Annotated in this window: 58 protein-coding genes, 2 pseudogenes and 1 other annotated feature (1 of these 61 running past the window's edge); of the genes and pseudogenes, 16 read left to right on the forward strand and 44 right to left on the reverse strand. The window is 42.8% G+C overall.

Features of this window, described 5'->3' with window-relative positions; translation table 11 throughout:
* The coding region (locus F0342_RS20375; protein WP_188048619.1) for a transposase at positions 1-199 on the forward strand (199 nt) is incomplete at its 5' end.
* Between the two features lie 102 nt (positions 200-301).
* Here the strand turns inward: F0342_RS20375 and spoIIM are convergent.
* Entirely contained in the window at positions 302-955 is a 654-nt protein-coding gene (gene spoIIM, locus F0342_RS20380; protein ID WP_149157681.1) for a stage II sporulation protein M, read from the reverse strand.
* A 142-nt stretch (positions 956-1,097) separates the two neighbouring features.
* Between spoIIM and F0342_RS20385 the strand changes: the two genes are divergently transcribed.
* Complete coding sequence (locus tag F0342_RS20385) at positions 1,098-1,673, forward strand: GNAT family N-acetyltransferase (RefSeq protein WP_149157682.1); 576 nt, start codon at positions 1,098-1,100, stop codon at positions 1,671-1,673.
* A 54-nt stretch (positions 1,674-1,727) separates the two neighbouring features.
* Here F0342_RS20385 and F0342_RS20390 read toward each other — a convergent pair whose 3' ends face one another.
* Positions 1,728-2,276 (reverse strand): NUDIX hydrolase, encoded by a 549-nt coding sequence (locus F0342_RS20390; protein WP_148969521.1) that lies wholly within the window; start codon positions 2,274-2,276, stop codon positions 1,728-1,730.
* An 82-nt stretch (positions 2,277-2,358) separates the two neighbouring features.
* Here F0342_RS20390 and mciZ point away from each other — a divergent pair, with 82 nt between their 5' ends.
* A complete protein-coding gene (mciZ, locus tag F0342_RS20395; RefSeq protein WP_149157683.1) occupies positions 2,359-2,484 on the forward strand; it encodes a Z-ring formation inhibitor MciZ in 126 nt (41 codons plus the stop codon).
* 79 nt (positions 2,485-2,563) lie between these two features.
* Positions 2,564-3,487 (forward strand): aldo/keto reductase, encoded by a 924-nt coding sequence (locus F0342_RS20400; RefSeq protein ID WP_149157684.1) that lies wholly within the window; start codon positions 2,564-2,566, stop codon positions 3,485-3,487.
* Positions 3,488-3,517: 30 nt separating this feature from the next.
* Here F0342_RS20400 and F0342_RS20405 read toward each other — a convergent pair whose 3' ends face one another.
* The 5 genes from F0342_RS20405 to F0342_RS20425 form a co-directional block, all read right to left on the reverse strand.
* Positions 3,518-4,066, reverse strand: a complete 549-nt coding sequence (locus F0342_RS20405) for a GrpB family protein (RefSeq protein ID WP_262481836.1) — start codon at positions 4,064-4,066, stop codon at positions 3,518-3,520.
* Positions 4,045-4,275: a YqkE family protein gene (locus F0342_RS20410; RefSeq protein ID WP_149157685.1), complete on the reverse strand. Its 231-nt coding sequence runs from the start codon at positions 4,273-4,275 to the stop codon at positions 4,045-4,047. Before F0342_RS20410 ends, F0342_RS20405 begins: the two co-directional genes overlap by 22 nt.
* Positions 4,276-4,390: 115 nt before the next feature.
* The gene (locus F0342_RS20415; protein WP_395940709.1) at positions 4,391-5,038 is read right to left on the reverse strand and encodes a CoA transferase subunit B; all 648 of its coding nucleotides are present in this window, start codon (positions 5,036-5,038) and stop codon (positions 4,391-4,393) included.
* A gap of 33 nt (positions 5,039-5,071) precedes the next feature.
* On the reverse strand, positions 5,072-5,764 hold the full coding sequence (locus tag F0342_RS20420) for a CoA transferase subunit A (RefSeq protein WP_149157687.1): 693 nt from the start codon (positions 5,762-5,764) through the stop codon (positions 5,072-5,074).
* 36 nt (positions 5,765-5,800) lie between these two features.
* Positions 5,801-6,988: an acetyl-CoA C-acetyltransferase gene (locus tag F0342_RS20425; RefSeq protein WP_149157688.1), complete on the reverse strand. Its 1,188-nt coding sequence runs from the start codon at positions 6,986-6,988 to the stop codon at positions 5,801-5,803.
* A gap of 174 nt (positions 6,989-7,162) precedes the next feature.
* Here F0342_RS20425 and F0342_RS20430 point away from each other — a divergent pair, with 174 nt between their 5' ends.
* The 4 genes from F0342_RS20430 (at position 7,163) to F0342_RS20440 (ending at position 10,213) form a co-directional block, all read left to right on the forward strand.
* Complete coding sequence (locus F0342_RS20430; RefSeq protein ID WP_149157689.1) at positions 7,163-8,065, forward strand: hydroxymethylglutaryl-CoA lyase; 903 nt, start codon at positions 7,163-7,165, stop codon at positions 8,063-8,065.
* Positions 8,066-8,124: 59 nt separating this feature from the next.
* Positions 8,125-8,256, forward strand: a complete 132-nt coding sequence (locus F0342_RS25550; protein WP_258549516.1) for a hypothetical protein — start codon at positions 8,125-8,127, stop codon at positions 8,254-8,256.
* 128 nt (positions 8,257-8,384) lie between these two features.
* Positions 8,385-9,311 (forward strand): alpha/beta hydrolase, encoded by a 927-nt coding sequence (locus tag F0342_RS20435; RefSeq protein ID WP_149157690.1) that lies wholly within the window; start codon positions 8,385-8,387, stop codon positions 9,309-9,311.
* An 80-nt stretch (positions 9,312-9,391) separates the two neighbouring features.
* Positions 9,392-10,213 carry an aminoglycoside phosphotransferase family protein gene (locus F0342_RS20440; protein WP_395940710.1) on the forward strand — a complete coding sequence of 274 codons (822 nt, stop codon included), beginning with the start codon at positions 9,392-9,394 and terminating at the stop codon, positions 10,211-10,213.
* A 108-nt stretch (positions 10,214-10,321) separates the two neighbouring features.
* Here F0342_RS20440 and F0342_RS20445 read toward each other — a convergent pair whose 3' ends face one another.
* The gene (locus F0342_RS20445; RefSeq protein WP_149157692.1) at positions 10,322-10,654 is read right to left on the reverse strand and encodes an iron-sulfur cluster biosynthesis family protein; all 333 of its coding nucleotides are present in this window, start codon (positions 10,652-10,654) and stop codon (positions 10,322-10,324) included.
* A 132-nt stretch (positions 10,655-10,786) separates the two neighbouring features.
* Between F0342_RS20445 and F0342_RS20450 the strand changes: the two genes are divergently transcribed.
* Positions 10,787-11,002, forward strand: a complete 216-nt coding sequence (locus F0342_RS20450; RefSeq protein WP_113967576.1) for a CDGSH iron-sulfur domain-containing protein — start codon at positions 10,787-10,789, stop codon at positions 11,000-11,002.
* A gap of 54 nt (positions 11,003-11,056) precedes the next feature.
* On the opposite strand, the gene F0342_RS20455 is transcribed toward F0342_RS20450, so the two are convergent.
* From F0342_RS20455 to F0342_RS20470, 4 genes are all read right to left on the reverse strand, one after another.
* A complete protein-coding gene (locus F0342_RS20455; RefSeq protein ID WP_149157693.1) occupies positions 11,057-11,389 on the reverse strand; it encodes a YolD-like family protein in 333 nt (110 codons plus the stop codon).
* 21 nt (positions 11,390-11,410) lie between these two features.
* Positions 11,411-12,673 (reverse strand): Y-family DNA polymerase, encoded by a 1,263-nt coding sequence (locus F0342_RS20460; protein WP_149157761.1) that lies wholly within the window; start codon positions 12,671-12,673, stop codon positions 11,411-11,413.
* Between the two features lie 363 nt (positions 12,674-13,036).
* Entirely contained in the window at positions 13,037-13,822 is a 786-nt protein-coding gene (locus tag F0342_RS20465) for a glucose-1-dehydrogenase (protein WP_149157694.1), read from the reverse strand.
* 12 nt (positions 13,823-13,834) lie between these two features.
* Entirely contained in the window at positions 13,835-14,686 is an 852-nt protein-coding gene (locus tag F0342_RS20470) for a GRP family sugar transporter (protein ID WP_149157762.1), read from the reverse strand.
* A 233-nt stretch (positions 14,687-14,919) separates the two neighbouring features.
* On the opposite strand from F0342_RS20470, the pseudogene F0342_RS25750 reads away from it, so the two are divergent.
* Positions 14,920-15,036, forward strand: a pseudogene (locus tag F0342_RS25750) (hypothetical protein); the annotation flags it as partial.
* Between the two features lie 187 nt (positions 15,037-15,223).
* Here F0342_RS25750 and F0342_RS20480 read toward each other — a convergent pair.
* The 3 genes from F0342_RS20480 to F0342_RS20490 are packed head-to-tail and all read right to left on the reverse strand — an operon-like array spanning position 15,224 to position 17,610.
* Positions 15,224-15,748, reverse strand: a complete 525-nt coding sequence (locus F0342_RS20480; RefSeq protein ID WP_149157695.1) for a DUF3221 domain-containing protein — start codon at positions 15,746-15,748, stop codon at positions 15,224-15,226.
* 49 nt (positions 15,749-15,797) lie between these two features.
* A complete protein-coding gene (locus F0342_RS20485; RefSeq protein WP_149157696.1) occupies positions 15,798-16,592 on the reverse strand; it encodes an SDR family NAD(P)-dependent oxidoreductase in 795 nt (264 codons plus the stop codon).
* A gap of 16 nt (positions 16,593-16,608) precedes the next feature.
* Positions 16,609-17,610 carry an MBL fold metallo-hydrolase gene (locus F0342_RS20490; protein ID WP_262481837.1) on the reverse strand — a complete coding sequence of 334 codons (1,002 nt, stop codon included), beginning with the start codon at positions 17,608-17,610 and terminating at the stop codon, positions 16,609-16,611.
* Positions 17,611-17,825: 215 nt separating this feature from the next.
* Positions 17,826-18,048: a binding site (T-box leader), on the forward strand.
* Positions 18,049-18,098: 50 nt separating this feature from the next.
* Here F0342_RS20490 and proC point away from each other — a divergent pair.
* The 3 genes from proC (at position 18,099) to namA (ending at position 21,258) form a co-directional block, all read left to right on the forward strand.
* The gene (gene proC, locus F0342_RS20500; RefSeq protein WP_188048641.1) at positions 18,099-18,917 is read left to right on the forward strand and encodes a pyrroline-5-carboxylate reductase; all 819 of its coding nucleotides are present in this window, start codon (positions 18,099-18,101) and stop codon (positions 18,915-18,917) included.
* Between the two features lie 73 nt (positions 18,918-18,990).
* Positions 18,991-20,142, forward strand: a complete 1,152-nt coding sequence (locus F0342_RS20505; protein ID WP_149157699.1) for a glycosyltransferase — start codon at positions 18,991-18,993, stop codon at positions 20,140-20,142.
* Positions 20,143-20,241: 99 nt separating this feature from the next.
* Positions 20,242-21,258: an NADPH dehydrogenase NamA gene (namA, locus tag F0342_RS20510; protein WP_149157700.1), complete on the forward strand. Its 1,017-nt coding sequence runs from the start codon at positions 20,242-20,244 to the stop codon at positions 21,256-21,258.
* A gap of 49 nt (positions 21,259-21,307) precedes the next feature.
* Here namA and F0342_RS25555 read toward each other — a convergent pair.
* The 4 genes and pseudogenes from F0342_RS25555 to rnz form a co-directional block, all read right to left on the reverse strand.
* Positions 21,308-21,625 (reverse strand): annotated as a pseudogene (locus F0342_RS25555) (GNAT family N-acetyltransferase); the annotation flags it as partial.
* A 36-nt stretch (positions 21,626-21,661) separates the two neighbouring features.
* Positions 21,662-22,063 (reverse strand): DUF5613 domain-containing protein, encoded by a 402-nt coding sequence (locus F0342_RS25560; protein ID WP_262481839.1) that lies wholly within the window; start codon positions 22,061-22,063, stop codon positions 21,662-21,664.
* Positions 22,064-22,092: 29 nt separating this feature from the next.
* Complete coding sequence (locus F0342_RS20520; protein WP_149157701.1) at positions 22,093-22,632, reverse strand: histidine phosphatase family protein; 540 nt, start codon at positions 22,630-22,632, stop codon at positions 22,093-22,095.
* 10 nt (positions 22,633-22,642) lie between these two features.
* Positions 22,643-23,569: a ribonuclease Z gene (rnz, locus tag F0342_RS20525; RefSeq protein WP_149157702.1), complete on the reverse strand. Its 927-nt coding sequence runs from the start codon at positions 23,567-23,569 to the stop codon at positions 22,643-22,645.
* A gap of 837 nt (positions 23,570-24,406) precedes the next feature.
* On the opposite strand from rnz, the gene zwf reads away from it, so the two are divergent.
* Both zwf and F0342_RS20535 read left to right on the forward strand, forming a co-directional pair.
* Positions 24,407-25,915, forward strand: coding sequence for a glucose-6-phosphate dehydrogenase (gene zwf / locus F0342_RS20530; protein ID WP_149157703.1), 1,509 nt, complete (start codon positions 24,407-24,409; stop codon positions 25,913-25,915).
* A gap of 16 nt (positions 25,916-25,931) precedes the next feature.
* Positions 25,932-26,552 carry a cyclase family protein gene (locus tag F0342_RS20535; protein WP_149157704.1) on the forward strand — a complete coding sequence of 207 codons (621 nt, stop codon included), beginning with the start codon at positions 25,932-25,934 and terminating at the stop codon, positions 26,550-26,552.
* A 191-nt stretch (positions 26,553-26,743) separates the two neighbouring features.
* Here the strand turns inward: F0342_RS20535 and F0342_RS20540 are convergent, their stop codons facing one another.
* The 11 genes from F0342_RS20540 to mce form a co-directional block, all read right to left on the reverse strand.
* On the reverse strand, positions 26,744-27,580 hold the full coding sequence (locus F0342_RS20540; RefSeq protein WP_149157705.1) for a DUF2935 domain-containing protein: 837 nt from the start codon (positions 27,578-27,580) through the stop codon (positions 26,744-26,746).
* A 115-nt stretch (positions 27,581-27,695) separates the two neighbouring features.
* Positions 27,696-28,277: an ATP-binding protein gene (locus F0342_RS20545; RefSeq protein ID WP_149157706.1), complete on the reverse strand. Its 582-nt coding sequence runs from the start codon at positions 28,275-28,277 to the stop codon at positions 27,696-27,698.
* An 82-nt stretch (positions 28,278-28,359) separates the two neighbouring features.
* Positions 28,360-28,839 (reverse strand): GNAT family N-acetyltransferase, encoded by a 480-nt coding sequence (locus tag F0342_RS20550; protein ID WP_188048642.1) that lies wholly within the window; start codon positions 28,837-28,839, stop codon positions 28,360-28,362.
* A 23-nt stretch (positions 28,840-28,862) separates the two neighbouring features.
* A complete protein-coding gene (locus F0342_RS20555) occupies positions 28,863-29,882 on the reverse strand; it encodes a serine hydrolase domain-containing protein (protein ID WP_149157764.1) in 1,020 nt (339 codons plus the stop codon).
* Positions 29,883-29,928: 46 nt separating this feature from the next.
* Positions 29,929-30,492: a GNAT family N-acetyltransferase gene (locus tag F0342_RS20560; RefSeq protein WP_149157708.1), complete on the reverse strand. Its 564-nt coding sequence runs from the start codon at positions 30,490-30,492 to the stop codon at positions 29,929-29,931.
* A 211-nt stretch (positions 30,493-30,703) separates the two neighbouring features.
* A complete protein-coding gene (gndA, locus tag F0342_RS20565) occupies positions 30,704-32,110 on the reverse strand; it encodes an NADP-dependent phosphogluconate dehydrogenase (protein ID WP_149157709.1) in 1,407 nt (468 codons plus the stop codon).
* Positions 32,111-32,309: 199 nt separating this feature from the next.
* Positions 32,310-33,563: a DNA polymerase IV gene (locus F0342_RS20570; RefSeq protein ID WP_149157710.1), complete on the reverse strand. Its 1,254-nt coding sequence runs from the start codon at positions 33,561-33,563 to the stop codon at positions 32,310-32,312.
* Between the two features lie 21 nt (positions 33,564-33,584).
* Positions 33,585-34,055: a chemotaxis protein CheW gene (locus F0342_RS20575; protein ID WP_149157711.1), complete on the reverse strand. Its 471-nt coding sequence runs from the start codon at positions 34,053-34,055 to the stop codon at positions 33,585-33,587.
* A 382-nt stretch (positions 34,056-34,437) separates the two neighbouring features.
* Positions 34,438-35,562, reverse strand: a complete 1,125-nt coding sequence (locus tag F0342_RS20580; protein ID WP_149157712.1) for a tripeptidase T — start codon at positions 35,560-35,562, stop codon at positions 34,438-34,440.
* 76 nt (positions 35,563-35,638) lie between these two features.
* Positions 35,639-37,186: an acyl-CoA carboxylase subunit beta gene (locus F0342_RS20585; protein WP_149157713.1), complete on the reverse strand. Its 1,548-nt coding sequence runs from the start codon at positions 37,184-37,186 to the stop codon at positions 35,639-35,641.
* A 4-nt stretch (positions 37,187-37,190) separates the two neighbouring features.
* A complete protein-coding gene (mce, locus tag F0342_RS20590) occupies positions 37,191-37,604 on the reverse strand; it encodes a methylmalonyl-CoA epimerase (protein ID WP_149157714.1) in 414 nt (137 codons plus the stop codon).
* Between the two features lie 190 nt (positions 37,605-37,794).
* Here mce and prli42 point away from each other — a divergent pair, with 190 nt between their 5' ends.
* Positions 37,795-37,890, forward strand: a complete 96-nt coding sequence (prli42, locus tag F0342_RS20595; protein ID WP_148969555.1) for a stressosome-associated protein Prli42 — start codon at positions 37,795-37,797, stop codon at positions 37,888-37,890.
* A 49-nt stretch (positions 37,891-37,939) separates the two neighbouring features.
* Here prli42 and F0342_RS20600 read toward each other — a convergent pair whose 3' ends face one another.
* From F0342_RS20600 to lpdA, 14 genes are all read right to left on the reverse strand, one after another.
* Positions 37,940-38,443: a L,D-transpeptidase gene (locus tag F0342_RS20600; RefSeq protein WP_149157715.1), complete on the reverse strand. Its 504-nt coding sequence runs from the start codon at positions 38,441-38,443 to the stop codon at positions 37,940-37,942.
* 20 nt (positions 38,444-38,463) lie between these two features.
* Positions 38,464-39,450: an aromatic acid exporter family protein gene (locus tag F0342_RS20605; protein WP_149157716.1), complete on the reverse strand. Its 987-nt coding sequence runs from the start codon at positions 39,448-39,450 to the stop codon at positions 38,464-38,466.
* A gap of 107 nt (positions 39,451-39,557) precedes the next feature.
* Positions 39,558-40,274 carry an amino acid ABC transporter ATP-binding protein gene (locus tag F0342_RS20610; RefSeq protein WP_149157717.1) on the reverse strand — a complete coding sequence of 239 codons (717 nt, stop codon included), beginning with the start codon at positions 40,272-40,274 and terminating at the stop codon, positions 39,558-39,560.
* Positions 40,267-40,926: an amino acid ABC transporter permease gene (locus tag F0342_RS20615; RefSeq protein WP_149157718.1), complete on the reverse strand. Its 660-nt coding sequence runs from the start codon at positions 40,924-40,926 to the stop codon at positions 40,267-40,269. Before F0342_RS20615 ends, F0342_RS20610 begins: the two co-directional genes overlap by 8 nt.
* A 76-nt stretch (positions 40,927-41,002) precedes the next feature.
* Positions 41,003-41,785: a transporter substrate-binding domain-containing protein gene (locus tag F0342_RS20620; protein WP_149157719.1), complete on the reverse strand. Its 783-nt coding sequence runs from the start codon at positions 41,783-41,785 to the stop codon at positions 41,003-41,005.
* Between the two features lie 386 nt (positions 41,786-42,171).
* Positions 42,172-42,609, reverse strand: coding sequence for a BrxA/BrxB family bacilliredoxin (locus F0342_RS20625; protein WP_148969561.1), 438 nt, complete (start codon positions 42,607-42,609; stop codon positions 42,172-42,174).
* 104 nt (positions 42,610-42,713) lie between these two features.
* Entirely contained in the window at positions 42,714-43,763 is a 1,050-nt protein-coding gene (meaB, locus tag F0342_RS20630; RefSeq protein WP_149157720.1) for a methylmalonyl Co-A mutase-associated GTPase MeaB, read from the reverse strand.
* Positions 43,763-45,919, reverse strand: coding sequence for a methylmalonyl-CoA mutase (scpA, locus tag F0342_RS20635; RefSeq protein ID WP_149157721.1), 2,157 nt, complete (start codon positions 45,917-45,919; stop codon positions 43,763-43,765). The genes meaB and scpA overlap by 1 nt, the downstream gene beginning before the upstream one ends.
* Positions 45,912-47,687 (reverse strand): methylmalonyl-CoA mutase family protein, encoded by a 1,776-nt coding sequence (locus tag F0342_RS20640; RefSeq protein ID WP_149157722.1) that lies wholly within the window; start codon positions 47,685-47,687, stop codon positions 45,912-45,914. Before F0342_RS20640 ends, scpA begins: the two co-directional genes overlap by 8 nt.
* Before the next feature lie 211 nt (positions 47,688-47,898).
* On the reverse strand, positions 47,899-52,248 hold the full coding sequence (locus F0342_RS20645; protein WP_149157723.1) for a S8 family serine peptidase: 4,350 nt from the start codon (positions 52,246-52,248) through the stop codon (positions 47,899-47,901).
* Between the two features lie 513 nt (positions 52,249-52,761).
* Positions 52,762-54,081, reverse strand: a complete 1,320-nt coding sequence (locus F0342_RS20650) for a dihydrolipoamide acetyltransferase family protein (RefSeq protein WP_149157724.1) — start codon at positions 54,079-54,081, stop codon at positions 52,762-52,764.
* A 45-nt stretch (positions 54,082-54,126) separates the two neighbouring features.
* The gene (locus F0342_RS20655) at positions 54,127-55,110 is read right to left on the reverse strand and encodes an alpha-ketoacid dehydrogenase subunit beta (RefSeq protein ID WP_149157725.1); all 984 of its coding nucleotides are present in this window, start codon (positions 55,108-55,110) and stop codon (positions 54,127-54,129) included.
* Positions 55,111-55,124: 14 nt separating this feature from the next.
* Complete coding sequence (locus tag F0342_RS20660; RefSeq protein ID WP_149157726.1) at positions 55,125-56,123, reverse strand: thiamine pyrophosphate-dependent dehydrogenase E1 component subunit alpha; 999 nt, start codon at positions 56,121-56,123, stop codon at positions 55,125-55,127.
* 225 nt (positions 56,124-56,348) lie between these two features.
* Positions 56,349-57,671, reverse strand: the 3' portion of a protein-coding gene (lpdA, locus tag F0342_RS20665) for a dihydrolipoyl dehydrogenase (protein WP_149157727.1). Its footprint extends 102 nt past the window's final position; 1,323 of the gene's 1,425 nt are visible here — the last part of the coding sequence; its start codon lies beyond the right edge, outside the window; the stop codon is at positions 56,349-56,351.

A 57,671-nucleotide genomic window follows, 5' to 3' on the forward strand; every position in this document is an offset into this window, starting at 1 on the left:
AGAACTTAATAAAACTCTATATGCGAAACGCAAAGAAACGATCGAACGAGTCTTTGCGGACGCAAAAGAAAAGCATGGCATGCGTTGGACGACCTTAAGGGGTCTTAAAAAAGTTTCAATGCAGGCGATGCTTACGTTTGCTGCCATGAATCTTAAGAAATTGGCAAACTGGACATGGCGAGGACCATGTCCAGCCTAAAAAAAAGAAAAATCTTTTAAAATAACAGAAAACCCCATCTTCGCTTAAATGCAAAGGTGGGGTTTGTCTACGGTCTGAAACGATTCTTATATAATAATCGTTTTATTTTATTTTTGAAATAACCGCTTCCATTAAGTTAGGAGAGAGATACGCTTCAATGCTGGCGGCGATTGTGACAATCCCGATTGCTACCACTAAGAAAATCACGTACCTGGATAAGAACGGAATCATTTGAAACTGCATGGATGAATTCTGCCTCATGAAAATCTTTCGAATCAGCGTAAGGGAAAAACTGGCGCTGATCGCTCCGATGAAAATAAACGCCGGAATAATGATGATATTTTGCGGTAAGACGCTGACAAAGGATAATAAAAATCCGCTCCATCCCATTTGATTTACTAGGAATCCAACCGAAAATCCCACAACGACGCCCTTCATAAATAATAGAACGAAGATGAGGGGGAGTCCGATAATCGAGATTCCCAGTAACCACATCAACCCGAGATACTTTACATTATGAAGGAAGCTCTGACGAAACAGCTCTTCTGCTGACGTCATACTCCCATCTTCCATTTCACTGAAGAATTTACTTAAATAGAAATACAGGTCTTCCTTTTGGGCAAAGGACAATGAATTAACCACGATTGCTCCAAAAATGATCCCCATTAAAAATAGCGTAATGATAAATAAATAGATTGAGGAATGTGCTTGTACATGTTGAACGAGTGGATTTGAATTTGATATTTTTTTGCGCATCACAGTGCTCCTCCTAGATATCGATTACTAATCTATATGTAGGCCGGGACAGGTTTATTCTTCTCTCTTCTATTCTATTGAACTTCCATGGGGATAACCGTATAATCATAGAAACCTTATGGTGGAAGTGGAGGAACATATTATGAGCAATCCAAGTCTAATCGATTTTCCCGATAAGATTGAAACACCCCGCCTTTATATTAGACCGTGCCTGCCCGGAGACGGATCTGAAGTCTTTATTGCCATCTCCGAATCAAGAAATGAATTAAAACCCTGGCTTCCCTTCGCCCGTAAAGAACAATCCCTGGAAGAAGTGGAGGCGGGAGTACGGGATTCCTATGCAGAATTTATTAAAAAGACCGACATTCGACTCCATATTTATCTGAAAGAAACAGATGAATTTATTGGATCTACAGGTCTGCATCGCATCGATTGGAACGTGCCAAAAGTGGAAATAGGATATTGGCTTCACACGAAGCACACGAAAAAAGGTTATATCGTTGAAGCCGTGAATGCGTTAACACATTTCGCCTTAAATGACCTTTGCTGCCAGCGGGTGGAAATTCGTTGCGATGAGAGAAATGCAGGTTCCAAAAGAGTACCTGAAAAACTGGGATTTACGCTTGAAGGCATCATTCGTCATGATCATCTTGATGAAAATGGGAAAGATGCACGTAATACGTGTGTTTATTCTCTGATTCCAGGGGACCTCAATTAAGATTTGATTAACTCATGAAAACAGGACAGCCTTTTTTGGCTGTCCTGTTCTCTCTTAATTAGTAAGCTTCTGCAGTTGCAGATATTGAACGGCATAAGCCGTTTTTGCATCGTAAATCCGCTGTTCCTTTATAAGCTGCACCGCTTCCTCGACTGTTACTTCAATCAACTCTACAAATTCATCTTCATCCGTTTCTTTCGATTCCTGAATGGGATAAAGATCGTGAGCGATATACAAGTGAACAAGCTCATCTGCAAATCCGGGAGACGTGTAAAACGAAATCAAATGCTCCAGGTTCCCACATCCGTAGCCCGTTTCTTCTTCCAATTCGCGAAGGGCTGTTTTACCGGGCTCTTCCCCGGGCTCTAGCTTCCCTGCAGGAATTTCGATGATGGATTTCTCCAGCGCTTTGCGATATTGCTCTACCATGACAAGTTTCCCCTCTGGTGTTAACGCAATAACAGCAACAGCCCCCGGATGCTTAATCAGTTCTCTTTTGGAAGTCTTTCCATTGGGAAGCTCTACTTCATCCACCTGAAGATCAATGATTTTCCCTTGATAGATGGTTTCCGTTTTTATCGTCTTTTCTTCAAATTTTTTCATCCGCTCAACTCTCCTTGTTCTGTCATTGACCTTGTCCTCATACATTTTACCATATCTGATTCGAGGATCGAGGTGAAACCCCTTGAAGGTGATTGCTGAAAATGACCGGATCATCCTGGTAGGTAAAGCATGGGAAATCAAGGAGAAGCTGAAGCAATATAATCAAACCTACGCCACGGTGAAGGAATGGATCGAAGCCAATCGTTGAAACCAGCCATATCTTTTGTTTATTCGTCCCGACTTTCGTTAATATAATAAAGAGTGCTAATGTCGAAAGGACGGATACAATGGAAAAAAGACAAATAGGAAGTTCCGATTTATTTGTATCAAAGATGGGACTCGGTTGTATGTCACTTGGAACCGAAGAGAAAGCTGCCAAGGAAATTGTACAACACGCTTTAGAGAATGGGATCAATTATCTTGATACCGCTGATTTATATGACTTTGGTCAGAATGAAGAAATTGTGGGTAACGTCATCCGTGAGGTCCGAGATGACATTATTCTTGCCACAAAGGTAGGAAATCGCTGGGATGACGTGGAAGATGGCTGGCGCTGGGATCCTTCCAAATCCTATATCAAGTCTGCCGTCAAAGATAGCTTATCCCGCCTGAAAGTGGACTATATCGATCTTTATCAGCTTCATGGCGGGACGATTGAAGATCATTTTGAAGAAACGATCGAGGCATTTGAAGAATTAAAGAGTGAAGGTTTGATCCGCCATTATGGAATCTCCTCCATCCGTCCGAATGTCATTAAGCGATTCCTAAAGAGTTCTTCCATTGAAAGCGTGATGATGCAGTACAGCTTACTGGATCGTCGCCCGGAAGAATGGATGGACCTAATGGATGAGAATAAGGTGAGTATCGTGGCCCGTGGGCCTTTGGCAAAAGGACTTCTTTCTGAGAAAATGCTTTCCAAAGCTTCTGCGAAAATGAAAGAGAGTGGGTATCTGGAATATTCTTATCAAGAGCTTCAAGAAACGATCGAGTCCATTCATAGCAAAATGGGAGACAAGCGCAAAATGAATGAGCTTGCCCTCCAATATATTCTTTCCCGCCAATCGGTTGCAGCCGTGGTTCCGGGAGCCAGTTCTGTTCAGCAGCTTCAGGAGAATATTGATGCGGTCAATGCGAGCCCTTTATCTACTGAGGCGCTGGATATGCTTAAACACTTAACTAAATTATCACGGTATGAGCAACATAGGGATTGAGTGAACAAAAAAATAAGCGGGACAGGGTTCTTAATTCCCTTCCCGCTTATTTTTTTCATACCAATTTATCGCCTTTTTCTCCAAGTCCTTCACAAATTGGTCTTTCCCTTGAATGTAGCCTTCCATATCATGTGGGAATTTCTTTGCAAGCCTTGATTTCAGTTCACCATATCGCTGGGCTTCCGCGCTATATTCCTTTAAATAATCACGAAATGCTAAGTGCCTGATCACATGATCGATTCCATAAGGGAAAACATGAAGATGTACGGCTCTCTCATTTCCTTCTCCCTTATAGAAGTAGCGACGGTTCGGGATACCATTCTCCCCTTTCTCCACAAAATCCAGTTTGCTGAATTCTTTTGTCCGGTCATCAATGCTCTCAAGGTCAGGGACTTCTATTAGAATATCGATAATCGGTTTAGCGGCCAACCCAGGCACCGACGTCGAGCCGATATGATGGATGGTTGCATCCTTGAGAATCTTTTCGAGTGATCGCTTTTCTGTTTCGAATTTTCCTTTCCATTCTGATTGATGTGGTACTACTTTTACATCCCTCATCAATCCTTGTAACTCTTCCAATCCATGCTGCTTTCATTCAGCAGCTCTTCAAAGCTTTTATTCTTCTCCCGCTGCTTTTTCTCTTCTATTTTTTTAAGACGCTCTTCTTCCTTTTTCACAGACTCCACTTTTTCAAGCTCTTTCTTTTTCTGCTTTAATTGTTCGAATAGATCCTGGTTGATTGAATTCTTTAACGTCATTTCTGCTTCCTGCTTCTTTTTCTTAGACATATGCCGATTCCCCCTATCTGTCATAGTTATAAATCTTTTTTTGGTTTTAGTCAAAAGTCAGGCTCAAAAAAGCCGGTCAAAAGGGGTATACGCCCCTTCTAACCGGCTCTCTCCATCAATAGGCTTCCAATTTCACATCTTCTCCTACAATCAACGTCGCATCCGTGGATGATTGGATTTCCTCCACAGAGAAACCGTTCGCTACTTCACGAAGCAGTAACCCATCATCTGTGACATCCATCACGGCGCGATCCGTGATGATGCGGTGCACGACGCCTTTCCCTGTCAGAGGTAAGGTGCATTCTTTCAGGATTTTGCTCTCACCGGCTTTATTCACGTGCTCCATGATGACGATGATGCGCTGGGCTCCGTGGACGAGATCCATCGCTCCACCCATACCTTTGATCATCTTTCCAGGTATCATCCAGTTGGCAAGATCACCATTTTCGGCTACTTCCATTCCACCCAGGATGGCAATATTGATGTGGCCTCCGCGGATCATCCCGAATGATTCTGAACTATTAAAGTAAGAGGAGCCTGGAATCGCCGTAACGGTTTCTTTCCCAGCGTTGATGAGGTCCGCATCGACTTCATCTTCTGCCGGATATGGGCCGATTCCAAGTAATCCATTTTCAGATTGAAGGACAACCTGTTTGTTTTCTGTTATATAGTTGGCTACCAGTGTAGGCATCCCGATTCCTAAATTGACATAGAAACCATCTTCTATTTCCTTTTCCGCTCTTCTTGCTATTCTTTCACGCATTTTGGCACGATCCATCCCGTTCCACTCTCCCTTCTATGCTTGCTTCACTGTTCTTCTTTCAATGCGTTTTTCCTGATCTGCCTGAATCAGTCGCTGCACGTAGATGCTTGGGGTATGCACTTCATTCGGATTGATTTCCCCGATTTCAACAAGCTCTTCTACTTCTGCAATCGTCACTTTTCCAGCTGCCGCGATCATGGGGTTAAAGTTTTGAGCCGTTTTGTTGTAGATCAGATTCCCCATCTTATCGGCCTTCCACGCCCGTACAAGGGAAAAGTCTGCCGTATAGGCTTCTTCCAATAAATATTCTTTTCCACTAAATGTGCGGGTCTCTTTTCCTTCCGCTACCGGTGTCCCGACTCCTGCCGGCGTATAGAAGGCAGGAATCCCTGCGCCACCTGCGCGGATTTTCTCTGCAAGCGTACCTTGAGGAACCAATTCCACTTCCAGTTCACCAGATAAGACCTGTCTTTCAAATTCTTTGTTTTCCCCGACATAGGAGCCTATCATTTTATCAATCTGCTTATTTTTCAATAATAAACCTAAGCCCCAGTCGTCTACACCACAATTATTTGAAATGACGGTCAGGTTTTTCACACCTTTTTCTACAAGGGCAAGAATGATTTTTTCAGGGATCCCGCACAGACCGAATCCTCCAACCATTAAAGTGGCTCCATCGTGGATGTCTGCCACCGCTTCGTCATATGAAGTGTATACTTCTTTCATTGTATTCCCTCCTTGAATCTGGATCTTTTCTATTGCTTATTTATGAAGTTCAACGACTGTTGCTACTCCCTGTCCACCACCGATACAAAGGGTAGCCAGTCCGTTTTGTACGCCTCTTTTCTTCATCTCATGAATCAGCGTCACTAGAATTCGCGTTCCACTGGCTCCAATCGGGTGACCTAATGCAATGGCTCCGCCGTTTACGTTTAGAGCATCCTTTTTGAATTGAAGTTCTTTATCCACCGCTAATGATTGAGCAGCAAACGCTTCATTTGCTTCAATTAATTCCATATCTTCAATCGTCAGCTTTGTTTTTTCCAATACTTTTTTAACGGCAGCAACAGGGCCGATCCCCATAACGCTTGGATCAACACCGGCATTGGCGTTCCCTTTAATGGTCACTAGAGGTGTGATGCCCAGTTCGTCTGCTTTCTTCTTCGACATGACGACAACAGCAGCGGCTCCATCATTGATGCCCGATGCATTTCCAGCTGTTACTGTGCCCTCTTTTTTGAAGGCTGCGCGAAGGCCGGAAAGTTTCTCGGCAGTCGACCCTTTACGAGGAAATTCATCCTGGTTGAATACAACAGGGTCTCCTTTTCGCTGAGGGATATGTACCGGGACGATTTCATCTTCAAATCGGCCGGATTCAATCGCAGCAGCTGCCTTTTGCTGGCTCCAGGCCGCAAATTCGTCCTGTTCTTCACGTGTAAGGGAATAGCGGTCACAAAGATTCTCTGCCGTTACGCCCATATGATAATCATTAAAGGCACACCATAAGCCGTCGGAAATCATGCTGTCGACTACTTTCTGGTCTCCCATTTTGTATCCTTCTCTTGCTCCTTTTAGTAAATATGGAGCCTGACTCATATTTTCCATTCCACCTGCAACGATGATATCCGCATCCCCGGCAAGGATGGCCTGCGTTGCCAGATGGACCGTTTTTAATCCTGATCCACACACTTTATTTATGGTCATGGCAGGCACATGCTCAGGGAGTCCCGCTTTGATGGATGCTTGGCGGGCCGGATTTTGACCTAATCCTGCCTGCAATACATTCCCCATGATCACTTCATCTACATCACTTGCATTCAGACCAGCCTTCTCTAAGGCATCTTTAATGACAATCGCTCCAAGTTCCGGAGCTGAAATGCCTTTTAAAGATCCGTTAAAGCTTCCGATGGCTGTGCGCACTGCGCTCACAATGACGACTTCATTCGACATCTTTCTTCCTCCCTTTCTCTTCTGACTGATTGGTTTGCCTATGACTAACCTTAAAAAAACAGTTCCACTTTAACTCATTCTATGTAAGCGGTTAAATTCCTCTAAATTTGTCAAAAAATTTTTATATTGATTTATATGTCGAAATTTTCTTAAAATGAAAGAGGGAGGGAAATTATGAATTTACCTAATAAAGCAACGATTATTGAAGTAGGTCCGAGAGACGGATTACAAAACGAGAAGAACTTTGTTCCGACTGATGTAAAAAAAGAGTTTATCCTTCGACTGAAGCAATCAGGAATCAGGGAAATGGAGCTGACTTCGTTTGTATCTCCCAAATGGGTTCCCCAGATGAAGGATGCAAGTGATATTGTCGACTCCTGCATGACGATTGATTCGAGAGATATCGTTCTCGCACCCAATAAAAGGGGAATCGAGCGGGTATATGAAACGGGCTGTCGATCAGTGGCCGTATTTGTAGGGGTAAGCAATACGTTTAATCAGAAAAACATTAATAAAACGACAGATGAAGCTCTTGAAGGATTGTCCCCTCTAATTTCAGAGTTAAAAGAGCGGGGATACTTCGTGAGAGCTTGTATCTCCACCGCTTTCTACTGTCCATATGAAGGGAAGGTCTTACCAGAGGATACTCTTTCTCTTTGTCAGGAATTTGTTTCATTGGGCGTGGATGAATTAAGCGTCGCTGATACGATAGGAAGGGCTAATCCATCTGAAGCATATCATCTCTTTGCGTTACTGAAACAGGAATTGCCCCACACATTACTGACAGCTCATTTCCATGACACACGTAAGATGGCACTTGCTAATATCCTTGCGTCGCTTCAAGCGGGAGTTGACCGCTTTGACACCTCTGCAGGCGGACTTGGAGGCTGTCCTTTCGCCCCTGGTGCAACAGGGAATGTAGCAACTGAGGATGTTGTATATATGTTAGAAGAAATGGGAGTCTCCACAGAAATTGATTTAGGGAAACTGGCTCATGCCATTGAGCTGGTGAAGCCCCATGTCAGCCGCCCCATTGAAAGCGGTTACTACCGCCTGTATGAAATGAATCAATCATGAATACCTTCCTTCTCCTTCGAGCATTCTAAACTAGATAAAACTTGAAGGAGATGAGTTCAATGAGTCAAAAACGTGATAAAGGATTCAGCCAAAAGGGCAAACCTAACTCAGATACGGTTTCTAATCCGATGGCTAAGGAAGAACTTGAAAAAGCCATTCATCCTACCAAAGGGCAAAATGCTAAATCTTAAATAACCATTCAGGAAAGTGTCTCTTCTTAAGGGACACTTTTTCTTTGTATTCCCCTTTTCAAAAATTCCTCTTTTTTCCTCCTTTTGCTACAATATGAGTAAGAATCATTTTGCTTGAGGTGATGAAGATGAGAAAAAAACTTGCCATCCTTGGCGGTACCCTTTCGTCCATAGGTCTGCTTGGGATTTATATTACGAATCGTTTTATGTACTTACCGAAAAAGGGGGATGACTTTATCCTGTCACGTGAAACAGGATCGACCAGGCTGATACAAGAGGATTATGACTCACTTCCTAAAGAAGACGTGCTGATCCCTTCACAATACGGATATGACATTAAAGCGATTTTTGTGAAGCCTCACCCCCATAAAAAATTCATGATCTTTTCCCACGGGGTGACAGAAAACAAATGGAACTCGATCAAGTATATGAACCTTTTCATCAAACAGGGATTCAATGCCGTGATTTATGATCATCGCCGGCATGGAGAGTCCGGTGGGAAGACGACAAGTTACGGATATTTTGAAAAATATGATTTAAAGGCTGTTGTGGATGAGTTGATCCGTCGTGAGGGGGACGACGTGTTCTTTGGAATCCATGGTGAATCCATGGGGGCTGCGACTCTCCTTCTATACGCCGGCAGTGTGGAAGACCGGGCCGATTTTTATATTGCCGACTGCCCTTTTTCCGACTTTGGCGAACAGCTCGCCTATCGTATGAGTGTAGAAGTGAAAATGCCGGCAAAATTTCTCCTTCCCCTCGTAGGCGGCACACTAAAGTTGCGACAAGGATACACATTAAAGGATTTATCACCTATATCGGTTGTTCAAAACATCAGGAAACCCGTGTTATTTATCCACAGCACAAATGATGACTTTATCCTGCCTCAAATGACGAAGGATTTATTTGAAAAAAAACAGGGACCAAAAGAGCTGTTTCTCGATTTTCGGGGCACTCATGCTCAATCATATAATGATAACCCGGAAGAATATGAAGAAGTGATTCAACGGTTTCTCCAGCAATTTGTACTAAATGAAAGGAATGATGTCTCTTGATTCCAACTGATTTCAGGTCAAAAATGCAAACCATGTACGGCGAATCGGGTGAAGGATGGATTTCAAACGTGGAAGAGCTCATGGTGATTTTGGAAGAACGGTTGCGCTTAACCTATGGCGAGCCCTTTTCATTAAGCTACAATTTTGTGGTTCCTGTCCGAATTGATCATGATCGGGCTGCGGTTCTAAAGATCGGGTACCCGAACAACGACTTCTCAAATGAGTTTCACGCTCTTCAGGATTTCCAAGGGAAAGGCATGGTGGAAGTCCTCGATTTCAATAAGGAGGAGGGATGGATTCTTTTAGATCGTCTGTTACCTGGTTCATCTCTTCACTCCATTGAGGATGAAGAAGAGGTCCTGCAGGTGTTTACCCATGTTGCTCACCGTTTATGGCATAAACCTGTCAGCCATCATCCCTACCCTTCCGTTCAATCCTGGTCAAACGGGGTCGTTCGCTTGCGTGAGCGGTTCAACGGAGGCACTGGTCCCCTGCCTGAAGAAATCGTCTCAAAAGCTGAGATGCTCTACCCGGAGTTACTTAGTTCTGCTCAGAATCTTTTTCTTCTACACGGTGATTTGCACCATGGCAATATTCTATTCTCTAAATCCTCCGGCTGGATGGCCATTGACCCCAAGGGGCTTATCGGTGAGAGAGAATATGACTGCATTCAATTTACATTAAATGAATGGAGTAAATGGGATGTTCCAATAGAACTGCTTCGATACAGAATCAAAACAATGGCCTCTCTACTCTCCCTCTCTTATGAACGGTTGATTCGTTACGGGTTCTGTCATTCAGTTTTATCTGCGTGCTGGTCTGTAGAGGACGGGATGGACGGGTGGAAGACAGGGGTTTCAGTGGCCCGGTTGTTTGAGGAATTGGTGAATGAACTAGATTAGTATCTATAGAACTATTTACCGTTGCAACATCCATCACGATACATAAATGACTTTATATTTTTAAAAAGCCTCGGATCTCGGATGTACTCAGATCTAAGGCTTTTATTCTTATTCCCCCGGAAACATCAGAAAGTTCATTCTTCCATTTATGATCTGCCCGGGGCTTTTTAATTGAAACGTGTTACTTTGTGAAGAAAAATCAATTTTCAGGTCTTCATCAAGAAACACCACTTTGGATTTTTCTACCAGGATCGGATAGCTGTTGGTTTCAATCGTTATATCTTCCCCTTCATCAGGTTCATGTACAAACCATAAAGTAGGAATTCCACTTACGACACAGCCACACCCCTCTGTATCATACTTTAATTTCAGGTATCCAGCTTGATTATCTATTTTACCTTGAATCTTTTGAGTTGCTTCATTCGTTAATTCAATCTTCATTCTACGACCTCCCTTACTCCACCATATTATCACATTTCATTTGTTTCCTTTAGAATATTGCATTTTTACTCTTTTCACCTTACTATCGATAGTGGGGAATTCTTTTGTATTTTCTAGAAAGGGTGGTTTTTCATGGCAAAAGCTCAGATTAAAGTGAATGATAATGGTTCTTTTCGTGTAAGCGGGGACGTGGAACTGATTGATGCTGACGGAAATGTATTTCCAACGAAACAAGTGTTCACTCTTTGCCGTTGTGGTTTATCTACAAACATGCCGTTTTGTGACGCATCTCATAAAGGAAAATTCGAATCATGTGTGCGGGCAGAAAAAGTATTGGACGAAGAGTAAATGGAATGAAAAGAGAGACTTCACCCTGGTGAAGTCTCTCTTTTCATTGGGCTGTCAATCGAAAAAGCGAATGTCCACAATGCTTGCAAGTGGAATATAGTTTACGTCTTCGAACCTGTCTACGACGTGCAGCTTTCCTTCCAGTGAGTCGACATGGTGAACGGTTCCAATCGATAATTGATGACGGTGCTTTACATAGTGAGTAATCGAAACCAATTTACCAAACTCCATCGCCTCTGCGACGACTTCATTCATCCTGTCCAGTTCCTGCTCGTCCAGTTCGATCCTCTTCTCGTGCGTATCTTCCTTTGCCCAATCCCTCAGTAATTTCACGTGCTCCGGCAGCATCATAGATGTCCATTTGATTCTTCCTCGATCGCGGATCAATCCTCTCACCTCCTATATTTATTACGATTTATGTCCACCCACCAGGCGGGCACGATGCCTTGTTGTTCCTGCCTCTGTATAGGATACGGCCCGGAGAAGGGCTGCCGATCCATATTTATTTCGGATGCGGTCCACTACATACCCTAGCTCCCGCTTCTCCCATCGATTAGGCTCGAACAAAGAAATCTGCAAGGCTCCATCATCTACAATATTTGAAAGAGCGATGTTGATTTTCCGTACAGTTTTCCCGTTGTAATTCTCTTCGAATAACTCCAGGCATACACGATATAAATCCATGGTGATATTGGTCGGCTCCTCGATGGTCCGCGACCGGTGAAACCCTCCACCAAATTCTTCGTGACTGTAACCGACGCTAAAGCTTATTGTTCTCCCCGCCTTGCGATGGGTGCGGGCACGCCTGGCGACTTCTTCACACATTTCTAAAATGACACGTTTGATTTCCTCTTTCTCCTTATAATCGCGCAGCAGGATCTGCCCCTTGCCAAAGCTGATTTGACCATCCATGATCGGAGCTCCTATTTCAGATAAATCAACTCCCCATGCGTGGTAATAGAGTTGATTTCCCATAACGCCGAACTTGGCCTCCAGCTTCTCCAGGTCATACAGCGCCAATTGCCCGACAGAGAAAATGCCCATGCGATTGAGCGTTTTTTCTAAGCGTCCGCCAATCCCCCACATTTCACGTAAAGGCGATAACGGCCACAGCTTTTCCGGAACGTCTTCATAGGTCCATTCGGCAATCCCCTCTTTTTTTGCTTCGAGATCCAGGCACAGCTTGGACAACAGCATATTGGGACCGATACCTATGGCGCACGGCAGCTGAAACTCCCTTTCCATATCATCCTTGATTTTGCGGGCAATGGTGGTGGCATCCCCCCAAAGATTCGTCGCTCCATCAATCTTAATAAAACTTTCGTCCACGCTATACGTATGAATGGCATCTTTCGGTACGTAGCGATGGAACAACCGGGTCAATTCAGTCGATATCCTGACATACGTAGCCATTTTTGGCTCTACAAGCCGGATGCGCGGGTCCTTTGGGATTTCAAACATCCGCGAGCCCGTTTTGATCCCAAAGTCCTTCTTCAGCCTGGGTGATGCCGCTAATACAATACTTCCTTGGCGGTCCCTATCCCCAACTACGGCCAAATGGCATTCAAGGGGATCGAGACCCAGCATGACAGCCGAACAGCTAGCATAAAAGCTCTTCATATCGATGCACAGAATCTTATGGTGTGGCAGCACACTGTAATCGACAGTCATATATTCGTCCTCCATTTTACCCAAAATAGAACAAACGTTCTTATATAGTATAGTTATGATTCTATACGAATATACGTTCCCTTTCAACGAAAATTAATGGAAATAGAGAGAATAACAAGAAAAGCGGAAGGGGCTCGCCCTGGGGCGACAAGCATAAGAAGAGTAACCCGAAAAGGCGTCCTTTCCTTTTTGGGTTACTCTTCTTATGACCTCGAGCCCCAAGCCCCTGGAGCTGGACAATGAAAAGCGGAAGGGGCTTCGTCAGGCCGATCATCACTATAGTGGATTAAGAATGCTTATACTCATAACACAATAAAAAGAGCCAACATCACATTATGATATTGGCCTCCCCCTATACATACATCAACCTCTCCCGGCTTGGAATCCTGGATATTTCGTCATGCCCCCATCAGCGATGAGGGTAGTCCCTGTGACATAACTCGCTTGCTCTGAAGCCAAAAAAGCTGCACAGGAAGCAATTTGCTCCGGTTCCCCGATATAGCCTATTGGAATGAGCTTTTCCACACCTTTTTTCTTTTCGGGATCGGAAAATTTCTCGGCGTTGATGGGAGTATCAATGGCTCCGGGAGCAATATTGTTTACCCGGATTCCATCGGGTGCGAATTCTAATGCAAGACTTTCCATTAATAATTTTACCCCACCCTTACTGGCCGCATAATGAGCAAAGTGAGGCCAGGGAATTATTTCATGTACAGACGAAACGTTGATAATCGAGCCTTTGATTTTATGATCAAGCATGTATTTCGCTGCTTCACGGCACCCGAGAAATGTACCGGTCAGATTGGTGTTGATGACTCTTTGCCAATCTTCAATGGGAAGGTTTTCAGAAGGGACTTCATTTTCAATCCCGGCGTTATTCACGTATATGTCGAGGCGGCCATACGTATCATGCGCCAATTGGACAAAGCTTCGAACGTCTTCTTCTTTTGAAACGTCGCCTTGAATAATGGAGGCAGTCCCCCCTGCTTCTTCCATCTCCTTTACTAATTCTTCCGGATTTTCTTCTTCTTTGAAATAGTTAATGACCACTTTACAGCCTTCCTCTGCAAATCGTTTCGCAATGGCCTTTCCGATACCCGTAGCACCACCTGTTATGATGACAACCTTACCTGTTAAATCCGAATACATGTCCATTCCTCCTTAATCTTTTGTAAAGCCCAGTAATACACCACCGATAATGATCAAAATACATCCTGCAATGACAAGAAGAATCTGCTTCCTGGATTTCTTTTCACCTAAGAAAAACAAACCTCCAAGGGTAGAAATAACGATCCCTGTTTGAGATAGGGAAAAGCTCGTTGCCACCCCGATGCGTGGAAGAGCAAGCAGCAAGCCCAGATTCCCCGATGCCCACATCAGGCCGGTTAAGATATTTCTTACCGTATATTTGGTAAAGGGCTTATGCCTGAAAGTAATGACAACCGCCCCGATAAACATACCAATCGCCTGTGGCAAAATCGCTTCCCATCCGTCAATATCAAACCATCTTAAAATGACGACATAGGCTATGTATCCACAACTGGATAGCAATAAAGTGAGTAGACCCTTTTTCAGTTGGGACTCTTCGTCTCCCTCGGATTTTTGTGTGAATGATGTTAACACCACACCGATAATCAGAGCTAAAACGGCTCCGCTACCGAGGAGAATCGTTTCTGTCGTTTTCCATTCCTTAAACACTAAAACGCCAAAGAGAGTCGTTCCGATCAGCTGCATTCCAGTTGAGATCGGAACGGTTTTCGAAACACCGATGTATTTCACACTCGCTAACTGATTCACTTGTCCGACTGCCCAGAAGACGCCGGAAATAAAGCCGATTCCCCACACAAATAACGTCAACTCCGGGGATTTGATGAAGAAAACGCCTACCGCAAACAACAATGACCCAATGGTGATCCCCACCGTTTGACTGTAGGCGTTCCCTCCTAGTTTTACACTTACAAACACAAGACTTCCCCATGCTACTGCGGGGATCAGGGCTAAAAGAATTCCTATCATACAGCCACATCCTTTTTCCAACAATAATCATAGTTTTCCTCTGAAAAGAACATTCTAGCCATATATGCCAGGAAAACCACTGTTTTTCCCACTCTCTGGTGCATACCCTCATTTTGTCCGATATAATCTCGGGGGGGGTGAGGTGGAAATATGGATAGACAAAGGATCATGAAGATGATTGACAGGACGATTCAACAATTTGAACATACGAAAGAAACCGTCCCCCCCTCAATCAAAGGAATTACGAAGCCTTTACGGCAGAAATTGAGCTTCGATACCAAGTAGAACCCGATTCGGAGCTTCATGAAATCATTGAAGACGTTATATATGAGTTTCTAGTCGGTTAAACCTTTCTATAAATTAGAAGGGTTTTTCTGTTTTTGTTGAAATATGGATAATCAGTATGCGAGGAGAGAAGTACATGGGCACATGGATACAATGTGCCATTACAGCATCCTTAATCAAATAGAGAAATTAAAGGTAATTGAAAACAAATAAGAAAGCGTTGGTATATAATCAACGCTTTCTTATTTGTCATTTTGTAGAGGTATGTATCGGCACAATCACTCTTTCATTCTCGACATTCACAATGACATGTACATCTCTGTCGATGGAAAGATCCTTGAATCGTAATGAATATAAGCCGGTGGGATTTTTTTCAATGGACTGGATGACGACCTGTGAAAACCGGGGATCTTTTATGACTAATCTGACGGCAATTTCCTCGGTTTTGCTTTGTTGATCCGTCAGAAATACCAATTGATTCGCGGAAGCTCTTCGGGGATAGGATTCCTGGAGCTCACCATCAAACGTCACATTCACTTTTTTGCCCATCTCTATATCATCTCTATGCAATTTTTTATCTTTATCTGTCTTTATGACGGTTCGGTCACTGAAAGAAAACCAAACATCATTAATAAGCACTTGATTGCCTTCAAGCTGGGTAACAAAGCCTATGAAATTTGCGGTGGCTTGTGATGAATTTACAGATGTTGAAGGTCCGCAACCGGTAAACAGAAAACAGAAACTAAGGATCAGAACAGTCAAACACTTCTTCATAGACTCCCCCCTTATTAGATTAGACGAATGAGAGCATGATTTGGTTTCACTATTTTTTGAAGAAAAGGTTATTTCCTACTTTTTCGACAAAAGATGGGAATAATTGATAGATGACACTCCCCATATTCATCCATCGCGGCAGATTGATTTCCCTCCTATTTGTAAAAAGGGCTTCCACGACTTTTTGAGCGACATATGCCGGATCAAGCATAAATTTTTCTACATTCTTCACATACGTCCCGGATTCATCGGCAATGGAGAAAAAGTCTGTGGCAATCGGCCCGGGATTCACCGCAGTCACCCTCACACCGTACCTTTTCGCTTCCATCCTTAAACTGTTCGTATACCCCAGTACAGCATGCTTAGAGGCAGAGTACACACTCGACTTTGGTGAAGCGAACTTACCTGCCTGAGAGGCAATGTTGATGATATGACCAGATCCTTGTTGACGCATATAAGGAAGGACTTCTCCTGTGCATGCCATAAGTCCTAGAACATTCACATCCATCATTCCCTTTACATCCTGGAATGACGTTTCGTGTGCTTCCTGAAATACTCCATAGCCTGCATTATTGATCAATGCATGAATCGCTCCAAAGTCCTTCAGGATGGCGTTGAAGGTGCCTGGGATTTCGTCATAATCCGTTACATTTAACGGATACACTTCCACCTTACAATTGTATTCGGTTATGAGCTTTTCTTTTAATGCTTCAAGCAGCGGGACGCGACGTGCAATCAAGGCGAGATTGCCGCCGTTTTCTGCTACTTTAATGGCCATCTGTTCACCGATTCCTCCAGAGGCACCGGTAATGACAATGGTTTTTCCTGTTATTCTACTGTTCATGTCTGGTCACATCTTTCTAGGCAAAATAATAATAGATTCCTTCATGACATTCTATCTTTATGTAGTGAAGTGACTCAAGATAATCCAATTGTCCAATTGTTTCAGAGAGTGTCAGGCCAAGTTCCTTTTGATAGACGGTAGGAAAAAGTGTCTTACAGATGTCGAATACGGTCAGACGGTTACCTTTGATCATTTCGAGTACACCACGTGCTCTTTCATCCTGTTTCCCTAACCTCTTGGGAATTAATCCATGAACATCCGTAATATTGTCCCCATGACCGGTGTAGGCAAGGGAAATAGGAATATCCAATAACTTTTTCAAAGACGCATTGTATTGTAGCAATGGCTTTGAACGTTCCAGCTCACCTTCAAAAGGAGGTTCAATGAGTGGATTAGGGGAAATATTCGCGAGTATATGATCTCCGGCTATCAGAGTACCATCACTCTCCCTGTAAAAAGACAAGTGACTCTGGGCATGCCCTAACGTTTCAATGATCGTCCATTCTTCCATTCCGGGAATGACGTCCCCTTCCTTTATTTCAATATCCAGTTTTCGATTCCCCATAAATTTCAAAGGACTCTTGAATTTATGGATTGCCCGAACATACTCTTGAGGTAAACCGGATTGTATCGCCAATTGATGGAAGAAACGATCATACACTTCATGAAAATGGTCGTTGCGATCCAACCAAAACTTGTTATAAGGGTGCCCATATATTTTGACCGAGGAAGAGAACCGATCAAGTAACCCCGCGTGATCGGGATGATGATGGGTCAGAACGATTTGTTCAATATCTTGAGGTGTATACCCCAAAAGGGATAATTGCTCGGTCAACTGTACCCAGGCTGTGTCTGTAAGCGGCCCTGCATCCACCAATGTCAAGGCGTCCCCTTTCACCAAATAAACATTCACATCTCCAACGGCAAATGGAGTTGATAGAGTAATTTTTGCAATATCATTCACTAAGGTTGTCATAAATTCACCACATTCTTCATAATAAAAGGGGTAGGCAGCCAAAACGACATCCCCTTCCCTTACAGGCATTCATTTCTTTGATGTTAACAAAAAATGAATGACTCTTCATTTAATAGTGTACATTTTTCCCTAACAAATGTCATTTTTAAAATCATTGAATATACTGAAATAAACACTTGACAGATAAGCTGTCTTTCTATGATAATCACCTATAATATATGTTTACTATTGAAAAGTCACCTTACATAACAAAAAATGAAAAAGCGATGATAAAGAATAGTAATGAGTAGATGATGATAGAGATCGGTGCCCACCGGCTGAAAGGCACCGTCATCCCCTCTATTTGTGAACCTGCCTTTTGAGCGTCTTAAATCAGAACGTTTTTCCAGCGTTACTTGGAAGTGAAGTGTGTTCATTTCGTCCATTGAGGAATGAACAAAACAAGGTGGTACCACGGAAGCAGACCCTTTCGTCCTTTATGGATGAGAGGGTCTGCTTTTTTTTTCGAAAAATGGAGGAGGAATGAACGAATGAAGACATTGTTTATTGGAGCAGGGTCAATGGCTTACGCTTTAATGAGTGGAGCACTGAAGGCCGGGGTCCTGAAGAATGAAAACGTGCATGTCACCAATCGGGCCAACCAAGAGCGTTTAAACGAAATCGTGCACGAATTCGGTGTGCGTCATGTAGAACATGATTCACCATACGACGCCGTCATTCTGGTCATGAAACCAAAAGATTTTCATGAGGCAGCAGATTCAATTAGGACCCACCTTTCAAGGGATACAGTGGTCATTTCTGTTTTAGCAGGGATCACTATGGAACATATTAGCGATAAACTCTCCTTTAACGGAGCTGTTGCAAGAGCCATGCCCAATACTAGTGCGGCCATGGGAAAATCAGCTACCGCGGTATCGTTCAACCCGTACCTCTCTGACTCCCAGAAAGAATGGACGACAACATTATTCCAATCCGTCGGCACAGCAGTGGAAGTAGCGGAAGAACAATTAGACCTTATAACGGCTTTATCAGGCAGCGGCCCTGCTTATATTTATTACGTAGCTGAATTACTTAAGAATGCGGCAGTAGAGTTAGGTTTGCAGGAGGAACTCGCTAAAAGCCTCGTTACCCAAACGATTGCAGGAGCAAGTGCGATGCTTGAAGAATCCGGTTTGGAAGCCCGGGAATTAAGGAGAAACGTGACCAGTCCAGGTGGAACGACAGAGGCGGGAATCACCATTTTGGAAGATTACCAGGTTAGAGATGCGTTTTTCCAATGTGTCTCATCTGCGAAAAGCCGTTCTGAAGTTCTTGGGAAGGAATTAAAAAAACAATCTTTGAAAAAATAAGGTAAAAACCCATCATCATTCGCAAATTTCATTTTCCATTGATACAATCAAAGCAAAAAAGAAGGTCGGCACAATGATTTCCCTACTCATTCTACTTTACACTGTACTTACAGTCTGGCTGGTTCTTACCATAGATGTGTGGAGGGGCTTATCAAAGCTCTCTTCCATACAAGACTTCTCCCCTACAGATCAAGGGTCACTCCTATCTGTCATCGTACCGGCGAGAAACGAAGAAGAAACGATAACAGACAGCATCCTGTCGCAGCTGAAACAGGACTATCACCAAATTGAATGGATCGTAGTCAATGATCGTTCAACAGATGGAACTTCTGAAAAGCTTGAAGCTTTGGCCGAACTGGATAAACGAATCAGCGTCCTTCATAACGACTCACTGGAACAGGGATGGCTGGGGAAAAATCAGGCATTATATAAAGGGTATCAAATGGCAAAAGGAGACCTGATCCTTTTCACCGATGCCGACGTCATCTTTAAAGACCCCACCATCTTATCCAGAGCGGTGTCCTTTCTTCAATCACAGAAACTGGACCACGTTACCCTGGCTCCTTATATTCGATCGGAATCCTTTTGGCTAAAAAGCTTTGTGGCTTTTTTCTTATTCGGTTTCACTTTTTATAAAAGACCATGGAAAGCGAACGACCCCTCCTCTAAGACAGGTATGGGCATCGGAGCCTTCAACCTCATCACCCGACAGGCATATGAGGAAATCGGTACTCACGAAGCAATTAAGCATATGCCCGATGATGACCTGCAGCTGGGGGTTCAGTTAAAGAAACACCATAAAAAACAATTCTTCCTCACTGCCCTTCAGTCTCTGGAAGTGGAATGGTATCGATCCTTGAAAGAAGCCTTCAACGGATTGGAAAAAAACACATTTGCAGGCCTGCACTACTCCATGCTGCTCGTTGTGTTTGCCATGATTGGAATCTTCTGCTCTTCGGTACTCCCTTTCATCACGATTTTTTCAGCGTCACCCCCAATTCGAATCGTGAGTCTGTTGATCATTTTATTCATTGGCATCACTTATTTCAAAGTCATAAAGCAGATGACGAATGAGTCTTCTCTTCTTTTTCTTGCATTACCCGTAACAGCCCTTTTATTTATCTACTCCATTGGACGAGCTACGTTTTTAACCTTTAAACGAGGCGGAATCGAATGGCGTGGAACGGTTTATTCGTATAAGGAATTGAAGCAGAAAAGAAAGTAAAGCACATTACTTTTCTAACAAAAAAGGTGTTGTTATAATTCATGTGCAGTACTATTTAGCAACCCGAAACAAATACAACGTCATGGAAGGTGATCGGAAATGAACGCAAAGCTATTTCAACCATATGCACTTAAAGATGTAGAATTGAAGAACAGAATTGTAATGGCACCTATGTGCATGTATTCTTCTCATAACGGAGATGGAAAAGTCGAGAATTGGCATCGTACTCACTATACAAGCCGTGCAGTGGGTGGCGTTGGGCTCATCATTCAGGAAGCTACAGCTGTCACGCCCCAAGGAAGAATCTCCCCGCAAGATTTAGGGATTTGGGATGACGAGCATATTGAAGGATTAAAAGAATTAGTCGGATTAATCAAAGAACACGGTACGAAGACAGGCATTCAGCTTGCTCATGCAGGAAGAAAGGCCGTTCTCGAAGGAGATATTCTTGCTCCATCTGCGCTCCCGTTCAACGATGAGATGAAAACGCCTGTTGAAATGACGAAGAATGATATTAAAGAGACCGTCACTGCCTTCATCAAAGGAGCCGAAAGAGCGAAGAAAGCGGGCTTTGATGTGATTGAAATTCACGGGGCACATGGATATCTCATCAACGAATTCCTGTCCCCGCTTTCCAATAAACGTACGGACGAATACGGCGGATCTGCTGAGAACCGCTACCGATTCCTTCGTGAAGTCATTGATGGAATTCAACAAGTATGGGACGGACCTCTCCTTGTTCGTGTTTCCGCCAAAGATTATAACGAAGAAGGACTGGACGTTGAAGACTATGTGGTGTTCGCCCAATGGATGAAGGAACAAGGAGTCGATTTAATCGACGTAAGCTCCGGTGCCGTCGTACCCGCGCGAATCCCTGTGTTCCCTGGTTATCAGGTGAAGCTTGCTGAAACCATTAAAAAAGAAGCGAAAATCGATACAGGTGCAGTCGGGCTGATTACGACAGGCATACAAGCAGAAGAAATCCTGCAAAACGAGCGTGCTGACCTCGTCTTACTCGCTCGTGAATTACTTCGTGACCCATACTGGCCAAGAACGGCGGCAAAAGAACTGGGTGTAGAGATCGAATCGCCTAAGCAGTATAATCGCGCCTGGTAGGAAATGACTTAATAAGAGTTGCATGCCAACAGGCATGCAACTCTTATTTTTATTCATACACTTTTTGTACTTCATACCTAAACCCTAAACAACGGTAGTTTTGTTTTTGATACATCAATCTCGGTGTATCCTCTCCATCCGCTACCAGAATCACGGTTTTATCGGCGAATTGTCTCATGACGAACTGTTGCAGCCTGCTTGCGATCCCCTTCTTTTGAAACGATTCATGAACCACCAGTCCATCGATTTCTGCTGTCTCGTCTTCAACGATCACATCCACGGATCCGGCCGGAGTCCCCATATAGAATGCGAGGAGCTGCATCAAACGGGGATTTTGAAAATTCCTCTTATGCATGTCGACCTTTTGATTTGCAAAGGCTTCACCGTACTCAAGATCCTGACGTTATTGAAATGCCAGGTACGCATCCAATTCCCTGTCGGTCACCACTTTCACTTGAATATCAGAATTGTCTTCTTTAGAAGGAAATTGACCAGGTTCTATACTGTATAGTTCATTAAATCCTGATTCATACCCTTCACGTTTAAAATAATCCATAAATTCCTCTGTTAGTTTTGTATCCTGGGGAAAATAAAATTTCACATGCTTTTGCCCTTTTGATTGATGAAATCCCCTTAAAAAGTGAGCAGCCTCATTAAATTCAGCCAGGGTTGGATGTTTTTTGAATTCAAGAAAGTTGCTATCATACCTTGTTAACATTTCTGGAAAATGAATATGTTTATAAAGATCATTCTCTCCTATTTCAAGTCCTGGATTATAAATATGGTCAAATGTGATTTCTTTCATTCGTACTCCCCTTTTCCCTCTATGATCCCTTACTCCCAGATCCGTTGAACACATGCTACGTCTTCTTCGACTTTAACTACATATACATCAGGATTGGAAAGTGCGAACAGCTCATCATATCCGAATTTCTCATCAAACAATCTCAAAAGCAGCGTCGTTAAGTTTCCATGACTCACACACACCACATGATCTTCTTCTTTTTCTAATACGTCTTCTATAAAAGACCTCGCTCTCCCCATTGCTTGGTCATTCGATTCCCCACCAGGTAAAACAAGTGAAAAGTCATCAAAGCTCTTCTTTAACTTCTCCATCCAATCAGGAAGTTCCCGATCACTTAACACTCTTTCTCCCAAGCGATCGTCTTCTTGAATCGTTAATCCGGACTGTTTGGCAAAGGGTGCTATGGTATCTATGGTTCTTACAAAAGGACTGGAATAGATCGCTTCAATCGATCTATTTTCGAGAAATGCAGCCAATTGTACCGCTTGCTGTTTCCCTACCCCCGTTAACGGCGAATGAAAAGGCTGCCCTTCGGCTTTGGCATGGCGCACCAAATAAATCGTTTTCATTTGCTTCCCCTCACTTCTTTACTGGTATTACGTATTCCATGAAGTCTTTTGCGATATATGATTCTGGAAAAACGTCCCTTGCTTCCCTCTCCAACTCTTCCCATGACTCTTTTGCATATCGGGAGGAAATATGGGTCAAAAACAGCAATTTAGCTCCTGCTTTTAAAGCTGTCTCTCCTGCTTGCTTTGTCGTAGAATGGAAATATTCACGGGCCATTTCTTCCTGCTCACGATTGAAGGTCGCTTCATGAATGAGTACATCTGCTGACCTTCCTAAATCAACAGCACTAGAACAAACCCTGGTGTCTCCAAGGACCGTGACAACCCGTCCAGGAATCGAAGGTCCAAGAAAATCCTCTCCATTAAGTTCAGTACCGTCTTCCAGCTGGACGGTTTCACCTAATTTCAATTTCTTGTAGACGGGTCCAGGTTGAATACCTCTTTCCTGTAATTGATCAACTTGAAGGACACCCGGTTTATCCTTTTCCACCACACGGTATCCGAAGGTAGGCAGAGCATGATCCAGCTCCCTCGCCTCTACAATAAATCCTTCATCTTCAAAGATTGCCCCTTCTTCGATCTCGATCACTTCAAGGGGATATTGAAGATGAGTCCGGCTGATTGATAGAGACACCTGGATATACTCTTTGATTCCCTTAGGTCCATATACCGTAAGCTGGGACTCTCCACCTTGAAAGGAGCGGCTGCCTAATAATCCTGGCAACCCATAGATATGATCCCCGTGTAAGTGGGTGATGAAAATCTTCTCTATCCGTCTCGGTTTCAAGCTAGTATGTAAAATTTGATGCTGCGTTGCTTCCCCACAATCAAAAAGCCAAACCGCACCGCGTTCTTCTAATAATTTCAAAGCAATACTGGTCACATTCCTCAGTTTTGCGGGTACCCCTGCCCCGGTTCCTAAAAATAATAATTCCAACTTATTCACTCCTATGATGAGCCATACTGCCATTATTTTAGCACATCCAACGATAATTTACCTTTCTCTCCCATCGTTCATACTGCGTTATCTCTCCCTAAATACAATTGAGTAATAAGAACGTGAATTAAAGACAATATAATGACGTAGAGATTCTGCATAAAACGTTTTCGTGTTTATTATAAATGGCTCTTTTCATAAAGTTATTGCTACCTTAGAAAAGAAAGTAGAAGTTGATTTCCGCTCCAGGATGCTCGCTTTCCGCGGGGCTGGCGGTGAGCCTCCTCGGCTGCGCCTCCGGGGTCTCACCTGTCCAGCTATTCCCGCAGGAGTCGAGCATCCTGCAGCGAGAATCAACTTTCTGAGCATGTATCCTTAAAAGAAATGAATAAATACAAGAATTTCAGCAAACAACCTCATTAAAGGTGAGTAGAGATCAATTTCTTTTTAAGAAAGTAGAACTTTGTTTTCTATTAGATTTTCTTTTATTGCCTTTTAGCTCTGTCACGAAAATCTCTTATAGATGGTGAGGGGAACTGCGTAGACTCCGGCGGATTTTGGGCGTGCCGAGACCCCGGAAGCGAAGCTGAGGAGGCTCGGCCGAACGTCCGCGGAAAGCGAAGCGGTTCCCCTCACCATCCAGCACATACTGATTGACAGAGCGAAAGCAGACTTTTTGTTAAAAAACAACAATCTTTGCGAAAAGAGCATAATAAAAAAAGTCATCAGCATATAATTTGCTTATTGAACCATAAGTCTTTAAAATTAAGTAATTGTATAGGATATTAAATAAGAAGACATACATTAAACAAGCTAGCAACAAGATAAAGTGAGGTCATGACATTGAATAATTCAACTGCACCATCATCTCTCATTACGATTTTTGGAGCCACTGGTGATTTAGCAAAAAGAAAACTTTATCCATCTCTTTATCACTTGTTCCGAAAAGGGAAAATTTCAAAGCGTTTTGCCGTTGTAGGGGTAGCACGCCGTGAATGGTCAAATGAAGAGTTCCAGGAACACGTCAAAACATCGGTACATAAAGCATTAGGCAGCAACGAAAACATAGATGAGTTCGTCTCTCATTTCTACTATCAGCCGAATGATGTTTCAAACAGTGACTCGTATAAAGCGTTGAAAAACCTTTCTGAAGAACTGGATGAAACATATGAATTAGAAGGAAATCGCATTTTCTACCTGGCGATGGCTCCTGAATTCTTCGGAACGATTACAGAGCAATTGAAGAATCAAGGTGTAACCGATACAAACGGTTTCCAAAGACTGGTCATCGAAAAACCATTCGGTCACGACCTGCCTTCAGCCGAAAAACTGAATAGCCAGATCCGCGAATCGTTCTCTGAGGATCAAATTTACCGTATCGACCACTATCTCGGGAAAGAAATGGTTCAAAACATCGAAGTCATCCGCTTCGCCAATGCGATGTTTGAACCCTTATGGAATAATCGTTACATCTCTAACATCCAAGTCACTTCCTCTGAAGAGCTCGGTGTTGAAGATCGTGGACGCTATTACGAAAAAAGTGGAGCTCTCCGCGATATGGTTCAAAACCATCTGCTTCAAATGGTTGCTTTACTTGCCATGGAGCCCCCAATCAAATTGACGACAGACGAAATCCGCAGCGAGAAAGTCCGTGTATTAAGATCCCTGCGTCCGTTTGAACATGAAGAAGTGAAAGATTATTTCGTTCGTGGTCAATATGGTCCTGGAACATCCGGTAATCAGGATCTGCCAGGTTATCGCGAAGCAGACAACGTTGATGATCAATCCAATACCGAGACTTATGTTGCAGGAAAACTGATGATCGATAACTTCCGTTGGGCTGGGGTTCCGTTCTATATCCGCACAGGAAAGAGAATGGAAACAAAGTCAACGAAAATCGTCATCCAATTCAAAGATATTCCAATGAACCTGTATTACAATCCGGACAAGCCGCTGGCACCTAATTTATTGGTGATTCACATTCAACCTGAAGAAGGAATTACTCTCCACTTAAATGTGAAAAAATCCGGACAAAACATTGAAACGACTCCAGTGAAACTAAACTTTGCCAACACCAGTGTAGACGGGATGAACACGCCGGAAGCATATGAGAAGCTTCTATTCGATTGCCTGCGCGGGGATGCAACCAACTTCACTCATTGGGATGAAGTGAAGCTATCCTGGGCATTCGTCGATAAGATTTCTGAAGTATGGGAACATACACGTGACGGAGAATTCCCGAACTACGAAGCAGGATCAATGGGTCCGAAAGCAGCCGACAATCTTCTGGCTAAAGATGGCTTCTACTGGTGGCCAATTGCGAATCTAGACGTAGACCAATGCTAAGGAAGGTGTGGAAACAATGAAAATTTATGATGTAACAGCTCCAATCTTTAACGGAATGCCGGTTTATAAGAACAAACCGGAAAAACAACCTGCGATCGACACAAAAACGAATGGTCATGTTACAGAGTCCCGCATCTCAATGGATGTTCATACAGGAACACATGTTGATGCTCCACTTCACATGATCAACGACGGTGAAACAATCGAAACCATCGATATCGAACAGCTCGTTCGTCCCGTTAAAGTATTCGATCTGACAAAAGTAGATGAGAAAATCAGCCTGAAAGATATCGACGGATTAGAAATTGAAGAGAATGATTTCATCCTCTTTAAAACAAAAAATTCATGGGATACCGAATTCAACTTTGAATTCGTCTATGTAGCAGAAGATGCAGCAGCGTACCTTGCAGACAAGAAAATCTCAGGGGTTGGAATCGATGCACTTGGTATTGAAAGAGCCCAGGAAGGACACCCTACTCACCGCAGTTTAATGGGAAGCGGAGTCATCATCATGGAGGGACTTCAACTGAAAGACATTGAAGCCGGCCAATACTTCATGGTTGCCGCTCCACTAAAGATTGAAAACACCGATGCATCACCTGCACGTGTGTTGTTGTTTGATGAATTGATAGGGTGAAATCCGAAAACGACTCTCTAGTTTCCTAGGGAGTCGTTTTCATATTTAGGGGTCTACCATCTCACCCGAAGGATCAACCATTTCGAAGATAGAAAGGTCCATATTCTCTAAAATTCTAAACTTTCCTTTCGTAAGTCCTAAAACAGACTTTAATTCTAAGAATGATACCTAAAAGCTTGAGGATTCACCCCTCAAGCTTTTGAATTATTCCGTAATGTGGGTTTGGTCAGCTTACAATCCGGATAGTGAATGGAAGGAGCATAATACGAGAGCTTCTTCATGAAATAACATGCTTCAGGGAAATGATGCTCGAGAAACCGGAGTGTAGAATTATTCAGCACTTCATCCTTCACATACATTTGCAGCACTTCCTCGACCAGCTTAGTGAAGGCTACAACCTGTAATGAAACATCTTCTGCAAATCGGATTTGAGCCGGGAAACCAGGCTGAGTAAAGTGCAAATAGCCTTTGAACATATCATTTTTCACTATGAATTGTGAAAACTGCACCACTACTGCGTTAGCCCTTTCAATGAGATCAATTTCGACGCTATCCAGTATATCAATTAGCAAAGCCGCATGTCCCCGTTGATCGTCAAGCCACAAATCCAATAAATTCACAAGGGAAAGTGCCTGATACTCTATCCCTTTCATGTAGCTCATCAAAATTCTTAAGTATTCCCTATTCTCTGCCAAAGTCCCATTCAAGTAGCTAGGGGACAAATTTAAATTCACCTGATTGAATAGGCGTAAATGTAATAGGTGGCCTTCGAACGTATAATATTGGTAGGAAACATCATGTGCCCATTCTGAAAGCTGAATCATTTCAGAAGCTGAAGGAGGCAAATCCCTTGGGATTTTCATCATTTCCTCCTCAACATTTCCAAACCACTCAATGTAATATTCAGCCTGTTTGACCCATTTATCTTCTGTGGGGCTTAAATAATCACGGATAAAATAGGCATGATCTTTTAATATCCCCAACCAAAATTCATGCTCCTGCCAGGGTGTAATCTTCTCAAATCCCATAGAACCTACCCCTTTCACACTATACTTAACTTTATTAAGTGAAAGAGGCGTTCATGCTTAGAATAAAAAAGCATTGTTTAATTGATCCCATTATTAGTTGAAGAACCATGCATTTTTAAGTCTTATCATTCCAAGACTCATATTCTTTGGGCTCATCAATTATCTTCCCAATGACATTCTGCACTTCATCCGAATGTCTAATGACATATAAATAATCAGCTTCTCCCTCAACAGGTGCCGCTACATCCTTGAAGTAAGCGTCAGTCTCTTGCCGGTTCAGGACTTCTTCAAAGGTGGTAGCATTCCTGAAGATGGCTGTACTCCGATCACTGTTTACCACTCTGGCTTGAAGAATCCGGTCGGGGATATCCAAATGAACAAGGATGGTGGTAAATCCCTTCTCTTTGAAGTGATCCAACAGATTCAACCGTCCACTGCGGCTCAGATTCGAATTACAAAGAATGAGGTGAAATGAAGTCTCATTCATGGCATAGTCAACAATGGTTTGACTGACGGCATATTTGAGCGTATTTGGCCCTTCCATTGGAAGCAGACTTCTATAAAAGTTGTTGATGAATTCAGCATGGGTATCCTGGTCGATCACAACGGAATTCAGCAATTGTTCTGCCAGACTTCTGGCGAATGTTGATTTTCCGCTATGGGTCTTACCAACTGTCATGATTACTAGTCTTGTCATGAATGGACCTCCAATTCATAGTTTAAACTCAATGCTTAGATTCCATAAAGAAGGCTCCCATTTTAAGAGAGCTACACGTGCCTTATCCATCTACTTTGATTTCCATTTTTCTTGCCTGTGTCTTCATTCCCATTGCTTCGTAAAACTGAATAGCCGTATTATTAAATTCCCAGACACCGAGCTCCAGGCTTTCGGCTCCTGTGTCCTTTGTAAATTCTACTGCTTTAGTAAACAATTGTTTTCCTAATCCTTTTTCTTTATATTTTTCTGTTACTCCGAAGTCCTCTATGAAGACATATTCTTTTTTCACTATAGTTTCTCGGTCAGGGGTTTCGTTCTTCCTTAAAAATGTAAAGGCGATAATTTCATCGTTAAGATCGATTACAAACACTCTCGCGTCATCGTTCATAATCAATCCCTCATAATAACTCATGTCCAGCGTATGTTCAGTCACATTATATCGATCGGGTCTTCCTGAAACATGAAGATCGTGAACCTCTTTATGGATTGGTTTTATTTTTTCGTAATCGTCTAAAGTCGCTTCTCTTAAGACAAACTTCAATTTGATTCCCCCTTTTCTGTTAATCAATCATTTAAAAAAGCCTTGTACACGTCACCAATGATCCCTTTTAATTGATGAACACCTAAGTCTGTATTGGTCATGATGACCAACCCCCTTTCCAAATGAGGATAGGCCACCATCATACATTGAAAACCGACGCCCCACCCAAGCGATGAAATTTCTATCCCCTTGTCGTTTTGATCCAGGAAAACCCCCAGTCCGGTCCAGGCCTTACCACATTGTGGATGGATCATTTCGGCTGCTTTGCTTGACGAAAGCTTGAGTTTGCTTTCCCCTTTTAACGTATGCATGAGTTCAACCACTACAAGTGCTAAATCTGAAGGGGTTGTCCACAGTCCCGAAGCAGCAGGATATGGATAAATTGGATGTTTGCCATTCACAACTTTACCTTCATTCGAATGACCACATGAGACATTTTGAGAAGGAGGATCAAATGTGCTATTTTCCATATGTAATGGCTGAAAAAGATGTTGGCTCATGACTTCCGAAAAAGGGTTCCCAGTAACATCTTCTATCAACAGTTGTATGATACAAAAGCCTGCATCGGAATAATGAAAGGCGTCTTCAGGTTGATATTTCAATTCAATCGGGACCTTGCAATAAGGGGATTTTCCTTCTAACAGGTCCACCGTCGTCGGCGTTCCGAACTCCGGATTGAGTTCATTGAAGCTACCTTCAGGATCGGCAACCCCCGATTGGTGACTAAGTAATTGTCTTAAGGTAACGTTTCCATTATATCCATGTAGGGGGACCTTCCATGATGTTAGCAATTTATTAATATCCTCATCTAAATCCAAAATGCCTTGTTCCGTAAGAGTCATGACCAATATGGAGGTTAGAAATTTACTGATTGAACAAGCACTGAAAGTCGAACCACTTTCCACCCGTTTATCTGTTCCTGCCTCGAGTAAACCGAAGCATTCTGTGCTGTTTATGCTACCACTCTCAATGGTTGCCATGCTTAATCCCGTTACACCAAATTCTTTCATGCATTTTTGTATGTTGATCATTTGTGGTTTCATCATAACCCCTATCGTCCTATTAAAATATGTTCCGGCTCTAGTAAACTCACCATCTAAAGTTGATGTAAACATCATTCATCGATTTCTTCCAGATCATATGATCAGCACCATCACCCCAATAATCCTTCAGCCAATAATCAGGTTCACCAAATTTCCGCTTCCATATCTTCTGGGCATTGGCGTACCCGCTGTCCAGACAGAATTCCTGGATCCCCCTGTTTAGAAAAGTAAGGAATATGACGTTTAGGAGTAATGTAGCTACACCATGTCCTTGATAATCAGGATGCACAAACACTGTTCCGATCTCATACATCTCTTTTATTTCTCCATCTGTGCAGGTGGTAATCAGTTCACTGGCTGGACCGTATTCAATGGTTCCGATGATTTCAGCATTGTTCTTTTCTGAAACGATTAGAAAGTATCGGTTCGTGCCATTGGTGTCCAAATCACTTTTTAAGTATTGTTTCTTGCTCTCAATTTCATTTTCGATGTCATCAAGCAGCTCTTCTAAACCTTCTTTGGAAAAGGTATGTTTAATGACTTTAGAAAAAAATTGATTCAGTTCTTCTTGGTCTTCTATACGTGGTCTTCTTATTTCAATGGCGGGCACTGAAAATCACTCCTTGATAACCTGAAATTCATTACTTATATTCTTTTAAATTTTGAAGCATTCTTCATCCCTATCTTTTATGTAATATTATGGTATCACACCCTGTCTCTCTCCTACGATAAAATTTCGATAATTTAATTTCTTTTGTTTATAAATATCCTTTCAAAATAAAAACCCCTCTCCTAAAAGGAAAGGGGCTATACTTATTCGATTATTTCATCCACTCAGTATGGAAAATACCCTCTTTGTCCACACGCTCATACGTATGGGCACCGAAGTAATCACGCTGAGCCTGGATCAGGTTTGCTGGCAGGGTTTCTGTACGGTAGCTATCGTAGTAAGACAGTGCCGCAGAGAAGCCAGGTACCGGTACACCATTTTGGACGGCTACGCTGATGACTTCGCGAAGTGCGTATTGGTAACTTTCTACGATCTCTTTGAAATAAGGATCTAATAGAAGGTTAGAAAGACTTGATTCACGGTCGTAAGCTTCTTTGATCTTTTGCAGGAATTGAGCACGGATGATGCAACCTCCACGGAAGATCATTGCGATATCCCCGTATTGAAGATCCCATTTGTACTCATCAGATGCAGAGCGCATTTGTGCGAAGCCTTGAGCATAAGAACAAATCTTGCTCATGTAAAGAGCTTTACGGATTGATTCCACCAACGCTTTTTTATCGCCTTGGAATGGTTTCGTGTCAGGTCCTTTTAGCATTTTGCTGGCTTTCACACGTTCATCTTTAATGGCTGAAATGAAACGGGCAAAGACAGATTCTGTGATGATCGGTAAGGAAACGCCTAGATCTAACGCACTCTGGCTTGTCCATTTTCCAGTACCCTTTTGCCCTGCTTTGTCCAGGATGACATCTATCATGGGTTTTCCTGTTTCCTCGTCCTTCTTCGTGAAGATATCTGCTGTGATTTCGATGAGATAGCTATCAAGCTCGCCTTTATTCCAGTCGGCAAACACTTCATGCAGTTCCTCGGCACTTAAGCCCAGGACATTTTTCATCAGGAAGTACGATTCTGCAATCAGCTGCATATCCCCGTACTCGATGCCGTTGTGCACCATTTTCACATAGTGACCCGCGCCATCAGGACCTATATACGTCGTACAAGGGTCTCCATCGACTTTCGCTGCAATGTCTTTCAAGATAGGAGCGACAAGGTCGTACGCTTCCTTCTGTCCACCAGGCATGATGGAAGGACCAGTAAGAGCACCTTCTTCTCCACCGGAGACACCGGTTCCGATAAAGTGAATGCCTAAATCGCTTAATTCGTGATTGCGGCGGCGCGTATCTTCGAAGAACGTATTTCCTCCGTCAATCAGAATGTCCCCTTTTTCCAGGAACGGCTTTAATTGTTCAATGGTTGCATCAGTTGGATTTCCTGCTTTCACCATCAAGAGGATCTTTCTAGGCATTTCTAGAGAATTAACGAATTCTTCAATCGTATATGTAGGAACGACATTCTTTCCTTTAGATTCGCTTATCATTTCATCCGTTTTTTCATGGGAACGATTATATACAGATACAGAGTACCCTCTGCTCTCAATGTTCCAAGCTAAGTTTTTACCCATTACGGCTAAACCGATAACACCAATTTCTTGAGACATGCCATTAACATCCTTTCAATTATAGAATACTGGTTTTTTCTTTTTAAATTATCAACATTATGTAGGAAAACTTCAGTTGATTAGTTTTTCTAAACCTGTTTTCTCACTCTATTTCAATCTAACAAGAATAGTGTGGTGATGCAAATAATCCGTTTGAAGTGTTCGTTATCTACCTTAAGGTGTCCTCTTTCTTCCTGGGTCATTCCCTTAGAAAATCCTTGTTGAAGCTTGTGTCCTGTTTTGAGTCAAAGGTTTTCTTCTTATTCTTTCCTTTTATTCCTTGAGAGATGGAATTTTTCCCGAACTTTTCCTGAAGCTGTGATAAAACATTGTAAAGTGGTTCCTTTTCTGCAACCTTTTTATAAGAGAATAGGTCCAGTTGTTCGGTTGCTTCACTCTTTTCCACTATATCCTGGGCGGTGACACCCAAAAGTCTTACGGGATCTCCATCCCAGTGCTTCAACAATAAGTCTTTAGCATAATGAAATAAATCTTCTTTTTTATATATCGGATTTTCCAGCTTCTTGCTTCTCGTAATGGTTTTTCTGAATTTATCCCTGATCATGAGTTGGATCGTCATCCCCAGAACGTCTTTCTGCTGAAGGCGTGACGACACTTTTGCACATAGTTTCTCTACAACCGTTAATAGCTCGTGTTGGTTCGTTGTATCCTTTGGTAAAGTAGTGGAGTTTCCAACGCTTTTATAATCATAGATCGAATCAGGGTCCACGCTTCGCCTATCGATCCCGTTGGCGCGTTCTTTGAGACGAAGACCATTGATTCCAAGCAGTGATTTCAGCTGTATATCATTGGCATGAGCGAGATCATGGCAGGTATGAATACCAAACGAATTGAGCTTTTCTGCGGTCTTTTGTCCAATGCCGTGCATTTCGATGACAGGAAGGGGCCAGAGCTTTTGAGGGATATCACGTTTTCTTAATACGGTGATTCCCATAGGCTTTTTCATATCTGAGGCGGTTTTGGCCAGGAATTTGTTAGGGGCCACCCCGATGCTACAGGGAAGATCGAGTTGACTTTTAATTTGGGATTGAATGTCTGACGCAATTTGTAACGGGGTGCCTTTTTCAAAGGAGTCCGTGATGTCCAGATAACCCTCATCAATCGAGACGGGCTCCACTAATTCTGAATAATGTCTGAGGATATCAAATATTCCTTTGGAGGCTGCGCGGTAACGGTCAAAATTAGGCGTCATGATAATGAGCTGAGGGCACAGTTTTTTGGCTTCCCAAAGAGGCATTGTCGTTTTCACTCCGAAGCTTCGCGCTTCGTAGCTGCATGTCACGATAATGCCTCGTCTCTCTTGGGGATTCCCGGCAATAGCTAATGGTTTGCCCCTCAATGTTGGGTCAAAAGCCATTTCAACAGAGGCATAAAAGCTATTCATATCAACATGAAGGATCACCCGTCCGTTTTTTGGATAATGTGAGTTCATTTAAATCGCGGCTTTCTTTGTCTAATTTTGATGGGTCTTTTGCTCGTTCACGTAATCCTTTATCTCTCTAATACCTTCTAAACTCTCTACTAAAACATTGGGGTCAATCTGGGTGATGAGCGAATCTTTAAGATTGATGATTCCTGAGAAATAGTTTGTTTTTGAATACGCAAGTAAACCTACGTTTGTAAAGGAGTCATTCGGTACTTCGAGAATTTCTTTCGCTTCCTTAACGACCAAACCGATCTGCATTGTTTCTGTGTGAACAACGAGAAGAAACATTCCTGTTTCTGCAACAGCACTCGTCTCATAAAGGATATTTGCTAAATCAAGGACAGGGATCAGCTCTCCCCTGACCTTTACAAGTCCCAGGACAAATGAAGGCAGATGAGGGATGGCTCTCACTTCTTCCACTTTTTCAATCGAAACTACGTACTCAATCGGTAGAGCATATTCTTCTTTTCCAGCATGAAAAACAACTACTTTCGGCATTGTATAACGTCCCCTCTTAAACTTCTGATATGTATACTTCTAATGTATCATATTTTAGAAAGGTTAGGTGCTGGTTTTGAAAGAAGAAAATGTCCACGAACGTAGGATGATCCCTTCGTTCCTGGACATTTAAATGTATTGGTGATCGCGGCTCGAGGCTCGAGGTCATAAGTCAAACCTGCCAAAAAGGCAAAGTACGCCTTTCCGGCAGGTTCGTCTTATGCTTGCCGCCTCTAAGCAAGCCGCCTGCGCTTTTCTCATTGTCCAGCTCCGGCGCCTTGAGGCTCGAGGTCATAAGTCAAACCTGCCAAAAAGGCAAAGTACGCCTTTCCGGCAGGTTCGTCTTATGCTTGTCGCCTCTAAGCAAGCCGCCTGCGCTTTTCTATTCCCCCGCTACCTCTTGAATGATTGCTACAACCATTTCAGAAAGCTTGTTCAGTTCTTCAACAGGCATTCTTTCGCTCTTCGTATGGATTTCTTCGTATCCTACTGCCAAGTTGACTGTCGGCACTCCGAAACCTGCGATGACGTTGGCGTCACTTCCGCCTCCGCTTGTAAGAAGCTCGCTTGGACGACCGATTTTCTTCGCGGCGCGTTTTGCCACTTCGACTACTTCGTCACCGTCTTTGAACTTGAAGCCTGGATACATCACCTGTACTTCAACTTCTGCTTTTCCACCCATTTCTTCTGCTACGGATTCGAATGCAGCTTTCATTTTCTCTACTTGAGCTTCCATTTTTTCAGGGACGAGTGAACGTGCTTCTGCAAGAATATCCGCTTGTTCACATACGATGTTCGTTGCTTTTCCACCTTCAAATCGTCCGATGTTTGCTGTCGTTTCTTCATCTATGCGGCCGAGTGGCATTTTGGAAATCGCTTTAGCCGCAATCGTTATGGCAGAAACGCCTTTTTCAGGAGCTACACCTGCATGTGCTGTTTTCCCATATATCGTTGCTCTCACTTTCGCTTGTGTAGGAGCGGCCACGATGATATTACCGACTTTCCCATCACTATCAAGGGCGAAACCGTATTTCGCTTTTACGAGAGAAGAATCCAATGCTTTCGCTCCAACTAATCCTGATTCTTCCCCTACCGTAATGATGAACTGAATATCTCCGTGAGGGATATTGTTCTCCTGAAGTACTCGAACAGATTCAAGCATCGTTGCAAGTCCCGCTTTATCATCGGCTCCTAGAATGGTCGTGCCGTCAGAGTAAATATAGCCATCATCTTTAAGCGTTGGCTTAACCCCTTTTGCAGGAACAACTGTATCCATATGAGAAGTGAAGTAGATGGTATCTACGCCTTCTTTATTCCCTTTCAGCGTACAGATGAGGTTTCCGGCACCATGGCCCGTTTCACCCATCGTGTCATCTTCAAATACCTCTACGCCAAGATCAGAGAATTTTTGCTTTAATACTTTCGCGATTTCCGCTTCTTCCTTCGTTTCAGAATCGATTTGGACCAATTCCAGGAATTCATTTAGTAAACGTTCATGATTAATCATTTAGTCGACCTCCACAATTATGTATTCACTTCTATAGTATAGCGTGAATAGGCCGGTTCAACAAATGGTATCGCTTCTACAATGGAATATTTCCGTGCTTTTTCTTTGGTCTCTCTTCCCGTTTATTTCTCATCATTTCCAATCCTTGAATCAATTTGATCCGGGTTTCACGGGGATCAATAACGTCATCCACCATTCCACGGGAAGCTGCCACATATGGATTAGCGAATTTCTCACGGTACTCTTCAATCTTCTGCGCCCGGAGCTGTTCCGGATTCTCACTGCCTGCAATTTCCCTTGCAAAAATAATATTCGCTGCTCCCTGTGGACCCATGACGGCAATTTCTGCGTTAGGCCATGCAAAAACTAAATCAGCCCCAATGGACTTACTGTTTAGTGCAACATAAGCACCTCCATATGCTTTTCGTAAAATCACCGTCATTTTTGGAACTGTCGCTTCTGAATAGGCATAGAGGATTTTCGCACCGTGACGGATGATCCCGCCATGTTCCTGCTTGATTCCAGGGAAGAAGCCTGTTACATCTTCAAAGGTGATCAATGGAATATTGAAGGAATCACAGAAACGGATAAAACGGGCTGCTTTGTCTGAGGAATCAATGTCGAGCCCTCCTGCCATGAATTTTGGCTGATTACAGACAAGGCCAACGACTTCTCCTTTGATACGGGCCAGTCCTACGACGATATTTTTCGCAAACTCTTTCTGAACCTCCATAAAGCTGTCTTCATCCACAATTTCATTGATGACCGTGCGGACGTCGTAAGGACGGATAGCATCGAATGGAATCAGGTCCGTTAAATTCCCACGATAATCATCTTCTTCATCCACTTCCAAACGAGGAGGCTTCTCCTCATTATTTTGGGGTAAATAAGCTAATAGTCTACGAACCTCGAGAAGCACCTCTTCTTCAGTTTTCCCTCTGAAATGAGCATTGCCGCTGATGGAGTTATGGACCTTCGCACCGCCTAAATCTTCTGAGCTGATTTTCTCACCGGTAACTGTCTCAATTACTTTGGGTCCTGTGATGAACATTTGACTTGTATCATCTACCATAAACACAAAATCCGTGATGGCAGGGGAATAAACCGCTCCTCCTGCGCAAGGTCCCATGATCACGGAGATTTGTGGAATCACTCCGGAATAAATAGAGTTTCGATAGAAGATATGTCCGTATCCATCTAAAGAAACGACACCTTCTTGAATTCTTGCACCACCTGAATCATTTAAACCAATGAAAGGTGCACCATTTTTGACTGCCAGATCCATGACATGTGAAATCTTCTTCGCATGCATTTCCCCCAATGCGCCGCCAAATACCGTGAAATCCTGAGAAAATAAGTAGATGGGGTTTCCATTTACTTTTCCATAACCTGTAACGACTCCATCTCCAGGGCCCTGAACCCCGTCCAGTCCAAAGTCTGAACAGCGATGCTCAATGAATGGATTCAGCTCAACAAAGCTGCCCGGATCCACTAAAATATCGATTCGTTCTCTCGCAGTCAGTTTTCCTTTTTCGTGCTGCTTATCTATTTTTTTATCTCCGCCGCCTAATTCCACTTCTCTTCTGCGATCATACAATTCATTAATCTTTTCATAGATATCCATTATGTTACTCCCCTTTGATGTTTGATTTATCACATAGTTCATATAGTACACCGTGAGCTGACTTTGGATGCATGAAGGCAACTGCAGCCCCACCAGCCCCCATTTTTGGTGTTTCGTTGATCATCTGGACTCCACTCACTTGCAGTTCCTTGATCCGTTTTTCAATTCCTTCGACACCAAAGGCAATATGGTGAATGCCTTCTCCCTTTTTCTCAATGAACTTGGCAATCGGACTTTCTTTATGTAGTGGTTCAAGTAACTCAAGCTTAATATTTCCACCATCAATAAATGCTACTTTCACACCTTGATTTCCCACTTCTTCGACCTTGACTAGCGAAAGCCCAAGAGTATCTTCGTAAAATGGAAGAACATTGTCTATTGATGATACTGCTATTCCGATATGGTCTACCTTTTTCATCCCTATCATCCCCCTGTTGATTACATATTCCACCCGTATAGTATTCGATAAATGTTGTCGAATTCCCTCCTAATACGGCGAATAATTAAAGCGTTTTCTTTTATACCAATGGTTGTTTTCTCTCACTATTCACGATAAAATAGAGTTGAAAATCGCCTCTTTAAGGTGAGATGAAGAATGGAGAGATACAATGGGTAATAAAAAATTACAAAAAATAATTGTATTTGTCATGTTGTTTGCAATGATTGCATCGACTATCATGGCAGGACTGACTTTCTTATTATAATAAAAAACAAAGGATCTGCTTTTCGACTGAGTCGATTAGCAGATCCTTTTTATTTTATCGCACCGTGATCTTTTCCCAGCTGATAGAAGCTTTTGTTTGTTTTGACGACTAGAACCTTTGTTCCGACAGGCACCTGATCAAACAGAAATTCAACATGTTTATTGTGCATTCTTATGCATCCATTCGAGATATATTTGCCTATACTTGAAGGTTGATTCGTACCGTGGATTCCATAGATCCTTCCGTCTGTTCCCTTGGCGTCAAATCCGATCCACCTCGAACCCAATGGATTCCGTGGGTCTCCACCGGGAATGTTCTTCTTACGGTAATAAGGGTTCTTGGCTTTAACTGTTACATTAAATAGTCCTTCCGGGGTGAGGGTCGTCGTTTTCCCTGTTGCTACCGGGAATGTGTGCTGAACCTTCCCGTCGTCGATGTAAGCTAATTGATTACTTTCCTTGTTCACGATAATAAACGGATCCCCGGGTAGTGGATTCCTTCCAAGTGGCCATATGGGAGAAGCGAACAAGATAATGGCAAGAAGTATACGCATCCTATCACCTTTTTCGTGTTTTAGGTGTAGTTTACTTCCTTTTGATCATTTTCATCCTTCTTTATTCCTTTAAACGAGCTTTTCAGAAGTAGATACTGCTCCATCTCTTGAACAAATTGATAGAGAGCGGCGCGGGTTTCAAATTCTTCTCTCGTCTTCGGTAAATCCATCAGTTCAAACTCCACTTTCATATCGTACAATTTTTTCAAATAAAACAGGGCCGTGTTTCCCGGGTGTATGTGATCACTAAGCTCATCCAGGAATTCTGCAATCCTATGCCCCTGTTCTACCGTCAATGATATCGATGTCGCAATCGGTAAGATACGTTGTAGGATTTCGAACTGTTTTTCCCTCATTTTAAAATACAAATAATATAAGTTCTCATCACGCAAAAAATGATTTTCAACATCTTTGAATGCTATGGTCTTCGCTTCTTTAAGTAATTGTTCTGTTTCAGTGATTTCTTTTCCATCCCATTGGCTATCATTTGTTCGCAGGTAGTTGATCATTTCACAAAAAATTTTATAGAAATTGGATTCTATCTTCTCCTGATATTCGATCATCTTTTTATCAACGCTCGGCATGTAAAGGTTCATGACAAGAGCAATCCCTATCCCGATGACAATGATACCTAATTCATTCTCGAAAAGCCCAAGGGTTACCTTACCTGCCGAATAAATATGTAAAATGATAACGGAACTGGTGACTATTCCTTCTTTGATATTCAGGGCTACCGTTATCGGAATGAACACCAGTAATAACAAGCCGATTACGGCAGGATGATAGGCAATGAACTCAAAGAACGCAGCAGAAATCACCATGGCAATTACACAGGCCAGGAAACGGCTCCATGAAGCGTTAACCGATTTTTTCTTCGTGTTCTGAATGCACAGTATCGTCAAAATCCCGGCTGATACAAAGTTATCCAGGTGAAACCACTGTGCAATGCTGATCGCAACCGCTGTGCCGATCCCAGTCTTAAGTGTTCGATACCCGATTCGAAACATTCAGTTTTCTCCTAACTCTTTCTTTTTTTAGCTACTTTAGAATACCATAATTCCCATTGAACATAAAAAGGAGGATTAACGAAACTGTTCGCTAATCCTTCCATCGTTTAAAGTATTTTCTCTAAGAACTCTTTTCCCCGATCGCTTTGCGGGTTCGAGAAAAAAGGAAGAGGCTCTCCTTCTTCGACAATCTTTCCATCATCCATGAATAAGACTCTGTCTGCCACCTCTCTGGCAAAGCCCATTTCATGGGTTACAATGATCATTGTCATCCCTGAATGAGCGAGTGACTTCATGACTTCCAGCACCTCTTTGACCATTTCCGGATCCAGTGCAGATGTCGGTTCGTCAAAAAGCATCACTTTCGGTTCCATTGCAAGTGCCCTTGCAATCGCTACACGCTGTTTTTGGCCACCTGATAAACGGTTTGGGTATTCATCACTTTTTTCTTTCAAACCGACTTTTGTTAGAAGGTCTGTCCCTACTTTTTTAGCATCTGTTCTGTTTAGCCCCTTCACTTTCACTGGAGCGTAGATCACGTTTTCCAACGCTGTCATATGAGGGAAGAGATGGAAATGTTGAAATACCATCCCTATATCTTGTCTCACTTTGCTTATATTCTTGCCTTTCACAACAGCTTCTTCAAAGTATATCGATCCTGAAGTCGGCTCCTCTAAATAATTCAGGCAGCGGAGCAGAGTGGATTTCCCGGAACCCGAAGGACCGATCAATGCAACAACCTCCCCTTTTTCCACGGAAAAATCTATACCTTTCAATACTTGAAGCTTCCCGAACGACTTGGTGATTTTTTCTGCTTTAATCATTCCCACGTAGTCTCCCTTCCAGCACTTTCCCTAATAAGGTTAAAATCATGACAAGCACATAATAGATCAGTCCTGCAAATAAGAGTGGCTCGAAAAAGGAATACAAATCACTACCTACCATATACGAACGTCTCATCACATCGGCCGCTCCGATAACAGTGACGATGGCAGATTCCTTCGTAAGGGTGATAAATTCGTTCATTAAGGCAGGCAAAATGTTTTTAATGGCCTGAGGCAGGATCACATCTTTCATCATTAAACGATATGGAACCCCAAGAGCCATGGCCGCTTCCTTTTGCCCTTTATCCACTGCATTGATTCCCGCACGGATGATCTCAGATATATAGGCAGCTGAATTAAGTGAAAAAGAGAGGATAGCTGCTGTATACGGTTCGATCTGAGTTCCAAAAAGCTGAGGCGAACCATAAAAGATAATCATTAATTGCAGAACTAAAGGAGTCCCCCGAAAAACCGATGTATATATATCTGCAAGTAATGTTAAAGGTTTGATTGAACTTATTTTACATAGAGCAAGCAGAATACCGAAGGCAAATCCAAGTATTCCTGCTAATCCGACAATTTTAAGAGTGACCTTCAATCCTTCCAAAATAAAAGGAATAGAAGGGATCAGTTGTTGAAAATCAAGTGGCACTGTATTCTCCTCCAATCATGCTGTTGACTGTTAAATAGGAAGGGCTAACCGATAATGGGTTAGCCCTTCTATCAATCTACTGTTCTCCGTCAAACCACTTTTCAGCCAGTTTATCCAATTCTCCATTTTCCTCGAGCTTTTTCAATGCATCGTTGAATTCGCTTGTAAGCTCACTATCCTTTGGAAGTGCAACGGCAGAACCGGCCTCTTCTTCGTTCACGTCCATTGTATTTCCTTGAAGCTCTTTATTTTTATCCAAATAACCGTTTGCTACTGTATTCTCTATGATAATGGCATCAAAACGTTCATTTTGCAGATCCTGTATCAGCTCAGGAATACGGTCACGGGTCTCTACTTTTAATGGGATGGATGTGGAAAGTTCTTCTGCAGCATCCTGTTGGATAGATCCTAACTGAACACCAACCGTTTTCCCATCAAGATCCTTTTCGCTTTGAATTCCGCTCTCTTTTGTTGAGATGATCATATCTTTTGCTGTGTAGTAGACATCACTGAAGTCAACGTTCTTTTGTCGTTCCGGCGTAGGGGTCATAGCTGAAAGCACAAAGTCCACCTGGCCGGTTTTAAGTGCTGAAATTAATCCGCTGAACTCCATATCTTTGATCTCGATTTCATACCCAAGCTCATCTGCCAGCATATGAGCCAAGTCAATGTCGTACCCGATAAATTCATCACTGTTTGCCGTATCGACGTATTCAAATGGTTTATAGTCAGCCGACGTACCCATAATCAGTTTCTTTGATTCAACTGAAGAGGTTCCTGCATTCTCTTCTCCTGCACCACACGCAGCAAAAGTAGTAGAAACGATTAATACTAATATAATAGATAATATTTTTTTCATTGTAATTCCTCCTCGATTGTAATGAATAAATATAATATATAATGTATATTAATTACTATATTCGTATTGTAGCAGAGATAAATATTTATGCAATAGTTTTTATAGTAACCCATAAATGTTTATATATTCTGAAAATATAAGTGACTCTTTACAAGGTTTTAGCATTGATTGGAAGAAAGAATGAAATGCGAAGGGGATTTTTATTCATAATATATGCATGCTTATATATTGAGATTTTGAAGGAAGTGATGATTCTGGCATTTCTGGATTATCAAACATATGGTATCCCTTTTTAATCAAAACAAAAAACCCGTCAAGCTACTCACACAAACATCCACCTAAAGCAGATATTCATGTAATGAACCTAACGGGCCTCACTCTCTTACTTACACTTCTTCACAATACTGATCGAAGTAAGATTGAATTTTGTTCACAACCGACATTGGGTCGTGACCTTCAATTTCATGTCTTTCTACCATGGTCAATAGCTTTCCGTCTTTTAATAGAGCAAATGACGGTGAAGATGGAGGATAGCCGGTAAAGTAGCTGCGCGCTTTCGCAGTGGCTTCTTTATCTTGGCCGGCGAAAACCGTTACCAATTGATCTGGTCGTTTATCATAATGAATGGAATGAGCTGCTGCTGGACGTGCGATTCCTCCGGCGCAACCACAAACGGAGTTGATCATCACGAGTGTTGTACCTTCTTTAGCGAAAGCTTGATCTACTTCTTCTTCTGTTGTTAATTGAGTATAACCGGCTTGTTCGATTTCTTGACGAGCCTGGCGAACAACATCATTCATAAATAAATTGAAATCTATATCCATGCTTGATCTCTCCTTTTAATCGCTGACTTAATCATTCTCCATAAAAACAGGAATTTTGATGTACCCCTATCATAACAATTTCAAACCCTATGTTTCAATTAAAATTAACTAAACCCGTTAAGAATTGCACCCTTATATCGCTTTAGCAATTCTTCTACTGCCTGAGTAGTGGTATAGTCCCCTTCCTTCACACGACTTTCCATGTGTGGAAGGGCAGACTTTATATCCTTATGGAAAAAGAAATCTGACAAGATTCTTTCTTTCAACATCGTATGAAACCATTCCTGCTTTTGGAGAAGTCGTCTTTCTTCAAAGACTCCCTTTTCTTTTGATTGCTTCTCAAACTGTTGAATCACATCCCACATTTCTTTTAATCCCTCATTTTTCAAGGCAGAACAGGTATAAGCCTTTGAGCTCCACCCTTTAGTGGCGGGAGTCAAGAAGTGGAGGATTTGGTCCAGCTCTCTTCTTGTTTTCTCAGCGAGAGGTTTATTTTCTCCATCTGCTTTATTGACAAGTAATGCATCGGCAAGCTCCATGATTCCCTTTTTCATTCCTTGAAGCTCATCCCCGGCTCCAGTAATGACGAGCAGGAGGAAGAAATCCACCATTTGTCTCACCATCACTTCACTCTGTCCCACTCCAACGGTTTCAATGATCATCAGATCATATCCGGCCGCTTCGCATAAGAGAAGCGTTTCACTGGTTTTCCGGTGCACTCCACCAAGTGTTCCTGCAGTGGGGGAAGGTCTTACAAAAGCACGGGGATTTTTCGATAATTGTTCCATCCTTGTTTTATCCCCCAGAATACTGCCACCGGAAATGGAAGAGCTGGGATCAATCGCAAGGACGGCAACCCGGAGGCCCTGCTCACATAACATCTCCCCGAACGCTTCTATAAATGTGCTCTTACCGGCTCCCGGCACACCTGTAATGCCGATCCGGAAGCTTTTACCCGTATAGGGCAAGAGTTCCTGCAACAGTTCCTGTCCCATGGCATAATGCTGTTCTGCATTGCTTTCAATCAGCGTGATGGCCTTCGCCAAGGAACTACGGTCGCCATTCAAGACCCCGTCCTTTAATTCGGTAATCGATACAGAATCCTTTTTCTTCTTCACAAACCGCTTCTTTCGCACTGAATCATGCTCTGCCATTACTCAGCCACTTCCTCATAGCCCAGCACTTCATAAATTTCTTTGATAACTTTTTGTGCAGCAACAGGTATGATTGTCCCTGGTCCAAAAACGGCTGAGGCTCCGTTATTCAATAGGAAGTCATAATCCTTAGCCGGAATCACTCCACCAATGACAACGAGAATGTCTTCTCTGCCTAATTTCTTTAGTTCCGCTACCAGTTGAGGCAGGAGTGTTTTATGTCCTGCGGCTAATGAACTTACACCGATGACATGTACGTCATTTTCGACTGCTTGCAGAGCCGTTTCTTCCGGCGTCTGGAACAATGGTCCGATATCCACATCAAAGCCAAGGTCTGCGAACGCCGTGCTAATCACCTTAGCACCTCTGTCATGCCCGTCCTGTCCCATCTTCGCAATAAGAATACGCGGTCTTCTTCCTTCGTTTTCCAAAAATTCTTCTGTCATCTCTTTCACGACGTTGATTTCTTGTTCATTTGAAAAGTTCGAGCTGTACACCCCACTTATACTCCGGATCGTTGCTTTATGTCTTCCTGATACTTTTTCAATGGCATCAGATATTTCTCCCAATGTTGCCCGGGCTCTCGCTGCCTCCACCGCTTTTTCAAGTAAATTCCCTTCTCCTGTTTCTGCTACAAGCGTTAATGACTCGAGCGTTTCGGTTACTCGATTTTCATTTCGTTCCTCTTTAAGCATTTGAATTCGCTCAATTTGCTTTTGTCTTACAACTGTATTATCAATGTCCAGCGTTTCAATCGGATCTTCCTTGTCCAGGCGATACTTATTTACCCCGACAATCGCTTCATCCCCCGAATCAATCATTGCCTGTCTTCTCGCAGCCGCTTCCTCAATCCGCATTTTCGGCAATCCGGTTTCAATCGCCTTGGTCATTCCGCCAAGCTCTTCGATTTCTTCGATATGCTCCCAGGCCTTCTCCATCAACTGATTGGTCAAGGATTCAACATAATGTGAACCGGCCCATGGATCAATCACTTTCGTAATACCGGTTTCCTCTTGAAGGTATAGCTGTGTATTACGTGCGATCCGCGCAGAGAAGTCTGTCGGCAGGGCAATCGCTTCGTCCAACGCATTGGTATGAAGGGATTGCGTATGACCCATAGCAGCCGCGTGTGCCTCAAGTAGTGTACGAATGACATTATTATACGGGTCCTGCTCAGTTAAGCTCCAGCCGGATGTTTGGGAGTGGGTTCTGAGCACCAACGATTTCGAATTATTAGGACTGAATGTTTTCATCATTTTCGCCCAGATTCTCCGCGCCGCCCTCATTTTTGCCACTTCCATGAAATAATTCATGCCAATCGCCCAGAAGAATGAAAGTCTTGGTGCAAAGGAGTCGATATCGATCCCTGCCTGGAGACCTGTCCGAACATACTCAAGACCATCTGCCAGCGTATAAGCCAGCTCAATATCGGCAGGCGCTCCCGCTTCTTGCATATGATACCCGGAAATACTGATGCTATTAAACTTCGGCATATGTTTGGACGTATACTCAAAGATATCGGCAATAATCTTCATGGATGTTTCAGGAGGATAAATATAGGTGTTCCGCACCATATACTCTTTTAAAATATCATTTTGAATCGTACCAGACAGTTTCTCCTGCGAAACGCCCTGTTCTTCTGCCGTGACGATATAAAATGCAAGGATGGGCAGCACCGCTCCGTTCATCGTCATGGAAACAGACATTTGATCAAGAGGTATTCCATCAAACAGAATCTTCATATCCAGAATCGAATCGATGGCCACTCCCGCTTTTCCTACATCTCCTACCACCCGGGGATGATCGGAATCATAGCCACGATGAGTAGCTAAATCAAAAGCGACAGACAGACCCTTTTGACCCATACTTAAGTTTCTTCTATAAAAGGCATTGCTTTCTTCTGCTGTTGAAAAACCTGCATATTGCCTTACCGTCCAAGGGCGATTCACATACATCGTCGGGTACGGTCCCCTTGTAAAAGGAGCCAAGCCTGGAAGGTCTTCTCCATGAGATATATCCTTTGAGTCCTCTTCTGAATAAAGAGACTTAATGACAATCTTCTCATTTGTCTCATAGGTGCTACCTGTTAGAAAACCATCATTCGTTCTTGCCTCTTTCGAATAAGGGTCGATTTCTTGCCAATCAGGCTTAGTCATTGTCAGTTCCCTCCTCCCAGATGGTTAATAGCTCATCTACTTTTTTAAGTATGTTTTGCTTATTGTAAATAGATCCATTCAGTCCTAAACGAACCCACTCATGCTCATCAGGTATTTTCCCTGCTACATCAATCACAATGGTCGAATCAATATGATGAATGGACTCAATCAGCATGGGCAGTTTGTCTTGATATTCTTCCTCTGTTCCACAAACCACATAGTATGGATAACGGGTTTCTTCCACAAATTGGAGTACATCTTCCTTAGAGAAACACTCTTTACTTTGATTCGCATGAATGCCCCCCGTCGCTAAAAATCCTTTTACAAAATCAGCCCGGGGCTTATGGGTTTTTAGCTTCCCCAACCCTATTAAACCTGCCACCGGTTTACTTGCCAGCTTATGTGTCCTTTCTCTTAATCTTTCAAAAGGAAGTGACAATCGCTCACCCACATTAGATGATGAAGTTTGAAATGTCTCCTCAAGATTTGAATAGATATTCGTCCCGATCATCGAGTTTTTTCTTGTGGCTAAATCATGAATACGTGACTCTCTCACTCTATTTATTTTTTCATGAATGGAACCATTTTTCAGACTGACAAGAATTCCCCCATCTCCATCGACTTGTTGAAATTCCTTCCATGCAAGCTTACCTACCTCTTCTGATAACCATTCCACATAATAAGAACCGCCTCCAGGGTCGACCACTTTATCCAAATGAGCTTCTTCCCCAAGGATCAGTTGAGTATTCCGGGCAATTCTCTCAGAAAACGCGTTCACTTCCCCACTCACTTCATTGAACGGAGCAACAAGAAGATAATCCACCCCTGCAAGAATGGCAGAAAACGCTTCTCCTCCCCCGCGAAGCATATTGACATACGGATCGAGTGTGGATTTGTTCAACTGAGACGTTTCCGCACTGCAGCTGACCGACTGAGCGATCGCTTGTTCGGAAAGTCCATAAGACGATAATACTTCTTGCCATAATTTCTTAAAGGCTCTGATTTTGGCTATTTCCATAAAGAAATGGCTGCCTACTGAAAAGTGAAAATGCATTTTCCCGGCAATCTTTTCTATCGTCCATCCTTTTTCCTGAAGTGTTTCAATATAAGTGACCCCTTCACTCAGTCCGTATGCCAATTCCTGCGTTGCACTTCCTCCACTATTATGATACTGGGCAGAATTAATGATTATGGTCTTCAGATTAGGCAGATGCTGATCTACTTCTTTTACAACCTCCAACCAATCTTCAAACAAATGCTCCCGATTTTCATTTATTGGATCAAAGCCCATCACACCTTTGATTTCCTTCAGTTCAGGAAATTTCATCATTCGCTGGATAGAGAAAGCTGCCTTTTTTTCAATGGAAAAGACAGGGGTCTCTAACTCAATGACTTCTTTAATAAATTGGTCGAAGCCTTCTATTATATCTAAATTACCTACTTGAAATGAAACACAGTTCTGTCCCCGGGATAACGCATCCTTCATTGCAGAGGTAAGTTCCTCCCAGGATCTCCGTTTGACCGGTTGAGCGATGAACCATTTTGAAGCCTTCTTCAACTTCCCTTCCACATTAGGGATATAAGCATTCACTCTATCTACTCCAGGTAAATCTACTTTCGTGTATAACGGTTTAAGTTCAATATTTTCATAGGTGTTTGTATGTAAGGAACGAATCCCTTTCCCCTTTAACGCTATTTCAGCTGCTTCTTGCCATTCTGTAAGTGTTCGTCGACTGAATGATTGTTCTTTCATATCACTAAGCTTCATAATACCCCTCTTTCGACCTACAAGATTGTAATCGTTTTCATTTACATCTGAAGAATCCCACTAAACTAGCATGAGTGCTCATTGAAAATTCGAAATGTTTATACTAATACTATTTTAGTATATAAAAAAAAACGCATTTCTTCAATCTCTCTGGTAAATGTGCCAAAAAAGAAAGAAGAGTCGACGGGATCGACTCTTCTTCCCTTAAGCTTTATTTTTTTGTGTTGATATACAATTTTCCTTCTGCACGTTTCGTTGTGACATTTCCATAATCATCGGAAATCTTCACTTCAATAAGTGCCCCAGGTGCTTTTACATTTGAAGTGGCTGTATAATAACCTACGTAGTGACCTTCTGATGTTTCCATCATTGGGAGCTCATTTGCGTTTGTTACTTGGGATCGTGCATTTGTCAGTGGCATTTGGATGACAAATGTGGCATCTAAACCAGGCTCACTGTCAAATTCGATTTTTACCGATTCACCCTTCTTCAGCTCTTTATCTTCAGCAGGAAGAAGATTTTCAACAGCGATGTCACCAAATTTAGCAAAGACTGTTACTCTTTGTTTCTTTTTGTTACCAGCTTTATCTTTCGCTACTACCTGGATGACATTTTCTCCTTCATTCAGAAGCAGTCTATGACTGAACTGTCCATCACTTACAGAAGCTTTCTCGCCATTTACTTTTACCCATGCGAGGTTTTCATCGACAATCGTTCCTTCTACGGTGATGGCTTCACGATTTGTTTTCATGCCTTCTTTCGGAGAAGTGATGGCAAGCTCAGGCTTCACTTGATCAAGGTTAATGGATACAGGCTCAGATGGTCCCGTCATCCCTTGTTCGGTTGCTGCCTTTGCTGTAATCGAATTCTCCCCTTCGTGTAATGAAACATCCGCAGAGAATGTACCATCCTCCATTGTTTCTGCTGTTGCCACTTCATCGTCACCATTAAAGAGGTGAACCGTTGTGGTCGGGGCAGAAGTACCTTCAACGGTAACCGAATCCTTATTTGTAAATGATCCATCTTTTGGTGATGTGATGACTGGTGAAGTGACTTCATAGTTCACTGTTGCACGAATCATGTAGTTCCCTTCCTCTTCTGGTGCTTGAGACCATGCGCCTCCAACAAGTTGCCAGCTTTTTGCGGCATATTCGCCATCTTCATCTGTTCCAAGTCCAGGTGCATTTGGATTTGGAGCTGATTGAATGTAAACCATGTAGAAATCACCGTCTACCATGATGCCATGCTGGCTTAGATCTACATGTGTCCATTCCCCGTTACGTAAAGCCGTTCCATCAAACGGTCCGGCTACTTTCTTACCTGGCGCGCCATCAGGACCAGATGCATCGTAAACGGCAACTTGGAATTCTGTTCCACCTGGTACTGGCCATTCTGTATCCCAGAAGCGGAATAGCCCACCTGTAACCAATGCTGTTTCATTACCTTCTTCAAGAGACATTTTCACAGCCCAGCCATTACCTGCATCATAAAATGCACGGGCGTTTTCAGCTGTTCCATCATCGTAACCAATTTCACCAGGATACCCGATGAAAGGCTCTAATGAAACATCGGCGTTTGTGACTTCTCCACCTTCAACCGTTACAGTCGTTTCCTTACTATAGTAGTAAGGTGCAACTACTTTAATGGTGTATTCACCTTCATATGCCTCCAGTTCATACTCACCATTTTCATTCGTTTCTACCGGCTCCACAACGGCATCTTCAAGTAAGAAGACAGTGGCTCCCTCAACCGGTTCTCCAGAAATTTCATTTGTGACGGTTCCCTTAATATTTCCTTGGGGAATTTCTTCAAGTGTAAAATTGGCGTTAGATGTTTGATCTGCTTCAATCGTTACACTTTGTGTTTCTGATCTGAAACCATAGGTTGATGCTTGTAGCGTAAACTCACCGGCTGCATGATTGATTTCGTACGATCCATCGGCAGGGTTCGTGTATACCGAACGTCCTGATTCCAATATGCTTACTTCTGCTTGCAATGGAAGCAGCACTGGCCCGGGTACGTTTCCTTCTACCGGTGTTTCTTTACTAACATGTTTAGCCATTTTAATTTTATTCGGATTTACACTCGGTTTCTTTGAAACAGATGATGACTTCTCATCCTTCGATTTCAATCCAAGGTTCATCTTTTTAGCTGGAAGAATCGATTCTCCACTTAGTTTCACATCATCGACATACCAGCCCTGTTTCACAACACTTCCATCTGATGTAACATTGAAAGCGATGTAGATTCGCTGACCCGCATATTGACTTAGGTCCACTTCCCCGTCGATCCAGCCATCCGTATTCCCATTAACACGAAGGGCCTGCGTCCACTCTTCACCATCAGTGGATACAAACACATGACCATAATCATAGTTACTTTCAAGCTCATACCATTGCTTAAATTGCAAGAAACTATCCCCTTCAGGTAAATCGATCGGAGGCATTTGCAGCGACATGTTGGCGCTGTTGTCATAAGTACCATCCAGACTTGTTGCATATACCTTTTCTCCAGAAGTAGCTGCCCCTGGACCATTTACAGGTACACCCCACTCCCAGCTGTTTCCTGGACCATAAGAATTCCAGCCACTTGGAGAAGACTCAAAGTCCTGCTCATATCCAACGGTGACTCCTGGAAGAAGAGTGACGGAATACGTATCCGTTTCTACCTCATTTCCACCAAAGTCCACTGCCAACCATTTATAAGTAACACTCTCTCCTGTCAGTGCTTCTCCAGGAATGGTTGCCTCATAAGTTCCTGATGTATAGTCACCTGCAGATCGTGTTGCTTCAACAGATTCCCAAGCACCATCCTGATTTTGATAATGTAACGAAACATTCGTTACGCTCACATTATCACTTGCTTCCGCTTGTAGTGGCAAATTCATTCCTTCAAATGCTTCACCAGGGGCTTCATGATTGATTACTGGAGCTTCAGTATCATCCCCTTCTTTTGAAACTTGCCCTTCAACTTTTCCAATTCCGCTCATTACGGAAGAAACGGCATCGAATGCGTTAACCAATCCATGACCATATCCATTATTAGGCGTTTCAGGGAAGGTACCGTCAGTCAAAGGAACAGCCGTTGACATTAAGATTTCTTCCATTTCGTCAACCGTCAAACTTGCATCCACTTGTCTCAACAATGCTGCGACTGCAGAGACGTGAGGACCCGCCATTGATGTACCATTCCATCCACCTTCATAGTTACTTCCTGGTACTGAAGATCGAATATTCACTCCCGGTGCGGATATTTCAGGTTTAACTTCCTCGTATGGAGAAGGACCTTGTAGTGAGAAGCTTCCAAGGTTGTCATTAATATCTGTTGCGCCCGTTGCAAATGACTCAGGGTAATTTGCAGGTGTAGCAATTGAACCTGGGCCACCAGGATTAAATAATGTTGTATTACCAGCAGAGAACTCAGGGAATATTTCGGCCGCTCTCCAGGCGTTCACCATATCCCGGTACCACTCGTCAAGACCGGCACCGCCACCCCATGAGTTATTGACTACATCTGGAGCCATTTCCGGATGCGGGTTGCCCTCAGCATCCTTAGGAGCAAGAATCCATTCTCCCGCTTCTAATAAATCAACATCTGTTCCTCCATCAGCCGTGAATGCTTTTACAGCAATCCACTTTGCTCCCGGAGCCACGCCGATCTGATTGCTGCCATCAGGTTCGGAACCAACCATTGTTCCTGTTACATGCGTACCGTGTCCTTGATCATCATAAGGTGCACTTTGCCCAGCTGTTGCATCAAACCAGCTAAACTCATGATCAGGGGCATCAGGATTTTGAGGGTCATAACCTCTGTATTTTTCCTGTAAAGCAGGATGATTCCATTGAACGCCTGTATCAATCGACGCTACAACGGTTCCTGCTCCATCAATTCCCATATCCCAAACCGCCGGTGCACCAACTCTGTCGATATTCCATTCAATGGATGCCGGACTGTTTTTTACTTCTTTTTCTGCAACGCTAGCTGAACCTTCAGCTTTTGCCGGTTGAATGAGCTGACGTGTTTCATTCGGCAAGATTTTCTCAACATCCGCAAATGTTGAAATTTTATCCATTACCTCTTTTGTGGAAGTAACGGCCATTCCGTTTACAACATAGAAGTCTTTTATTTCTTTTACTGCACCGGACTTCTTCTGTTTCGTTAAGTATTCTTTCACTTCAGCTTGAGATTCAAATGCCGTGGCACGAAGCTCGGAAACGACCATATTTCGTTTCAGTAATTTTTTGCTGTTAGCAGTCAACTTCTGCTTTTTCGCTTTTTCAGTCGCCTTCTTAGCTACAGCCTTCGTATCAAGCTGCTCCTTAAATTTCACTAAGTATGTGACGTGCTTATCTTTCTTGAATTGATCATTTAGTTTCGATGTGATCTTTGATTGTGGACTTACCTTTGCGCTTTCGCTTGCTGAAGTGGATGGTTTTTCTTTAGCCAGAGCTGATTGTGAGGTATTCGCTGCCCCAGCATTGAATGGAAATAGTAATGGGACAAACATTACTAAGGTGAGTACGATGGATAACCATCTTGCCTTACGCTTTCTACCTGTCATCTAATTCCCTCCCAGTAATTTTAGATTCCGTCAGTAAACCCGACACCTCCCTGAATCACTACTTGGTAAAAAGTAGGTGTTAACCCAAAGATAACCAAGTGTTGATGTAAAATGTTGTAAGTTTATGTCGGATTAAATCTGAATATTCGGAAATTAATAGAAAAGTCACCCTCTCTCATATTTCATGCATGCATATAGTCACACAGATAATATAACTACAGGAATATTTTGGATTACAATGCACATCTCATAGGTTAAAAGGATGAAGTACCCCTACTATTTTAGATTAAGTAGGAAATAAATGAGAGAGAAGACATAGGAGGGAATTTGATCTTGAATGCACTCGGAAAACTACCTATACATAGTAAAAATTTCATTGTCAGGATATTCTTCCAGTTATAATTTTCCTTTATTTCCTGAATCCTTGGGCTTGCGATTTATTTTTTATAATCCTTTCTATCCATAAGCAAAAAAAAACAAGGACTAACCACCCAGGGTCAGTCCTTGTCACAATTAATATACAGATGTATTTTCTTTTGATGTATTTTCTAAGATTTCTTTCACCCGCTGCAGGAATCTTCCGCATACCAATCCGTCAAGTACACGGTGATCAAGTGACATACACAGATTCACCATGTCACGTACTGCGATCATTCCGTTGTTCATGACAACTGGACGCTTCACAATCGATTCCACTTGAAGAATCGCTGCTTGAGGATAATTAATGATCCCCATCGATTGTACTGAACCAAATGACCCGGTGTTGTTAACCGTAAATGTGCCTCCCTGCATATCTTGAGAAGTTAATTTACCGCTGCGGACTTTTCCGGCAAGTTCAGTAATTTCTCTTGCAATTCCTTTGATCGTCTTTTCGTCTGCATTCTTGATCACAGGCACATATAGTGCATCATCTGTGGCCACTGCAATCGAAAGATTGATGTCTTTCTTTTGAACAATCTTGTCCCCTGCCCACATAGAGTTGATTTGCGGATACTCTTTAAGGGCTTGCGCTACAGCCTTCACAAAGAATGCGAAGAATGTCAGATTAAAACCTTCACGCTGCTTGAATTCCGTTTTTAGTGAGTTTCTGTAATCAACTAGGTTTGTAACATCCACTTCCATCATCGTCCATGCGTGAGGAGCTTCATGCTTGCTGCGAACCATGTTGGATGCGATGGCTTTACGAATTCCCGAAACAGGGATTTCAATATCACCAGGTATAACAGGAACGTTCGCAGCAGGTGCGGATTGCTTGGCCGGTTGTTGAACTGCTTTCTCTTTCACTGGCGCTTGCTGAGGAGCCTGATCTTCAGCCTTAGGCGCCGGAGCCTCTCCTGCTTTAGGAATATTACCTGACTCAATGACCTTCTTTAGATCTTTACGAGTGATACGTCCGCCGTTTCCAGTGCCTTCCACTTGATTCAGATCAATATCATGCTCTTGAGATAGCTTTAATACTGCAGGAGAATATCTTGCTTTATTCCCACTATCTTTACTTGGAGCCTTCGTTTTAGTTGCTGTTTGAGGTGTTTCATCCACTTCTTCCTTAGGCTCTTCTTTCGGAGTTTGTTCAACAGGTGCAGAACCTTCACCTTCCACTTCAATCGAACAAATGATTTCTCCGACTTCAAGAGTGTCTCCTTCGTCAGCAATTAAATCTTTAATGGTACCCGTAAAGGATGATGGTACCTCTGCATTTACTTTATCCGTTTGTACTTCCGCAATCGGATCATATTTATTGACGGTATCACCAGGTGAAACCAACCATTTACTTATTGTGCCTTCTGTAACACTTTCCCCTAGCTGAGGCATTTTCATATTTTCAATACCCAATGAGGAACCCTCCTTACTGTTGAGTTTAATTGGTATTTATTCTGATTAAAATTCTGCAAGTTCACGCATTGCTTTTTCTACTTTGTCCGGGTTAATCATAAAGTATTTTTCCATTGTTGGTGCATACGGCATTGAAGGAACATCAGGACCAGCAAGGCGTTTGATTGGAGCATCGAGCTCGAATAAACAATTTTCAGCGATAATCGCAGAAACCTCACCCATGATGCTTCCTTCTTTATTGTCTTCTGTCACGAGCAGAACTTTACCTGTTTTAGAAGCTGCTTCAATGATCGCTTCTTTATCTAATGGATAGATTGTACGTAAATCGAGGATGTGCGCCTCAATTCCGTCTTGGGCAAGCTTTTCTGCTGCTTGAAGAGCAAAGTGAACACATAAGCCGTAGGTGATAACTGTGATGTCTTCCCCTTCACGCTTCACGTCTGCTTTTCCGATTGGAAGAGTATAATCATCCTCAGGTACTTCACCTTTAATTAGACGGTAAGCACGTTTGTGTTCGAAGAATAATACTGGATCTTCGTCACGGATCGCCGCTTTCAGCAAGCCTTTCACATCATAAGGAGTAGAAGGCATCACTATCTTCAATCCTGGCTGATTAGCGAAAACGGCCTCAACGGATTGAGAGTGATAAAGTGCTCCGTGGACTCCACCGCCGTATGGAGCACGAATAACCATCGGACAGCTCCAATCATTATTCGAGCGATAACGAATACGTGATGCTTCAGAAATGATTTGGTTCACAGCAGGCATGATAAAATCAGCGAACTGCATTTCTGCAATCGGTCTCATACCATACATGGCAGCTCCGATTCCAACTCCGGCAATAGCTGATTCTGCAAGTGGTGTATCGATGACACGGTCTTCTCCAAATTGATCATATAATCCGTGAGTCGCTTTGAATACTCCACCTTTTTTCCCTACGTCTTCTCCAAGAACGAATACTTTCTCATCACGTTCCATTTCTTCTCTAATGGCCATTGTTACGGCATCAATATATGAAATTACTGGCATGATTGAATTCCCCCTTACTTCTCTTCTGCATAAACATACTTCATCGCTGATTCTGCTTCAGCATATGGAGCGTTTTCTGCATAATCCGTTGCTTCGTTCACGAGCTTCATAATGCGATCATTGATTTCTTTCTCAATGTCATCGTTCATAACGCCTGTCTCTTTCAGGTAAGCACCAAACGTGATGATTGGATCGTTTGTTTTCGCTTTTGCCACTTCGTCCGGAGAGCGATAGCTTCGATCGTCATCATCAGAAGAGTGAGGAGTTAAACGATAAGAAACTGTTTCAACAAGGGTTGGACCTTCCCCACGACGGCCACGATCCGCTGCTTCTTTGACCGCTTTATATACTTCGATTGGGTCATTTCCGTCAACCGTGATTCCAGGCATTCCATATCCAATGGCACGATCGGACACTTTCTCACAAGCTAATTGTTTTTCAATCGGAACCGAAATCGCATATTTATTGTTTTCACACATAAAAATTACAGGAAGTTTATGTACACCTGCAAAGTTTGCGCCTTCGTGGAAATCTCCTTGGTTGGAAGACCCTTCACCGAACGTCACAAACGTCACAACATCCTTCTTCTCCATTTTGCCTGCAAGAGCGATACCAACAGCATGTGGCACTTGAGTGGTTACAGGAGATGAACCCGTTACGATATTATTTTTCTTTTGACCAAAGTGACCAGGCATTTGACGTCCACCTGAGTTTGGATCTTCTGCTTTTGCAAAACCTGATAGCATTAATTCCTGGGCTGTCATCCCGAATGTTAATACAACACCCATGTCACGATAGTACGGAAGTACATAATCTTTTTCACGGTCTAAAGCAAATGCAGCACCAACTTGAGCTGCTTCTTGACCTTGACATGAAATAACAAATGGAATTTTACCCGAACGGTTCAGTAACCACATGCGCTCATCGATTTTTCTGGCAAGCAGCATGGTTTCATACATTTCTAATACTTTCTCATTGGAAAGTCCTAACTCTTCATGACGATTCTTTGCCATTTTATTTACCTCCTACACAATCTAATGGTTGGAAAGGTAGAGATAATCTCTACCTTATAATATTTTTTTGTTGAATACATCCAAAAAGCCACCTACGCTATTCTATTTGTCCAGCTGCGCCTCCTTGTCCCTCGAGGTCACAATGGATAAATCCCATAAGGCAAAGTACGCCTTTTGGGATTTCCCCATTGTGCTTGTCGGGCCAGAACAGTCGGCTTCGCTCTTCTATGAATGAATCGCTTTTCCATCTACTGCAAGTGCGGCTTCTCCGATCGCTTCTGACAGGGATGGATGAGGGTGGATTGTGTGTGCGATTTCCCATGGGGTTGCGTCCAATACTTTAGCAAGTCCCGCTTCTGAAATCATGTCCGTTACATGCGGACCAATCATGTGCACGCCCAGAATATCATCGGTATCTTTGTCTGCAATGATCTTGACGAACCCATCGGATTCACCATAAACAAGTGCTTTCCCGATTGCTCTGAAACTGAATTTTCCGGTCTTCAGGTTATATCCCTTTTCTTTCGCTTCCTGCTCCGTGATCCCTACGCTTGCAATTTCAGGATTACTGTAGATGCATTTTGAAATTAGGGAATAGTCAATCGGATGAGGTTTCTCATTCGCCATATGTTCCACTGCTGTGATTCCTTCGTGAGAAGCAACATGAGCTAATTGAAGTCCACCGATGACATCCCCGATCGCGTAAATATGAGATTCCTTTGTTTGGAAGAAGTCATTCACTTCAATAAAGCCTTTTTCCACTTTAATATCTGTGTTCTCTAAGCCTATGCCTTCAACGTTGGCTTGTCTACCTACAGATACAAGGATCTTATCTGCTGTAAAGGCTTTTTCTTCTCCTTTATGCTCAGCTTTAATGGTAACCTCTCCGTCCCCTTTTTCTAAAGACTCAGGAAGTACCTTTGCACTCGTCACGACTTTGACGCCTTTTTTCTTCATTAAGCGCTGCATTTCTTTAGAAATCTCATGGTCTTCGGTTGGTACGATTTTATCAGAGTATTCCACCACGGTTACCTCTACATCAAAGTCAGACAGCATGGAAGCCCACTCAATACCGATGACCCCTCCTCCAACGATGATGATCGATTTTGGAAGAGCTTCAAGTGAAAGCGCTTCATCTGAGGATAATACGTATTCTCCATCAATATCAAGTCCCGGTAATGAACGAGGTCTGGAACCTGTTGCAACGATCACATTTTTAGGGATCAACATAGCATTATCTTCCCCATTGTTCATTTCAACAGAAATCGTCCCAGGCATCGGAGAGAAAATAGAAGGTCCTAAGATACGTCCAAGTCCTTCAAAGACATCAATCTTGCCTTGTTTCATCAAGTGTTGAACTCCTTTGTGAAGCTGTTCAACGATCCCGTCTTTTCTAGATTGAACTTTTGTGAAATCTAATTCTACTCCATTGATTTTCACACCAAAGTCTTCACTGTGTTTAGCTGTAGCATATACTTCAGCACTGCGAAGAAGAGCTTTACTAGGTATACATCCTTTGTGTAAGCATGTCCCCCCAAGTTTTCCCTT

The organism is Bacillus sp. CH30_1T, from assembly GCF_008364765.1.
Classification (GTDB): Bacteria; Bacillota; Bacilli; order Bacillales; family Bacillaceae_B; genus Rossellomorea.

Excerpts from the sequence above, each read along its gene's own strand:
- F0342_RS20445 (WP_149157692.1), bottom strand. The coding sequence starts at position 10,654 with ATGAAGATTGAATTAACGAATGAAGCAACTCAAAAGATTCAAGGTAAA.
- F0342_RS20420 (WP_149157687.1), bottom strand. The coding sequence starts at position 5,764 with ATGAAAGAAGTATACACTTCATATGACGAAGCGGTGGCAGACATCCAC.
- F0342_RS20465 (WP_149157694.1), bottom strand. The coding sequence starts at position 13,822 with ATGTATTCGGATTTAACAGGTAAGGTTGTCATCATAACAGGTGGTGCT.
- F0342_RS20430 (WP_149157689.1), top strand. The coding sequence starts at position 7,163 with ATGAATTTACCTAATAAAGCAACGATTATTGAAGTAGGTCCGAGAGAC.
- F0342_RS20460 (WP_149157761.1), bottom strand. The coding sequence starts at position 12,673 with ATGACTGTCGATTACAGTGTGCTGCCACACCATAAGATTCTGTGCATC.
- F0342_RS20580 (WP_149157712.1), bottom strand. The coding sequence starts at position 35,562 with ATGATTAATCATGAACGTTTACTAAATGAATTCCTGGAATTGGTCCAA.
- F0342_RS20610 (WP_149157717.1), bottom strand. The coding sequence starts at position 40,274 with ATGATTAAAGCAGAAAAAATCACCAAGTCGTTCGGGAAGCTTCAAGTA.
- F0342_RS20655 (WP_149157725.1), bottom strand. The coding sequence starts at position 55,110 with ATGCCAGTAATTTCATATATTGATGCCGTAACAATGGCCATTAGAGAA.
- F0342_RS20480 (WP_149157695.1), bottom strand. The coding sequence starts at position 15,748 with ATGAAGAAGTGTTTGACTGTTCTGATCCTTAGTTTCTGTTTTCTGTTT.
- F0342_RS20645 (WP_149157723.1), bottom strand. The coding sequence starts at position 52,248 with ATGACAGGTAGAAAGCGTAAGGCAAGATGGTTATCCATCGTACTCACC.
- scpA (WP_149157721.1), bottom strand. The coding sequence starts at position 45,919 with ATGACTAAGCCTGATTGGCAAGAAATCGACCCTTATTCGAAAGAGGCA.
- F0342_RS20585 (WP_149157713.1), bottom strand. The coding sequence starts at position 37,186 with ATGGATATCTATGAAAAGATTAATGAATTGTATGATCGCAGAAGAGAA.
- F0342_RS20540 (WP_149157705.1), bottom strand. The coding sequence starts at position 27,580 with ATGGGATTTGAGAAGATTACACCCTGGCAGGAGCATGAATTTTGGTTG.
- F0342_RS20570 (WP_149157710.1), bottom strand. The coding sequence starts at position 33,563 with ATGAACTCACATTATCCAAAAAACGGACGGGTGATCCTTCATGTTGAT.
- F0342_RS20520 (WP_149157701.1), bottom strand. The coding sequence starts at position 22,632 with ATGAAAACGATTTATTTGGTGCGCCATGCCAAAGCCGAAGGGCAGCCT.
- F0342_RS25560 (WP_262481839.1), bottom strand. The coding sequence starts at position 22,063 with ATGAAAGAAATCACATTTGACCATATTTATAATCCAGGACTTGAAATA.
- F0342_RS20605 (WP_149157716.1), bottom strand. The coding sequence starts at position 39,450 with ATGTTTCGAATCGGGTATCGAACACTTAAGACTGGGATCGGCACAGCG.
- F0342_RS20620 (WP_149157719.1), bottom strand. The coding sequence starts at position 41,785 with ATGAAAAAAATATTATCTATTATATTAGTATTAATCGTTTCTACTACT.
- F0342_RS20485 (WP_149157696.1), bottom strand. The coding sequence starts at position 16,592 with ATGAACAGTAGAATAACAGGAAAAACCATTGTCATTACCGGTGCCTCT.
- F0342_RS20415 (WP_395940709.1), bottom strand. The coding sequence starts at position 5,038 with ATGCGTGAAAGAATAGCAAGAAGAGCGGAAAAGGAAATAGAAGATGGT.
- zwf (WP_149157703.1), top strand. The coding sequence starts at position 24,407 with ATGACATTGAATAATTCAACTGCACCATCATCTCTCATTACGATTTTT.
- prli42 (WP_148969555.1), top strand. The coding sequence starts at position 37,795 with ATGGGTAATAAAAAATTACAAAAAATAATTGTATTTGTCATGTTGTTT.
- gndA (WP_149157709.1), bottom strand. The coding sequence starts at position 32,110 with ATGTCTCAAGAAATTGGTGTTATCGGTTTAGCCGTAATGGGTAAAAAC.
- F0342_RS25550 (WP_258549516.1), top strand. The coding sequence starts at position 8,125 with ATGAGTCAAAAACGTGATAAAGGATTCAGCCAAAAGGGCAAACCTAAC.
- F0342_RS20625 (WP_148969561.1), bottom strand. The coding sequence starts at position 42,609 with ATGGATATAGATTTCAATTTATTTATGAATGATGTTGTTCGCCAGGCT.
- F0342_RS20440 (WP_395940710.1), top strand. The coding sequence starts at position 9,392 with ATGGTGATTTTGGAAGAACGGTTGCGCTTAACCTATGGCGAGCCCTTT.
- namA (WP_149157700.1), top strand. The coding sequence starts at position 20,242 with ATGAACGCAAAGCTATTTCAACCATATGCACTTAAAGATGTAGAATTG.
- F0342_RS20435 (WP_149157690.1), top strand. The coding sequence starts at position 8,385 with ATGAGAAAAAAACTTGCCATCCTTGGCGGTACCCTTTCGTCCATAGGT.
- F0342_RS20450 (WP_113967576.1), top strand. The coding sequence starts at position 10,787 with ATGGCAAAAGCTCAGATTAAAGTGAATGATAATGGTTCTTTTCGTGTA.
- F0342_RS20410 (WP_149157685.1), bottom strand. The coding sequence starts at position 4,275 with ATGTCTAAGAAAAAGAAGCAGGAAGCAGAAATGACGTTAAAGAATTCA.
- F0342_RS20660 (WP_149157726.1), bottom strand. The coding sequence starts at position 56,123 with ATGGCAAAGAATCGTCATGAAGAGTTAGGACTTTCCAATGAGAAAGTA.
- F0342_RS20575 (WP_149157711.1), bottom strand. The coding sequence starts at position 34,055 with ATGCCGAAAGTAGTTGTTTTTCATGCTGGAAAAGAAGAATATGCTCTA.
- spoIIM (WP_149157681.1), bottom strand. The coding sequence starts at position 955 with ATGCGCAAAAAAATATCAAATTCAAATCCACTCGTTCAACATGTACAA.
- F0342_RS20390 (WP_148969521.1), bottom strand. The coding sequence starts at position 2,276 with ATGAAAAAATTTGAAGAAAAGACGATAAAAACGGAAACCATCTATCAA.
- F0342_RS20600 (WP_149157715.1), bottom strand. The coding sequence starts at position 38,443 with ATGCGTATACTTCTTGCCATTATCTTGTTCGCTTCTCCCATATGGCCA.
- F0342_RS20545 (WP_149157706.1), bottom strand. The coding sequence starts at position 28,277 with ATGACAAGACTAGTAATCATGACAGTTGGTAAGACCCATAGCGGAAAA.
- F0342_RS20505 (WP_149157699.1), top strand. The coding sequence starts at position 18,991 with ATGATTTCCCTACTCATTCTACTTTACACTGTACTTACAGTCTGGCTG.
- proC (WP_188048641.1), top strand. The coding sequence starts at position 18,099 with ATGAAGACATTGTTTATTGGAGCAGGGTCAATGGCTTACGCTTTAATG.
- F0342_RS20400 (WP_149157684.1), top strand. The coding sequence starts at position 2,564 with ATGGAAAAAAGACAAATAGGAAGTTCCGATTTATTTGTATCAAAGATG.
- F0342_RS20425 (WP_149157688.1), bottom strand. The coding sequence starts at position 6,988 with ATGTCGAATGAAGTCGTCATTGTGAGCGCAGTGCGCACAGCCATCGGA.
- F0342_RS20555 (WP_149157764.1), bottom strand. The coding sequence starts at position 29,882 with ATGAAACCACAAATGATCAACATACAAAAATGCATGAAAGAATTTGGT.
- F0342_RS20385 (WP_149157682.1), top strand. The coding sequence starts at position 1,098 with ATGAGCAATCCAAGTCTAATCGATTTTCCCGATAAGATTGAAACACCC.
- F0342_RS20640 (WP_149157722.1), bottom strand. The coding sequence starts at position 47,687 with ATGAAGCTTAGTGATATGAAAGAACAATCATTCAGTCGACGAACACTT.
- meaB (WP_149157720.1), bottom strand. The coding sequence starts at position 43,763 with ATGGCAGAGCATGATTCAGTGCGAAAGAAGCGGTTTGTGAAGAAGAAA.
- mce (WP_149157714.1), bottom strand. The coding sequence starts at position 37,604 with ATGAAAAAGGTAGACCATATCGGAATAGCAGTATCATCAATAGACAAT.
- F0342_RS20535 (WP_149157704.1), top strand. The coding sequence starts at position 25,932 with ATGAAAATTTATGATGTAACAGCTCCAATCTTTAACGGAATGCCGGTT.